This window comes from Actinomadura nitritigenes, assembly GCF_017573545.1.
Classification (GTDB): domain Bacteria; phylum Actinomycetota; class Actinomycetes; order Streptosporangiales; family Streptosporangiaceae; genus Spirillospora; species Spirillospora nitritigenes.
In genome coordinates this window covers 115,344-171,192 of the sequence record NZ_JAGEOK010000024.1, presented here as the reverse complement: position 1 = coordinate 171,192, position 55,849 = coordinate 115,344, and the positions used below count along the sequence as shown (strand labels likewise).

Below are 55,849 nucleotides of genomic sequence, written 5' to 3'. Positions count from 1 at the left end.
ACCTCCGCGCCGCCGACCCGGCGCGGGCGCGCCCCGCCGACCCGGACGCGGCGATGCGCGGCGTGCGCGGCGCGGAGGAGCGCGCGGCGCAGGAGCGCCTCGCCGCGGCGTGGAGCACCGCCGTGCGGCGGCACGACCGCGGCGCCGCGGTCGCCAGCTTCGCGCACGAGATCGTCGCGGTCGTCGGCGCGGACGCCGTCGCGGACCCGGGCGGCGGCGAGCCGGCCGCGGGCCCCGTGCAGGCGATGGTGAAGGAGGCGGCGGCGCTGTTCGCCGAGCACCTGCCGGTGCGCCGCACGTTCTCCACCGGCATCAGCCGGACGGTGACGTGCCCGGCGGAGCTGCCGGAGGCCTACGAGCAGGCGGTGAAGGCCGTCCGGGTCGGGCGGCAGCTGCACGGCGCGGGCGCCCGGGCCCACTTCGACCAGCTCGGCGTGTACCGGCTGCTGAGCCTGGTGTCGGATCCGGCGGAGCTGCACGCGTTCGTCCGGGAGACCCTCGGCGAGCTGGCGGGCGACGACGAGCCGGAACTGGTGGACCTGCGCCGCACCCTGCAGGTGCTGCTGGAGACCAACCTCAACGTCGCCGAGACCGCGCGGCGGCTGCACTTCCACTACAACACCCTGCGGTACCGGATCGGCAAGCTGGAACGGATGCTCGGGGCGTTCACCGAGGACGCGCATCTGCGGCTCAACCTCACCCTCGCCCTGCACGTGCTGCGCATGCGCGGTATCTGAGCGTAGCGGCGCCGTCCGGGTCCGCCCGGACGGCGCGCCGAACTTCGGCAGATGTCGCCGATGCCCGCCCACCGGGGTAGATCTACGTTGCCCGCAGGCGCGAGCCGGTGCGGACGCCCATGTCGACCAGGAGGAGCCCCGGATGGTGATCGGCTGGAAGGTGCACGGGGACGGCCGGACGCCGCCGCCCGGAGAGGTCGTCCGGCCGGGGGAGCGGCTGTCGTGGCCGCGCACCGCCGGCATCGGAGCCCAGCACGTGGTGGCGATGTTCGGCGCGACGTTCGTGTTCCCGGTGGTGATGGGCCTCGACCCGAACCTGTCCATCATGATGTCGGGGGTCGCGACGATCCTCTTCCTGCTGATCGTCGGCGGGCGGGTGCCGAGCTACCTCGGCACCAGCGCGTCGTTCGTCGGCGCGGTCGCGGCGATCCGCGCGGCGGGCGGCGACAGCGCGCGGGTGACCGGCGCGATCCTGGTCGCGGGCGCGGTGCTGCTGGTGATCGGCGTGATCGTGCACTTCCTCGGCGGCGAGGTGATCCACCGGGTGTTCCCGCCGGTGGTGACCGGCGCGGTCGTCATGCTGATCGGCTTCAATCTGGCGCCGGTGGTCGCGGACACGTACTGGCCGCAGGACCAGTGGGTCGCGCTGGCGACGCTGTGCTTCGCGGTGTTCTGCACGGTGGTCCTGCGCGGGTTCTGGTCGCGGATCGCGATCCTGCTGGCGCTGGTGTTCGGGTTCGTCCTGTCGTGGGTCCTGGACAAGACGGCCGGGGAGATCACGTCGGTGCTGCCGGGGCAGAACCTGCTGGACGGGGCGGGGAAGGCGTGCACGGCGGAGGGGCCGTTCTGCGTGGCGACGGCGTTCCCGCACGACCGGCTGAACTTCTCGGCGGTGAAGGCGGCGGACTGGTTCGGGTTCCCGCACACGCACGCGCCCGACTTCAAGACCTCGGCGATCCTGCTGGCGCTGCCGCCGGTCATCGCGCTGATCGCGGAGAACACCGGGCACGTCAAGGCGGTGGCGGCGATGACGGGGGACGACCTGGACCCGGTGCTCGGCCGCGCGATCGGCGCGGACGGCGTCGGCACGGTGCTGGCCACGGCGGTCGGCGGCTCGCCCACGACGACCTACGCCGAGAACATCGGCGTGATGGCCGCGACCCGGATCTACTCGACGGCCGCCTACTACGTCGCGGCGATCGTGGCGGTGCTGTTCGGGCTGTGCCCGAAGTTCGGCGCGCTGGTCGCGGCGACGCCGGGCGGGGTGCTCGGCGGCATCACCGTCGTGCTGTACGGGATGATCGGCCTGCTCGGCGCGAAGATCTGGATCGAGAACCGGGTCGACTTCGGCGATCCGGTGAACCTCGTCCCGGTGGCGGCGGCGATCATCCTGGCGATCGGGAACGTCACCCTGAAGATCACCGACGACTTCCCGCTGCAGGGCATCGCGCTCGGCACCATCGCGGTGCTGGTCGGCTACCACCTGCTGAACGCGGTGCGCCGCCCGGACGGGGCGGGCGGCGGCGTCATCGCGCCCGCGGAGCGGGAGATCGGCGGACCGGTCCGCCGCGGCACGGCGGGCGGACCCGGTGAGCCCGGCGGCCCCGGCGGCCCCGGCGGGCCCGGTGAGCCCGGCGGGCAGGGCGAGCGTCCGGACGGCGAGAGCGATGCGGGCTGAGGGGGCGGCGCCGTGAAACCGCCCCCGTTCCGCCACCACGCGCCCCGCACCGTCGACGAGGCGGTCGGCATGCTCGCGGGCACCCCGGGCGCCAAGGTGCTCGCGGGCGGTCAGAGCCTCATCCCGCTGCTCAACATGCGCCTCGCCGCGCCGCCCGACCTGGTCGACGTCAACGGCGTCGCCGAGCTGGACACCGTGCACGTCGGCGACGAGGGCGTGCGGGTCGGCGCGCTGGCCCGGCATGCGCGGGTGGAGCGGTCGGTGGAGGCGGCAGCTGTGCAGCCGCTGCTCGGCCGAGCGTTGCGGCACGTCGCGCATCCGGTCATCCGCAACCGCGGCACGGTCGTCGGGAGTCTCGCGCACGCCGATCCCGCCGCCGAACTGCCCGCGGTGCTCGCCGTCCTCGGCGGGACGGTCGAGGCCGCGTCGGCGCGGGGGCGCCGGACGATCCCGGCGGCGGAGTTCTTCACCGGCCCGCTCGAGCCGGCGCTCGCGCCGGGGGAGCTGGCGGTCGCCGCGTTCTTCCCCGCCGCCCCGCCCCGCACCGGGACGGCGTTCACCGAGACGGCGCGGCGGCACGGCGACTACGCGCTGTCCGGCGTCGCCGCGGTCGTCACGCTCGACGAGGACCTGCGGGTCGGCGGCGTCCGCGCCGGCTACCTCGGCATCGCGCCGGTGCCCCTCGTCCTCGACCTCACGGAGGCGGCGGGCCCGCACGGCGACTGGCCGGCCGCCGCCGCGTACGTGCGGGAGCGGATCGACCCCGAGTCCGACATCCACGCGAGCGCCCGCTACCGCCGCCACCTGACCGGGGTACTGACGGAGAGGGCGCTGGCGGCGGCCGCTGCCCGGTCGATGAGGAGGGCGCGGGACTGATGGAGGAGCTCCACGACATCGCCCTGACGGTCAACGGCGTGCACCGCACGGCGCGCGTCCCCGCCCGGCGGCTGCTGTCGGACCTGCTGCGGCACGACCTCGGCCTGACCGGCACCCACGTCGGCTGCGAGCACGGCGTCTGCGGCTGCTGCACGGTGCTGATGGACGGGGACCCGGTCCGGTCCTGCCTGACGTTCGCGGTGACGGCCGCCGGGCACGCCGTCACGACGGTGGAGGGCCTCGCCGCGCCGGACGGCACGCCGTCCCCGGTCCAGCGGGCGTTCCGGGAGTGCCACGGCCTGCAGTGCGGCTTCTGCACGCCCGGTTTCCTGTGCACGGTGACCGCGCTGCTGCGGGAGACGCCGCGCCCGACGGAGGACGAGGTGCTCGAAGGGATCTCCGGGAACCTGTGCCGCTGCACCGGCTACCAGAACATCGTGAAGTCGGTGCACCGCGCGGCCGAACTGCTCGCCGCACCCCCGAGGGAGCCCGCGCCCGCCGGAGAACCCGTGTCCGCCGGGGAAGGCGCGGGCGGCGCGGAAGGCGGCGCGTGATGGGGACGCGCGTGTTCGGCGAGCCGGTCGAGCGCCGCGAGGACGCCCGGCTCCTCACCGGCCGCGGCCGGTACCTGGACGACCTCGGGCGGGACGCGCTCGCGGCGGCGTTCGTCCGGTCCCCGCACGCCCACGCCCGCATCACCGACATCGACGTGACCGGCGCCCTCGACGTGGACGGCCTCGTCGCCGTCTACACCTGGGAGGACCTGCCGGGACGCGTCGGCGAGCCGCTGCCGCTGCTCATCCCGCACCCGGCCCTCACGCACGGCCGCACCGGGTACCCGCTGGCCCGCGACGTCGTCCGGCACGTCGGCGAGCCCGTCGCGATGGTCGTCGCCCGCGACCGGTACCTCGCCGAGGACGCCGCCGAGCGCGTCCGCGTCGAGTACGAGCCGCTGCCCGCCGTCGTCGGCATCGAGAACGCCGAGCGCGCCGAGCGCCTCGTCCACGACGACGTCCCCGGCAACGTCGGCGCCGTCCTGCTCCAGGAGACCGGCGACGCCGCCGCGGCGATCGACGCCGCGCCGCACCGGCTGGAGTTCCGGCTGTCGATCGAGCGGTCGGCGTCCACGCCGCTGGAGGGGCGGGGCGTGTACGCGCGCTGGGACGCCGACGACGGGTCGCTGCGCGTCTACTCCTCCACGCAGGCGTCGACCAGCGTGCGCGCCGCGATCGCCGCACGGCTCGGCCTGCCGAACGGCAAGGTCGAGGTCGTCGCGCCGGACGTCGGCGGCGGGTTCGGCGTGAAGATCGTGCATCCGTGGCCGGAGGAGGTGCTCGTCCCGTGGGCCGCGCGGCTCCTCGACCGGGAGGTCAAGTGGACCGAGGACCGCCGCGAGCACTTCGTCGCCGCCGCCCACGAGCGCGGCCAGCTCCAGGACGTCCGGGTCGGGTTCGACGACGCGGGCCGCGTCCTCGGCCTGGACGTGCGGATCCTGCACGACCACGGCGCCTACACCCCGTACGGGATCATCATCCCGATCGTCACGTCGACGCAGCTGCTCGGCCCCTACAAGATCGGCGCCTACCGGGCCGAGGTCGTCAGCCTCTACACCAACACCCTCATCGTCACGCCGTACCGGGGCGCGGGCCGCCCGCAGGGCGTGTTCTGCATGGAGCGGACGATGGACCGCATCGCCCGCCACCTCGGCCTCGACCGCGCCGACGTGCGCGCCGCGAACTTCATCGAGCCCGACGAGTTCCCCTACGACCAAGGCCTGACGTTCCAGGACGGCCGCCCGCTCGTCTACGACTCCGGCGACTACCCCGAGCTGCTGCGCAAGGTGCGGGAGCTGATCGGCTGGGACGGGTTCGAGGCGGAGCGGGAGGCCGCCGCGCGCCGCGGCCGCCGCATCGGCATCGGCGTCGGCGTGTACGTCGAGGGGACGGGCGTCGGCCCGTACGAGGGCGGGCACGTCGAGATCGACACCGCCGGGCGGGTGCACGTCTCGACCGGGCTCACCTCGCAGGGGCAGGGCCACGAGACCGTGTTCGCGCAGATCGCCGCCGAGGAGCTCGGCGTGCCGATCCGGGACGTGCACGTCACGACCGGCGACACGCGGCGGTTCGGGTACGCGGTCGGCACGTTCGCGTCCCGCGCCGCGGTGATGAGCGGCAACGCGATCGCGGTGGCGTGCCGGAAGGTCCGCGAGAAGGCGCTGCGGATCGCCGGGGAGGCGCTGGAGGCCGACCCGCGCGACCTGGAGATCACCGACGGGGCCGTGCACGTCCGCGGCGACCCGTCGGCGTCCGTCCCGCTGCGGACGGTCGCGGTGCTGTCGAACCCGCTCCGGTACGCGTTCGACGCGGAGACCGCCGCGGCGACGCAGTTCGCGGTGGGCCGCCCGCCGACGGAGCCGCCCGTCGCGGAGGGCGAGGAGCCGGGCCTGGAGGGGCGCGGCTACTACTCGCCCGTCCGGTCGACGTTCGCCGCGGGCGCGCACGCCGCGATCGTGGAGACCGACCCGGACACCGCCGAGATCGCGATCCTGCGGTACGCGGTCGTGCACGACTGCGGCAGGCTCATCAACCCGATGGTCGTCGAGGGCCAGATCCACGGCGGCGTCGCGCAGGGCGTCGGCGGCGCCCTCTACGAGCGGATGGTCTACGACGGGTCCGGCCAGCTCCTGAACGCCTCGTTCATGGACTTCCTCATGCCGTACGCGACGGAGATCCCGCGCATCGAGACCGATCACCTGGAGACGCCGTCGCCGCTGAACCCGCTCGGCATCAAGGGCGCGGGGGAGGCGGGCGTCATCCCGGTGTCGGCGGTCATCGCCTCCGCCGTCGAGGACGCCGAGGGGCTGCGCGTCGACGCGATGCCGCTGTCCCCGGACGCCCTGTACGAGCTGCGCGAACGGGCGTCCGGCGACCCGGGCCTGCGGGTCCGGGAGGCCGCGCAGGCCGGCGGCGACGGCGCCGCGACCGGGGGTCAGTTCGCGGCGGGCGTCTCCGGGGCGTTGCCGCCGAGCGAGCGCGGCAGGTAGTTCTGCACGGCGGCGGGCCGGAGCCCGGCCTGCCGGATCCAGCCGAGGATCATCCGGAACTCCCCGGCCAGGCCCTTGCGGTAGTGCATCAGGATGATGTCGCCGGGCTTGAAGCCCTTGCCGCCGTCGGCGCGCGCGAACCCGTTGTAGCCGACGCCGGGCCCGGACGTGCCGTTGTAGAACTCCGCCGTCCAGGTGAGGATCGACTTCATCCCGCAGTCCCTGGACGCCTGCCGCGTCGCCTGGTTGTAGGCGCCGAACGGCGGCCGGAAGATCTGCGGGCGGCGGCCGTACTCGCGCTGGATCGCGTCCGCCGAGTCGCAGATCTGCCGCTTCTGCGCGTCGGGGGAGAGCGAGGGCATGTTCGGGTGCGTGACGGTGTGGTCCTCGATCTGCGAGCCCGCGTTGCGCATCGCGAGGAAGTACTGGCCCTGGCCCCGCAGATACGTCGTCGTCAGGAACGTCAGGATCGGCACCTTCTCCTTGCGGACGATGTCCACGAACTCCGAGTCGTAGGTGTAGCCGTCGTCGATGGTGAGGAAGACGACCCGCTCGGTGGTGTCGATGTGGTCGATGACCGGGGGCAGCCCGTCGGTGGACGGTTTCGGCGGCGTCCACGTGCCGGGCTTCGGCGTCGCCCACTGCTGGTCGGCGAGCACCGAGGAGAGCTGCGTCCGCATGGACGGCCCCGAAGAGCCGCCCGCCTCGGCCCGGACCACCGGCCAGCCGCCCGCGGCCGCGCCGACGACTCCGGCGGTCACCATCGCGATCACGGGCGTCTTCCCTCGCATCGGCCGCGTACTCCATTCGGTTGGGGGTTCGGTTCTCGTCGTTCGCTTCGGTTGACGCGCCCGCGCGCCCGGGAGTTCGCGCGCGTCGGTATCAGCTGGACATATCTGACCATTTCCCTGCGGTGTCGCCGGGGATCTGCCCAATCCTCGGCGTGTACTCGGCACATGTTGCCGTTCGATGCGGCGCCCGCATTCCCTAAAGTCGGAACATGCAGGTCAACGGCAGTGCCAGCGTCGCCGCGCCGCTCGCCCGCGTCTGGGACGCGCTCCAGGACCCGGCCGTGCTCGCCCGGACGATCCCCGGGTGCCGCTCGCTGGAGGAGACCGGCCCCGACACCTACCGCATGACGGTCACCGCGGGCGTCGCATCCATCCAGGGCACCTACGTCGGGCGGGTCGAACTCGCCGACCCCGACCCGCCGCACGCGTTCACGCTGCGTGCGCAGGGCCAGGGCGCGCCCGGCACCGTGGACGCGACGGTCCGCGTCCGGCTGTCGGACGGCGACGGCTCCACCCGCGTCGACTACGCCGCCGAGGCGGTCGTCGGCGGGATGATCGGCGGCGTCGGGCAGCGGATGCTCGGCGGCGTCGCCAAGCGGACGGCCGGCGAGTTCTTCGCCGCCGTCGAACGCGACCTGACCGCGCCCGCCGCGCCGCAGGGCTCCGAACCGCTCGCCGCTGCCGCCGCGCCGCACGCTCTGGAACCCGGGACCGGCCGCGTGTACGCCGGGCGCGCCGCCGCACCGCCCCCGGGCGGCGGACCGGCCGTGTGGCCGATGGCGGCCGCGTTCGTCGCCGGCGGCGCCGTCGCCCTGGCCGGCGTGGCCCTGGGCCACTTCCTGGCCCGCCGCCGGCGCTGACTCCCCGCACGCCGACGGGCGGGTGGCCGGTCAGGCGTCGCGGCGCTCGAACATGACGAGCGCGGCGGCCAGCACGACCGCCGTGTACAGCGCGAAGACGCCGAGGCCCGTCCACGGGGCGAGCGAACCGGGCTTGTGCACCGGGTCGAGGATCGCGCCGCCGGCGTTGGACGGCAGGAACTTGTTGACGGTGTCGCCCCATGTGCTCGGCAGGAACCCGCCCGCGATGCCGAGCACGAACAGCACCACGAACAGCAGCACCACGGAGCCCGCGGTGTGCCGCAGCAGCGTCCCGATGCCGACCGCGAGGATCGCGACCAGCGCCAGGTAGACGCCGCCGCCGACGATCGCGCGCAGCACGCCCGGGTCGTCGATCGACCCGTCCAAATGCTCGGACGCGAGGATGCCCTGCGCCGCGTAGAACGACGCGAACGTCACCGCGACCCCGACCACCAGCACGACCGCGCCCAGCACCGCCGTCTTGGCGGCCAGGTAGGCGGCCCGCCGCGGCACCGCCGTCAGCGCCGTCTTGATCATCCCGGTGGCGTGCTCGGCGGTGATGACCAGCACGCCCAGCGCGCCGAAGACCACCAGGCCGAAGTAGTAGGCGACCTGCGTCGGCAGCATCGGGGTGAACGTCGCCCGGTCCCGGGCGCTCATCCGGTCGTAGGACGCGGTGAACGCCAGCGCCCACAGCGCGGAGAACCCGATCAGCACGACCGCGCCCGCCAGCAGCGTCCAGAACGTCGACCGGACCGTGACGATCTTCGTCCACTCCGAGGACAGCACGTGCCCGAACCGGACGCGCCGGACGTCCCGGCGCGGCCCCGTCCCCGCCCCGGCGGGAGCGGCCGGTGCGTTCACGCGCCCGCCCCCGGGGACGGCGCGCCCGTCCCCGCCGCGCCGGGGGCCGCCGGGCCCGCCGCGCCCGGCGTACCGGCGTGGTACTGGACGGTCTCGCCGGTCAGCCGCATGAACGCCTCCTCCAGGGACGGCTGGACGGTCGCCAGCTCGTGCAGCCGCAGCCCGTGGTCGGCGGCGACGTCGCCGATCTCCGCCGCCCGCGCCCCGTACACCCGCAGCGCACCGTCCGGGTCCTGCTCCAGCCGCCTGCCGGGACCCTCGAGCAGCCGCGCCAGCTCGGCGGCCTGCGGCGAGTGCACCAGCACGTGGCTGGTCGCGTTGGCGCCGATGAACTCGGCCGTCCCGGTGTCGGCGAGGATGCGGCCCCGCCCGATGACGACGAGGTGCTCGGCGGTCAGCGCCATCTCCGACATCAGGTGGCTGGAGACGAACACGGTGCGGCCCTCCCGCGCGAGCCGCCGCATCAGCGTGCGGATCCACAGGATGCCCTCCGGGTCCAGCCCGTTCACCGGCTCGTCGAACATCAGCACGCCGGGGTCGCCGAGCAGCGCGGCGGCGATGCCGAGCCGCTGCCCCATGCCGAGCGAGAAGCCCTTGGACCGCTTCCTCGCGACGCTCCGCAGCCCGACCAGGTCCAGCACCTCGTCCACCCGCCGGCGCGGGATCGCGTTGCTCTTCGCCAGGCACAGCAGGTGGTTGTAGGCGGTGCGGCCGCCGTGCACGTTGCGGGCGTCGAGGAGCGCGCCGACCTCGCGGAGCGGCGCGCCGAGCGTGCGGTAGCGGCGGCCGTTCACGGTCACCTCGCCGGCGGTCGGGCGGTCAAGGCCGAGGATCATCCGCATCGTCGTCGTCTTCCCCGCCCCGTTCGGGCCGAGGAAGCCGGTCACGCGGCCCGGCGGCACGCTGAAGGTGACGCCGTCGACGGCGGTGGTGTCGCCGTACCGCTTCGTCAGCCCCCGCGCCTCGATCATGAACGTCTCATACCGGACGGCCCGCCCGCGGAAACGGCGGCGGCGGGCAACCGGCCGGATTTTCACCGCCCGATTGCCCGCCGTTGGGCCGTGCGGCCCGGCGCAGTGCGGGCCTGCGGCCGTCAGCCCACCGCGACCAGGTCGACGACGAAGATCAGCGTCTCGCCGGGCTTGATGGCCGGGCTCGGGCTGCGGTCGCCGTAGGCCAGGTGCGGCGGGATGACCAGCTTGCGCCGGCCGCCGACCTTCATCCCGGCGATGCCCATGTCCCAGCCCTTGATGACGCGGCCCGAGCCGAGCTCGAAGTCGAACGTGCCGCCCCGGTTCCAGGACGCGTCGAACTCCTCGCCGGTCGACCAGGAGACGCCGACGTAGTGCATCGACACGGTCGAGCCCTTGACGGCCTCGGGACCGTCGCCCTTGGTGATGTCGGTGATGTCGAGGTGCGCGGGCGGCTGCCCCTCGGGGAAGTCGATCTCGGGGCGTTCAAGCGCCATGGAAGGGCTCCAGCGGTGTCATCGGATGCGTTTTTCGGACGGCTGCCCAGCCTAGCGCCGCCGCCGGGGGCGCGGCGCGTCCCCCGCCCGAGCGCGTGCCCTGACCAAAGAACGGCCGTCCCGTTGGCACATTGCGACGGTTCCGCGGGCGCGGGCCGTCCGGTAGACCGTGGGGCATGGCACGGCGGCTGCGCATCGGGATCGACACGGGCGGGACGTTCACCGACGTCGTCGCGCTGGACATGGGCGGAGAGGACGGGGCCGGCGGCGGGCCCGTCACGACCAAGACCCCGTCGACGCCCGCCGACCCGGCCGAGGGGTTCGCGGCGGGCGTCGCCAAGGTGCTCGGCCTGCTCGGCGCGTCGCCCGAGGACGTCGCGGCGCTGTCGCACGGCACGACCGTCGCGACGAACCGGCTGCTGGAGGACCGGATCGACGACCTCGGGTTCGTCACCACCGACGGCTTCGAGGCGATGCTGGAGATCGCGCGGCAGAGCGTCCCGGACGGCTACGGGAACAGCTACTTCTGGGTGAAGCCGCCGCGGATCGTCCCCGCGCACCGGGTGCGGACGGTCGGCGGGCGGCTCGACCACACCGGCGCCGAGCTGCGCCCCTTCGACGCGGAGTCGGCGGTCGCGGCGGCGCGCTGGTTCCGCGACGCGGGGATCCGCGCGATCGGCGTGTGCTTCCTGCACTCGTACGCGAACCCGGCGCACGAGCTCGCGATGCGCGAGGTGCTGCGCCGCGAGCACCCGGACGCGGTCGTGTCCCTGTCGTGCGAGGTGCTGCGCGAGTACCGCGAGTACGAGCGGTCCGTGACGACCCTGGTGGACGCCGCCGTCAAGCCCGCGATGAACGGCTACCTCGCGCGGATCGCCGAGCGCGCCGCGTCCCGGCTTCTCGTGATGAAGAGCAACGGCGGCGTGCTGTCGGCGGACGAGGTGGCGCGGCAGCCGATCACGACGGTGCTGTCCGGTCCGGCGGCGGGCGCGCTCGGCGCCGCGTTCGTCGCCTCCCGCGGCGGGCACGGCTCGGTCGTGACGCTGGACGGCGGCGGCACGTCCACCGACGTCGCCGTCGTGCTGGACGGCGAGCCGACCGTCACCACCGAGGGGACGATCGGCCGTCACCCCGTCAAGATCCCGATGATCGACATCGTGACGGTCGGCGCCGGCGGCGGGTCGGTCGCGCGGCGGTCGCCGGACGGGGCGCTGAAGGTCGGGCCGCGCAGCGCCGGCGCCGACCCGGGCCCGCTCTGCTACGGCCGCGGCGGCACCGAGGTCACGGTCACCGACGCGCACGCCGTCCTCGGCCGCATCCCGCCGCACCTGCTCGGCGGCGAGGTGCCGCTGGACGTGCCCGCGGCGCGCGCCGGGCTCGAGGCGCTCGCCGCCGGACTCGGGCTCACCGTCGAGCGGGCCGCCGCCGGGATCCTGGAGATCTCCGCGTGGAACCAGGCCAACGCGATCCGGCAGATCACCGTCCGGCGGGGGCTGGACGTCCGCGACTACCCGCTCGTCGCGTTCGGCGGGTCCGGGCCGCTGCTGGCGTGCCGGCTGCTCGACGTCCTCGGCCTGCCCGCCGCCGTCGTCCCGGAGAACCCCGGGAACCTGTCGGCGCTCGGGCTGCTCACCGTGGACGTGAAGAACGACCACGTGCGGACGCGGGTCGTCCGCGACGCCGAGCTGGACGCCGCCGTCCTCGCGGAGGCGTTCGCCGAGTTGGAGGACGAGGCGGGTGCGGCGCTCGCCCGCGAGGGCTTCCCCGAGGGGCGGCGGCGCTTCGTCCGGTCCGCCGACCTGCGCTACTGCGGGCAGGCGTTCGAGGTCCGCGTCACCGCCCCGGCGGGGCCGCCCGGCGAGGCGTTCCGCGCGGAGGTCGTCCGCCGGTTCCACGACGCGCACGCCGACCGGTACGGCTACTGCCACCGCGACGACCCGCGCCATCCCGTCGAATGGGTCAACCTCCGCGTGTCCGGCATCGGGCCGATCGACCGGCCGCGGCTCCCGGAGCGCCCGCCGGGCGACGGCGACCCGTCGCGCGCCCGCACCGGCACCCGCCCGGTGCACTTCGACGCCTGGGAGGAGACACCGGTGTACCGGCGCGAGAAACTCGCCCCCGGCGACGTCGTCGAGGGCCCCGCGGTGATCGAGGAGTACGGCTCCACCCTCCCGCTGCACCCGGGCTTCACCGCCCGCCTCGATCCCCACGGCGACCTGGTGGTCACCGCCGCGCCGCGGCCGGGGGCGGCACGGTGACCGCGCCCGTCGACCCGATCCTCCTGGAGATCGTCGAAGGCACCCTGGCGTCCGTGGAACGCGAGGTGGAGACGGCCATCGCGCGCACGGCCCGCTCCCCGATGATCCGGGACGCCCACGACTTCCGCGCCGGCATCCACGACCGGCGGCTCCGCAAGCTCACCGGACGCTCCTACTCCGCGCTGGTCCAGCCCGTCGCGCGGGACTTCCCGATCGGGGAGATGCGCCCCGGCGACGTGTTCTTCCACAACGACGTGTACCTGTCCGAAGGCGGCATCGGCCACCTCCCGGACCTCTGCGTGACCGTCCCGGTGTTCCATGACGGCGAGGTCGTCGCGTTCGTCCAGGCGTTCGGCCACCACGACGACATCGGCGGCGCCGTCCCCGGCTCCATGCCGAGCCACGCCCGCAGCGCCTACGAAGAGGGCCTGATGGTGCCGCCCATCAAGCTGTGGGACCGGGGCGTCCCGAACCGCGCCGCGCTCGCCATCATGACCCGCAACTCGCGCATGCCCGACTCCCTCGCCGGCGACCTCGACGCCGAGTGCTCCGCCTGCCTCATGGGCGCCCGCCGCCTCGGCGACCTGTTCGCCCGCTACGGCCGCGCCGACGTCGAGGCCTGCTTCGACGCCGTCATCTCCCGCACCACCGACACGTTCCGCCGCGAACTGCTCGCCAAGATCCCGGACGGCACGTTCGTCTGGGAGGACTACGCCGAGCACGACGGCGTCGACCCGCCCCGCCTGCACGCGCAGCGCATCACCCTCACCGTCGACAAGGCCGCGGACGTCCCGCTCGTCATCGACTTCGCCGGGACGTCCCCGCAGGCCAAGGGACCGATCAACCACGCGGGCGACTACGCGGACGGCGTCTTCCTGAAGAAGTGGCTGGCGCCCGTCCTGCGCAACCTCGCCGACACGCCCGAGCGCGCCGCCGAACTCGACGTCAACGAGGGCGTCGTGCCCCTCATCGAGATGCGCTTCCCGGAGAAGGGCACGCTCCTCACGCCCGTCTTCCCGGCCCCGACCAACGCCCGCACCTTCGTCATCCTGCGCCTCCTCGGCGTCCTCGCGGGCGTCCTCGCCAAGGCCACCGGCGGACGCATGCCCGCCGACCAGGAGACGATCCGCTACACCGGCGTCTACGGCGAGGACGACCGCGGCCCCTACCTGATGCGCGAGGTCCTCGGCGGCGGCTCCGGCGGACGCCCCTACGCCGACGGCGAGGACACCATCCACATCGTCCCCGACTCCCGCAACATCCCCGCCGAGTTCGCCGAGGCGCGCTGGCCGTTCGTCGTCGAGCGCCTCGGCCTCGCCACCGACTCCGGCGGCCCCGGCGAGTTCCGCGGCGGCCTCGGCTACGACAAGCACATCCGCATGCTCCGCGACGCCCACTACATGTCGATCGCGGACCGCTCGATCCTCTCCTGCTGGGGCGTCAACGGGGGCCGCGCCGGCCGCCCCTTCCGCGTCGACATCGACGGCACGCCGATGGACGGCCTCGTCGACGACCACCCCGTCCGCGCGGGTCAGGTCATCCGCATCCGCACCACCGGAGGCGGCGGCTGGGGCGACCCCCTTGACCGCGACCCGTCCCGCGTCGCGGCGGACGTCCGCGACGGCAAGGTGTCGCCGGCCGGCGCCCGCGACGACTATGGCGTCGTCCTCCGCGACGGCACCGTCGACGCCGCGGCGACCGACGCGCTCCGCGCGCGCGTCCGCGCCGACCGCGGCCCCGCCCCCTTCTTCGACCGCGGCCCCGGATACCCGACCCTGTCCGGAGGAGCGACGTCCGCCGACGTGGACTGAGAACCCCGGTTCGCGTGGCCGCATGCGGCAGCGGAGCCCGCGCGGCACGCGCGGGCTGCGGACTCGCCGCCGCGTCCGGATACGGTCAGTGATCACATCGTCACGGAGGCCCGATGGTCTCTTAGCCTTCGGGTAACCGAGGCGCGGGGAGGTACCCGATGGTGTGGTCGACCCAGGAGCAGCTGGCGCAGGCCCGCAAGCGGCCGCAGTCCAGGGCAGGGACCCTGTACGGGGCCCTTGAGCCGATCATGGGAGCGGCGGGCGGCGACGAGCCGGACAACAGGAGCCTGCTGGACTCCCTCGTCCAGAGGGGTTCGCTCACCACCGAGACCGCGCGGCGGCACCTGGCCCTGATCGAGGGATTCGGGCAGGTCAACGCCACGCTCGACGAAACGTACGAGATCCTCCTGCTGGTCCGGTCCCTCCCGCAGACCTACGCCTACATCGACGGCGCGAAGCTGCTGGTCGAGACGCGACGGCTCGCCGAAACCCGGTTCGTCCCCGAACGTCTCGAGACGACCGACCAGGTCATGGACGCGGTGCGGAAGGGATTCGCCGGCGGAGCCGACGGCCACGGGATCGCGACCGCCTACGAGTCCCTCGGCGTCCGCCACACCACGATCGCGGAGACGTACCCGTCACCGCCGGACCACCCCTACATCAACCAGGTCAGCCTCGCCTACACGCTGCTGACCTTCTCCTACTCGCCCCTGGTCGGAATGCGGGCGGTCGGCGAGGACGTCCCCGAAGGCGACGCCCTCCTCACCTGGATGGGCGTGTGGAAGATCATCGGCTCCGTCATGGGCATCGAGGAGGGCGGCCTGCCCGACACCTTCGACGAGGCGCGAGGACTGTGGGACCTCATCGTCGCCAGCCCCGGCTACGGCGCCAGCCCCGAAGGCGTCCAGCTCCTGCGGGCGTTGAAAGAGCACGTCGCCTCCAACCAGAAGGCGGAGCAGCCGGTCGACCTCATCGGAGAGCACGGAGACCCAACGGTCCTCGCGCTCCTCAAGTCCTGAAAGCGCCGCTCAGGAAACCGGCTGCCGCTCGTCCGCCCTCCTGTGGTGAACGCCGCCCGCGGGGGACTCCGGACCGCCGCGGCCCCCGCGAGGCCGGACGGCCACTCCCAGAAGAGCGCTGATCAGGACGGTCAGCAACGCGCCCGCCCCGAGTACCGCGAACACCGCGCCGAGGTCGACGTCGATCATGTGATGCCCCTTCCCGAAGGGGTGCGCTCCCTTCGCGAATCGCATTTCGTGAGCTGAGTCACAAACGATTTGAATGGCTTCGAGAGGACGCTTTCAGTCTACGTTCACCCGTCGCCGTTAAGGCGTCGCCGGACCTGCGATATGCACCACAGAATGCACGGTGACGCGGCCCTCGAGACCGTCATCGCATGGACGGACGCGATGGAGGTCACGTGGGATGATGACCTCATGACGGCATCGCCACGGATCACCCACGTTTCATGGGGACGCATGGAGGTCGAAGGACTCCCGCCCGGCAAGGACTTCAAGCTGTATCCCGGGGGCGGACGGGAATGGGACTGGGGCGAGCACGGAACCCGGCACGAGCCGGGGATCCAACCCGCGGACGTCCAGGAACTTCTCGACCACGGATGCACCACCGTGGTACTCAGCAGAGGTATGGAGTTGCGGCTGCACACCATGCCGGAAACCCTCGAACTGCTGCGGAAGCATGGCGTCGAGGTTCACATGGAAGAAACGAGAGCGGCCGTCGAGGTGTACAACAGGATGGCCGGAGAGGTCGCCGTCGGCGGCCTTTTTCATTCCACGTGCTGACCAGGCGCCCATCCCTTCCCAACGACCGGAAGGGATGGGCGCGGCCGATCGAAGGCGCCGAGTGGATAGGCTTCGCCCTTGACCAGTGCGAGGGGGCTGCGTTCGTGATGTTCAAGCGTCTGCAGAGGCGGTTCGGAGGCGGGGCGGTCGATGTCGACACGCAGGTGCTCGCCGGCGTCACTCGCCCTGGCGACACCTTCCCGGGCCAGGTGATCCTCCGCGCTGTCGACGAGGACGTGACGGTGGAGAGCCTCGTCCTCAGAGTCGTCGCTGAGTATGCCCATCTGGACACCGGCGAGGCCGAGGTCGACGAGATCGGATACCAGTACGTCGACGGCCCATTCACGGTGGGGAAGGAACCGCGGCAGGCCCGCTTCTCACTGCGGCTGCCCTGGGAGACACCGATCACCGAACTGGCGGGGCTGGCCCTCGGACCGGTACTGCGGCTGCAGACCTTCCTCGACGACGTAAACGGACAGGACGCTGCCGACCACGACCTCCTCCACGTCTCCTCCCTGCCGCTCCACGAGGCGATCATGGATGCCTTCGCGCTTTCAGGGTGGACGTTCCAGTCCAGTCGGCTCGCGGGAGAACGAGTACCGGCAGCGGACCAGATCTTCGACTTCCATCAGTCGTTCATCCTTGCGGAGCGCAGTCCAGCCGCGGGCGGCCCGGACCAACTGGAAGTCGTCTTCCTCACCAACGCGGTCGGCTGCGAGGTGTTCGTCCGGCCTGCCGCGCCTGAGGGCCGCTACTGGAACGACCGGCCTGCCGCCCACCGCTTCATCGCGGCACACCACGACCTCGACCGAGTCGACTGGTCAGCAGAAATCCGGCGCTGGTTGAGCGAAGCCGGGCATGCCGCCCCGCCCGGCATCGACCGGGTGCGGCGTGCCGAGGGCAGATAGCTATGCGGCCCAGTCGAGGGCGGGGTCGTCGGGTGGGCCGATGCTGCCCGGTGGTCCGGCCCCGGTCGCGGATCCTCTGGCGTCGGCTGGTGGTATCAGCCGGTAGAGGTATCGCCCGTCGTGATCCAAGGTGATGTGGATCTGGTCGGGGTTGGTGTGTTTGAACCGGTTGTGCCATCCGCAGGCGAGTGCGAGTTGGTCGATGTCGGTGGGGCTGTTGCCGAGCGCCCATCCGTGGACGTGGTCGACCTCGCACAGTGTCCCGGGGACCTCGCATCCTCGTACAGCACACGAGGGGTAGAGCGTTTCCAGCACCTGCCGCTGTGCTGCCGAAGCGAACCGCTCCCGATAGCCCAGGTAGAGCGGGGTGTTTCCGCGCCCGAGCAGCAGGGGCGATACCCCGGCGGCCAGGGCGATGCGTCGCGCCTGCGCGGCGGGGATCGGGGTGCCGTCGGTGAGGCGGGCCGGGGCGTTGCCTCCGGTGAGGGTGTCCAGGTCGCAGATCACGGTGACCTTGGAAGCCTTGTGCCCGCCCGATAGCACGCTCGACAGGGCGGCTGCGGTGCGTTCGGGGAGGTCGCGGTGGTCGTCGGGCCCGGCCGGCTTGGCCAGCGGCGCCAGGGTGCCGTCCCAGATCGCCGCGTCCTCGGGGTTCAGCCACCCCTTCACATACCGGCCGCCGTCCAGAGAACGCGTGGTCGTGAGCCAGGACTTGTCGTAACCGCGTTTGGTGTCCTCATCCGGCGCGTCTTCGCTGTCGTCGCGTTCGGCGATGAGGTCACGGATACGGCGCCCGAACGCGGCGACCTTCCCCGCGGAGAAGCCCTGGTCGACGAAGCCGAGCAGGGTCGCCTCCGCCTTGGCACAGTCGATGTCGTCCAGACGGGCGACCGAGTCGGCGACGGTGACGGCGTAACCGTAGAACAGGTCACCGGCTGCGAGCTGCTCGGCCACCTGGGGGAGGCGGTGCCGCTGTCGCGCCAGCACCAGACGCTCTTTCACGCGGTTGTCGCGCATGCCGAGGCGGGATCGCAGCCATGCTTGGGTGGAGGGATATCCCCATCGGGCCTGCTCCTTGGTGGCGTCGACTCGGCCGATGAATGTGGCGAGCGCGCTTTCTTGCATATCGGAGGCGGCCACGAGGGTCTCAGTCAGTTCCAGGCAGGCGGCTGCTGATTCGGGGGCTTCCCTTGAGGCGAGTTCAGTGGCGATGGTTGAGAGCGCGTTCACCAGTTCCATGGTGGACGCGGCCTCAAGCTCGACCGTCACTGATTGCATACGTAAATAGTACCCGCTGTGACCGACATTCGGGGCCGTTCACGGCACATTCCGTTCGGTATTTTCGGCGGGAAAGGCAGGGGGCTCTTCGGGACGTTTCCCAGGAGGGGGTTTCGCATCTTACGGAAGGGGGTGGTGGGGTGGCGCGACCCGGGGCGGGGCAGGCGGAGCCTGCCCCTTAACGCTGCCTCAGGGGCCGCAGAGGCTCCAAAGTCAAGGGTGGACGAAGTCCATCGCGAAGCGACGCCGAAGGCGCCCTTGACTTTGGAGGGGCGGCCCCGTACGCCAGCGCCACCCCACCACCCGAACACCCCTCTTGCAAATCTCCCGAACGCTTCTCACCCGAGCATGCGGCTCTTCTTTCCGGCGCACCCGAACTCGATCAAGTTTGATGGCTCTGTTCCATGCTCGATCAAATAGCAAAGTTGGGTTCTTTGGGACGGCCACAGAGCACGGCACCACACAACAAGACGCGCACAGAAGGAAGCCGTACAGATCTGCTCAGGGAGCAAATGGAGCCGCCCGAGTCTTTGAAGGCGGTGATGACGGTGATCAGTTGATTGACGATGATCAGTGCAACGGCAGCGGCGCGGTCCCGTCGACGAGGAGGTCGGCGCGTGCGCGGGTGCCGTCCTCGGTGAAGAAGGCGGCTTCGCGGGCCGACCAGCGGTCCCAGGCGTCGGCGTACTCCAGCCCGTCGCGGTCGATGGCGCGAGCCCGGCGCAGTTCGCGCGGGGCGTCGATCCAGATCCGGTACGCGGCGGGCGACCCCGCCCAGGCCGAGCCGACGCCTTCGACGATGAGGACCGGCGGCGGTGCGATCTCCTCCGGCGGGCCGTACCGGTCGCGGTGCCAGTCGTAGCGGCGCAGCACCGCGGGCCGCCCGGCGCGCAGCGGTTCGAGGACGGCGCGGCGCAGCGGCGCCCACCAGGTGAGCGGGTCGGCGTCCCACGGGACGCGGAAGTCGTCCGACCGGACCACCGGCGCCCCGACCAGAACGGCCGCGAGGTGGTCGGCGAAGGTGGACTTGCCGGCGCCGCTCGGCCCGTCGATCGCGACCAGCCGCGCGGGCCCGCAGGACGGGGGCAGCGCGAGGAGCCGCGCGGCGAGCGCGGGGTAGGTCCGGGGCGGTGGCGGCACGGACGGCATACTTCCAGGTGCCGGCCCCCCCGAAGGAGGACGCCCCTTGCCCGGACCGCTCGAAGGCGTGGTGATCGTCGACCTCAGCCGTGTGGTCGCCGGACCGCAGGCCACGATGGCGCTCGCCGATCTCGGCGCGCGGGTGATCAAGGTGGAGCAGCCCGGGACGGGCGACGAGACGCGCGGCTGGGGACCGCCGTTCGCCGGGCCGGACCAGGTGAGCACCTACTACCTGTCGATCAACCGGAACAAGGAGTCGATCACCCTCGACCTGAAGTCGGACGAGGGGAAGGACACCCTGGCGAGGCTGGTGCGGCACGCGGACGTGCTGGTAGAGAACTTCCGCACCGGGGTGCTGGACCGGCTCGGCTTCCCAGTCGGGCGGCTGCACGAGTTGAACCCGCAGCTGATCGTGCTGTCGATCACGGGGTTCGGGCACGACGGGCCGGAGGGCGGCCGTCCCGGCTATGACGCGATCATGCAGGGCGAGGCCGGGATCATGAGCGTCACGGGCCCGCCGGGGACGCCGAGCAAGGTGGGGCTCTCGATCGCGGACATCCTCGCGGCGGGCAACGCCACGTCCGGCGTGCTGGCCGCGCTGTACGAGCGGATGCGGACGGGCCGCGGCTCGGTCGTGCGGACGTCGCTGCTGGCCTCGGTGGTCGGCGCGCACATGTACCAGGGGACGCGGTGGACGGTCGCCGGTGAGGTGCCCGAGTCGGTCGGCAACGACCATCCGACGATCGCGCCGTACGGGACGTTCCGCTGCAAGGACGGCCAGATCCAGATCGGCGTCGCGAACCAGAACCTGTGGCGCAGGTTCGCGCCGCTGGTGGGCCTGGACGCCGACGACCCACGCTACGCGACGATCCCGGCCCGGTCCGAGAACCGGGCCGAGCTGACCGCCGACATCGAGCGGGTCCTGGCGGGGGACACCCGGGAGGCGTGGCTGGAGCGGCTGAACGGGGCGGGCGTGCCGGCGGGATCCATCCGGTCGATCGACGAGGTGTACACCTGGGAGCAGACCCGTTCGCAGGGCCTGGTGATCGAGGTGGAGCATCCGACGCTCGGCCGGATCGAGCTTCCGGGCCCGCCGCTGAGGTTCGACGGCGCCGAGCCGCGCGTGCACACCGCGCCGCCGCTGCTCGGCGAGCACACCGACGCGGTGCTCGCCTGGCTGGACGAGCAGGACGCCGCGGGACAGCGTGACGCAGCGGAACGGCGGGACGCGGTGGAAGAGCAGGACATTGCGGAACAGCGTGGCCCGGCGGATCGGCGGGACGCCGCGGGACAGCGTGGCCCGGTGGATCGGCGGGACGCGGTGGAAAAGCGCGACTCGGCGGAACAACAGGACGCTGCGGAACAGCGTGAGCCGGTGGATCGCGGGGACGCCGCGGGGCAGCGTGGCCCGGTGGGTCGGCGGGACGCGGCGGGGCGGCGGGACGCGGCGGATCGGCGGGACGCGGTGGAACAGCGCGACCCGGTGGGAGAACGGCACGGCGAGGAGCAGGGGAGAGGCCAGTGAGGGATCTGCTCGGCGAGACGGGCGGAGCGGTGCGGATCGCGGGCCGGGAGCTGCCGCGCGAGGAGCTCCTCGGCCGGGCGTCGGCCGTCGCGGCGGAGATCGCCGGGGCGGACGCCGTGGCGGTGCACGCGACGGCGAGCGCGGAGACGGTGATCGCGGTCGTCGGCGGGCTCATGGCGGGGGTGCCGGTGGTGCCGCTGCCTCCGGACTCGGGCCCCGACGAGCGGGCCCACATCCTCGGCGACTCCGGCGCGGCGCTGCTGCTCGCGGCCCGCGACGCGGACACCGGCGACGGCGGCCCGCCGCTCGTCCCGGTCGACGACCTCCCGGCGTCCGCGTCCACGACCCCGGCGTCCACGACCACCGCATCTACGATCCCGGCGTCTGCCTCCACGACCACCGCGTCCGCGACCCCGGCGTCCGCATCCACGGCCGCCGCGTCCGCGGCCGCGTCCGTTCCCGCCCCCGACGCGACCGCGCTGATCCTGTACACGAGCGGTACGACCGGCGCGCCGAAGGGCGTGATGATCTCCCGTGCGGCGATCGCGGCGACCCTCCACTCGCTGGCGGAGGCGTGGGCGTGGACACCGGACGACGTGCTGGTGCACGGGCTGCCGCTGTTCCACGTGCACGGCCTGGTCCTCGGCGTGCTCGGCCCGCTGCGGGTCGGGTCCCGGCTCGTCCACACGGGGCGCCCCAAACCGGAGGCGTACGCGGCGGCGGCGAGCGAGGACGGCGGGAGCCTGTTCTTCGGCGTCCCGACGGTGTGGTCCCGGTTGGCGGCCGACCCGGCGTCCGCGGAGGCGATGCGTGCGGCGCGGCTGCTGGTGTCCGGCAGCGCGCCGCTCCCGGTGCCCGCCTTCGAGCGGCTGGAGGCGCTCACCGGCCACCGCCCGGTCGAGCGCTACGGCATGACCGAAACCCTGATCACCGTCAGCGCGCGCGCGGACGGCGAACGCCGTCCCGGCTACGTCGGACTCCCGTTGCCCGGCATCGAGACGAGGCTCGCGGCCGAGAACGGCGCGCCCGTCCCGCATGACGGGGAGACGCCCGGCGAGCTGCACGTCCGCGCTCCGCACCTGTTCAAGGGCTACCTGAACCGCCCGGAGGCGACCGCGAAGTCGTTCATGCCGGACGGCTGGTTCCGCACGGGCGACATCGCGACGATCGGCCCGGACGGCTGGCACCGCATCGTCGGCCGCGCGTCCACCGACCTGATCAAGAGCGGCGGCTACCGGATCGGCGCGGGCGAGGTCGAGAACGCGCTGCTCGCGCACCCGGCGGTGCGGGAGGCGGCCGTCGCGGGGACGCCGCACGACGACCTCGGCGAGCAGGTCACCGCCTATGTCGTCGCGGACCGGGTGACGGAGCGGCAGCTGATCGACTTCGTCGCGGGCCGCCTGTCGGTGCACAAGCGGCCCCGCGTCGTCCACCTGGTCGACTCGCTGCCGCGCAACGCGATGGGCAAGGTCGTCAAGACCCGCCTCGGCGAACTCGCGCCCTAGCCCCGAGGCCGCCGGGAAACCGGGGCCGGGAGACCGGGGACCCCGCGCCGAGGCCGCCGGGAGACCGGAGCGCCCGCGCCGGGAAAGGCCGGGAGACCGGCGGACGGAGCATTTCGGGCTGACCAGTAAGGTCGTGCCCTGTGTCCAGCTCAGCGTCCCCCGGCGCCGGTCCCTCCGCCGCCGCGCATTCGCTCGATCCCGTCCCGCCGCAGGCCCGCGAGTCGACCGCGGGGCACCAGTTCTGGATCTGGTCCGGCGCGAACATCGCGCCGATCAACTGGGTGCTCGGCGCGCTCGGCATCAGGCTCGGGCTGAGCCTGGCCGACACGGTCGGCGTGCTGGTCGCCGGGAACCTCGTCGGGATGGCGGTCTTCGGGCTGTTCGTGCTGATGGGGCAGCGGACGGGCGTCACCCAGATGGTGCTGGCCCGGTCGGCGTTCGGGCGGCGCGGCGCGTACCTGCCGGCGGCGCTGCAGGGCGTGATGTCGGCGGGCTGGTGCGCCGTCAACACCTGGATCGTGCTGGACCTGGTGATGGCGCTGCTCGGCCAGGTCGGGGTGCACGGCGGCACCGCCCTGAAGATCGTCGTGGTGCTGGTGATCATGGGGTTGCAGGTGTGGATCGCCGCGTCCGGCTTCCACGCGATCGCCGCGTTCGAGAAGTGGACCGTTCCCGTCACGCTGGTCGTGCTCGCCGCGATGACCGTCGTCGCGTGGACGAAGACCGGCGTGCGCTGGGACCACGAGGGCCAGGGCCTCACCGGCACCGACCGGCTGTCGGCGATGACGACCGTGATGACGGCGATCGGGGTCGGCTGGGGCATCACCTGGTTCGCCTACGCCTCCGACTACTCGCGGTTCGTGCCGCGCGAGGTGCCGCGCCGCCGGCTGTACGCGGCGAGCGTCCTCGGCCAGTTCGTGCCGGTCGTGTGGCTCGGCGTGCTCGGCGCGTCGCTGGCGACGGTGAGCGCGACCTCCGATCCGGGCAAGCTGATCGTGGACGCGTTCGGCGCGCTCGCGATCCCCGTGCTGCTGCTGGTCGTGCACGGGCCGATCGCCACGAACATCCTGAACGTCTACAGCTGCTCGCTGTGCGCGCAGACCGCCGACTGGCACGTGTCCCGCAAGGCGATCTCCTACGGCGTCGGCGTGTTCGCCGCCGCGTTCACGATCCTGCTGATCTTCCAGGAGGACTTCGCGAACACCCTCGACGCGTGGCTCGGCGGCCTCGTGACGTGGGTGGTGCCGTGGGCGTCGGTGATGGCCGTCCACTTCTACGCCGTCCGCCGCCAGAACGTGGACGTCGACGCGCTCTACGACCCGCCCGGACGGTCCCGGCTGGGCGACTTCCGGTGGGACGCGCTGATCTCGTTCGTCCTCGGCGCCGCCGCGACGTGGTCCTTCCAGTACGGCGTCCCGAAGGCGCTGCAAGGCCCGGCGGCGCGCGCGCTGGGCGGAATCGACCTGTCCTGGCTCGCCGGTGCCCTCGTTGCCGGGATCCTGTACTTCGTCCTGTCGGCCCGGCGCGTCCGGGCGTGGGAAGGGAGCCCCGCATGAAACTCGTGACCAACGCCCGCCTGGCCGGACGGGACGGCCTCCACGACATCGAGATCGACGGCGACCGGTTCGGACGTGTCGCGCCCGCGCGCGGACCGGCCGGGGACGTGCCGGCGGGCGGACTCACCCGGGACGTACCGGCGGACGCCGCCGACGTGCTGGTGGACGCCGCGGGCGGACTGGTGAGCCCGCCGTTCGTGGAGCCCCACGTCCACCTCGACACCACCCTCACCGCCGGTGAGCCGCGCTGGAACGCCTCCGGGTCCCTGTGGGAGGGGATCGCGGTGTGGAGCGAGCGCAAGGCGGCCCTCACCCGCGACGACGTCGTGTCCCGCGCGACGGAGGTGCTGCGCTGGTACGCGGCGAACGGCGTGCTCCACGTCCGCAGCCACGTGGACGTCACCGACCCGGGCCTGGTCGCGCTCGACGCGATGCTGGAGGTCCGCGAACGGGTGAGCGACGTTATCGGGCTGCAGCTCGTCGCGTTCCCGCAGGAGGGGATCTGCTCCTTCGAGAACGGACCGGAGCTGCTGGAGGAGGCGGCGCGGCGCGGCGTGGACGCGGTCGGCGCGATCCCGCACTTCGAGGACACCCGCGAGGACGGCGTCCGCTCCCTGGAGATCGCCTTCGACGTCGCGCAGCGGTACGGGCTGCTGCTGGACGCGCACTGCGACGAGATCGACGACGAGCAGTCCCGGTTCGTGGAGGTGCTCGCGACCCTCGCCCGGCGCGGCGGGCTCCGCGACCGCGCCACCGCGTCCCACACCACCGCGATGGGCTCCTACAACGGCGCCTACTCCTACAAGCTCCAGCGGATCCTGGCCCGCTCGGGCATCAACCTCGTCTGCAACCCGCTCGCCAACCTGTGCCTGCAGGGACGGTTCGACGCCTACCCCAAGCGGCGCGGCCTCACCCAGGTGAAGGAGATGCTCGCCGCCGGGGTGAACGTCGCGTTCGGCCACGACGACGTCATGGACCCGTGGTTCCCGCTCGGGACGGCGTCGTCGCTGCAGGTCGCGCTGGTCGGCGTCGCCGCCGCGCAGCTCACCGGCGCCGCCGAGATCGACGAGGCGTTCGCGATGGTGACGGACCGGGCCGCACGGGTCCTCGGCCTCGGCGACGGCTACGGGATCGCGCCCGGCCGCCCGGCGAACCTGGTGGTGCTGCCCGCGTCGTCGCCGTACGACGCCGTCCGGCGGCAGACCCGGCCGTCCCACGTCGTCGCGCGCGGCCGGATCGTCGCCGAGACCCCGCCCGCCGTCACGCGGCTGACGTGGCCGGGCCGCGACCCCGAGGACGTCGACTTCGTGCGGACAAGCGACCGCTAGGAGACCGCTGGTGAACCTCCCGTTCACGGCAGCAGGGTCGGGAGGAGGGGCCGGACGAGGGCGGCGGCGGCCGACTCCGGCAGGTCGGGCGCGTCCGGCGGTGCCGCGAAGTAGTGCAGGAAGCCCTGCTGGAAGCAGCCGCCCATCAGCAGGGCGGCGGCGGCCGCGGTGTCGGCGCCCGCCGCGACGCGGCCCAGGTGGCGCTCGGCGTCCAGGTAGCGGGTGAGCGCCCGCACCGGCTCCTGGGGGCCGGCGCCGTACTGGCGCAGCGCCTCCCGGCTCGCCGCCATCAGCTGCGGCTGCGCGGCCATCGACGCCATCATCGGGAACGCCCGCCGGTAGAAGGCGAGCCCGCCGTGCACGACGCCGACCAGGTTGGCCTCCACGGTGGCCTCGCCCGCGACGGCCTTCGCCGTGAACGCCGGCATCCGCTCCTTGAGCACGGCCAGCATCAGCTGCTCCTTGTCGCGGAAGTGCTTGTAGAGCAGCGCCTCGGAGTACCCGGCGGCCTTCGCGATCTCCTTGGTGGTGGCGCCCGCGACGCCGCGCCCGCGCATGACGTCCGCCGCCGCGTCCAGGATCCGCCCGCGCGCGGTCATCGGCCCCGCCCCCTTGACAGTGAGTGAATGCTTACTCATTCTAGGGGTTAGTAAACGTTCACTCACCCCCCTGTTCGGGAGGAAATCCGGGATGAGAATCACCGTCTTCGGCGCGACCGGGGGCATCGGCACCCGGCTGGTCCGCCGCGCGCTGGACGCCGGGCACGAGGTCACCGCGGTCGTCCGCGACCCCGGCGGGATGCCCGCCGACCTGCGCGATCGCGCCGCCGTCGTGCAGGCCGACATCATGGACCCCGCCGCGATCGAGGAGGCGGTGAAGGGCGCCGACGCCGTCGTCAGCGCCATGGGCTCGCGCAGCATCGGCCCCACCACCGTCTGCAGCGAGAGCTCCCGGAGCATCATCGCCGCCATGCGGGCGACCGGCGCCGGCCGGTTCCTCATGGTCAGCATGGGCGCCATATCGTCCGAGCCGGGCGACGACCCGCTCACCCGGTACGTCGTCAAGCCGCTGATCCTCGGCCGGATCCTGCGGCACGGCATCGCCGACATGAGGGTCGCGGAGGCCCAGGTGCGCGACTCCGGGCTCGACTGGACGATCGTCCGGCCGCCGCGGCTCACGAACAAGGAGGGGCGCGGCCGCTACCGCAAGGCCGTCGACCGCAGCGTGACCGGCGGCTACAGCATCACCCGCGACGACGTCGCCAAGGCCCTGCTCGACCTCACCGGCGACCTGCCCTCCATCGGGCACGTGATCTCGATAGCGGGCTGAACCGCTGCGGGCGCGGCAGGCGGCAGGCACGGCGGACGCGGCGGAGCGCGGCATGACAGGTGTCATGCGGAACGGCTGACAGACGCCGCCCGAACCGATGACACGTCCCTCTACCGGCGCCCGCCGAGGCCCGCGACCCTAGGGGCATGGACGACACCCGCCCATCGGCGTCGACGGCCTGCGCCAGCGGTACGGGGACTTCGGGAGGAGGCGTGGTTCCGCCGGCTGCCGTTGAGCACCGTCGTTGAGATCACCCGGACGGCCTGCTTCGGCCGCGACTTCCACGACCACGCCGCCCGCGCGCCCGTCGAGGCCGCCGGCGCCTGGGCGGCCTGCCTGCCCTCGTCCGCCGTCCTCGAGGTCCGGCTCGGCGCCGGCCGCGCCATGGCGGGCCGCTGGTCCCGCTGGGAGCCGAGGCGCGCCTGCCCCGGAGCGCCCCGCGGTTACAGTCGAGGAGAAGGAGGGCGGGACATGACGGTCGCGACCACGGCGGACCTGGAGGCGCAGGACACCCGCAGGCTCGAGCGCTACCGCCGGGTGACGCACCGCTCGTTCCTGTGCGCCGCCGCGGGCTTCCTCGCGCCCGGCCTGGCCGGGCTGGCGGCCGCCTACGGCCACGGTTCCGTCGGCATCCCGCTCGCCGTGCTCGTCGTCGCCGGCATGGGCCTGCTGACCTGGTACTACGCGCGGCTCGTCCGGGCCGCGCTGGAGGGCGGCGGGTCCCGCCGGGACATCGTGCTCAGCGGCGTCCTGACCGCCGCGCTCAGCGCGATGATGGTCACCAGCCCGCTGTTCGGCGTGGTGTCGGTGTTCTGGGTGTCGGCGGTGGTGCTGGCCCCGATGAGCCGCCGCCGGGTCGTCGCGATCTGCGTCGGCACCGGTGCCGCCGGCGGGGTGTACGCGACCGTCGCCGCCCACTTCCTGTACCCCGGCGGCGACATGCCCTGGTACGGGCTCCTGCCGATCATGATCCTGATCTACACGGGCACCTGCGGGCTCGTGGCGTTCGTCAACCGCTACCAGCGCCGCATGTGGGACCTGCACCAGGAGACGCACGCCGCGCGGGACGCGCTCGCCCGCCTCGCCGTCACCGAGGAGCGGCTGCGCTTCTCCCGCGACCTGCACGACCTGCTCGGCCACAGCCTCTCCCTGATCGCGGTGAAGAGCGAGCTGGCCATGCGGCTGGCGGACGCCGACCCGGCCCGCGCCGGCGCGGAGATGGCCGACGTGCGGCGCGCCGCCCGGGACGCGCTGCGCGAGGTGCGCGCCGCCGTGCACGGCTACCGCGCCGTCGAGCTGGACGCCGAGCTGGCAGGTGTGCGGGCCGTGCTGGAGGCCGCCGGGGTCCGGTGCGACGCCGGAGCCGTACCGGACGGCCTGCCGCCCGAGGTCCGCTCGGTGCTCGCCTGGGTGATCCGGGAGGGCGCCACCAACGTGATCAAGCACAGCGAGGCCCGGCACTGCGCCGTCGCGCTCACCGCGTACGGTGGCTCCGTGGTGCTGGAGATGCGCAACGACGGCGTCCGCGGCGACGCGGGCGCGCGCCGCGAGGGGACCGGCGGGGCGGGGCTGACCGGCCTCGCCGAGCGCGTCGCCGTGGTCGGCGGCGAGATCACCGCGGACCGGCACGGCCGCGACGGCTTCCTGCTGCGCGCCGTCGTCCCGCTGCCGCGCACCGGCCCGGACGGCCCGTCCGGCGGGACGGCCGTCGAACCGTCCGCGACGGACACCGCCCCCGCCGCCCCCGCCGCGGTCACCGAGGACGCCGCCTCCGCCGCCCCCGCCACGGACACCGAGGACGCCGCCCCCGCCGCCGAGCCCGGGCCCGCGGCCGCCGCCGGGAGGAGCGGCCGGTGATCCGGATCCTGCTCGCCGACGACGAGCGCCTCATCCGCGGCGCCGTCGCCGCGCTCCTCGGGCTGGAGGCCGACCTGGAGGTCGTCGCCGAGGTCGGCCGGGGCGACGAGGTCGCCGCCGCCGTCGCCGCGCACGATCCCGACGTCGCCGTCCTCGACATCGACATGCCCGGCGCGGACGGCCTCACCGTCGCCGAGGAGCTGGCCGCCGCGGGCGCCCGCTGCTCGGTGTGCATCCTCACCAGCTTCGGCCGCCCGGGGTACCTGCGCCGCGCGATGGCCGCCGGGGTCCGCGGCTTCGTCGCCAAGGACGCGCCGACGCAGGAGCTGGCCGCCGCGATCCGCAAGATCCACGGGGGCGGCCGCTACCTGGACGCCGAGCTCGCCGCGACCGCCATGGCCGCCGGCGACAACCCGCTGACCGAGCGCGAGCGCGAGATCCTCCGGCTCACCGCCGCCGGCACCGAGACCGCCCGCATCGCGACGCTGCTGCACCTGTCGGAGGGCACCGTCCGCAACTACCTCTCCACGGCGATGGGCAAACTCGGCGAGCCGTCCCGCTTCGCCGCCGTCCGCGCCGCACAGGAGATGGGCTGGATCTGACGCGCCCCCGTAGGGTGGTGCCGTGACTGATCCACTGGTGCCGCGGATGCGGGAGTTCGGTGAGACGATCTTCGCGGAGATGTCCGCGCTGGCCACGGCCACGGGGTCGATCAATCTCGGTCAGGGCTTTCCGGACGAGGACGGCCCGAAGGCGATGCTGGACGCGGCGGTCGAGGCGATCCGGTCGGGCGGCAACCAGTACCCGCCGGGGCCGGGGGTGCCGGAGCTGCGCGAGGCCGTGGCGGAGCAGCGGCTGGAGCGGTACGGGCTGTCGTACGACCCGATGTCCGAGGTGTACGTGACCGTGGGCGCGACGGAGGGCATCGCCGCGTCCGTGCTGGCGCTCGCCGGGCCCGGCGACGAGGTCATCGTGTTCGAGCCGTACTACGACTCGTACGCCGCCGTGATCGCGCTGGCCGGGGCGGTGCGCAGGCCCGTCACGCTGCGCCCGGTCGAGGGCCGCTTCACGTTCGATCCGGACGAGCTGCGCGCCGCCGTCGGCCCGCGCACCCGGGCGATCCTCGTGAACTCGCCGCACAACCCGGCCGGGACGGTGTTCACCCGCGGCGAGCTGGAGGCCGTCGCCGCCGTCTGCCGCGACCACGACCTCGTCGCGATCACCGATGAGGTGTACGAGTACCTGACCTTCGACGGCACCGAGCACATCCCGCTCGCCACGCTGGACGGGATGCGGGAGCGGACGGTGTCGGTGTCGTCGGCGGGCAAGACGTTCTCCGCGACCGGCTGGAAGACCGGCTGGGTCACCGCGCCGGCCCGGTACGTGCGGGCCGTCCAGACCGTCAAGCAGTTCCTCACCTACGCGGTCAGCGCGCCCTACCAGCGGGCCGCCGCGTACGCGCTGGCGAACGAGACGGCGTGGGTCGCGGAGCTGCGCGCGTCGCTGCAGGCGAAGCGCGACCGGCTCGTCGCCGGGCTGGAGGCGGCCGGGTTCACCGCGTACCGGCCGCAGGGCACCTACTTCGTGCAGGCCGACATCCGGCCGCTGGGCTTCTCCGACGGGCTGGAGCTGGCGCGGGCCCTGCCCGCCAAGGCGGGCGTCGTCGCCATCCCGACGCAGGTGTTCTACGACCACGCGGAGGCGGGCGCCCACTTCGTCCGGTTCGCGTTCTGCAAGAAGGACGAGGTCATCGACGAGGCGGTGGAGCGGCTCCGGCGGCTCGCCTGAGTCGTCCCGGGACGCCCGGCGAGCGCGGACGGGACGGGTCGCCGCGCTTGGCGACCCCCTGACCGGTCCAGGCGGAGATTGCCGAACGGGCGGCGTTCCTTGGGCTGGTTTCGCCCATGAGCGCCGCCCGCCGCGCGGCTAGCGTTCGGGCCGTGGGCCGGAACGGCGACTCGCTCGACGGCGAGCGGATTCTGATCGCGCTGGGCGGCAACGCCATGACCGCGCCGGACGGCAGCGCGACGCCGGACGCGCAGGCGGCGGCGATCGAGGTCGCGATGCGGCACGTCGCGGAGCTGGTGGCGGCGGGGGCGAGGGTCGCGCTGACGCACGGCAACGGCCCGCAGGTCGGCAACCTGCTGATCAAGAACCAGCTGGCGGCGGGGGTGGTGCCGCCGGTGCCGCTGGACTGGTGCGGCGCGCAGACCCAGGCCACCGTCGGCGTGATGATCATGAGCGCGCTGGAGCGGGCGCTCGCCGCGCTCGGCGCGCCGCGCCCGGTGTCGACGGTGGTGACGCGGACGCTGGTGGACGCCGCCGACCCCGGGTTCGCCGCCCCCGCCAAGCCGGTCGGCCGGTACTTCCCGGCGGACGAGGCGCGGCGGTTCGCCGCGCTCGGCCAGGCGTGGCGCCCGTTCGGCGACCGGGGGTGGCGGCGGGTCGTCGCGTCCCCGGAGCCGCTCGACGTCCTGGACGCGGGCGCGGCGGCGGTGCTGCTGGAGGCCGGGCACGTGGTGGTCGCGGCGGGCGGCGGGGGAGCGCCCGTGGTGCGGGCCGGCGGGGCGCTGCGCGGCGTCGAGGCGGTCGTCGACAAGGACCTGGCGGCGCAGCTGCTGGCGTGCCGGCTCGGCGCGTCCACGCTGGTGATCGCCACGGACGTGGAGCACGCGGTGGCCGGGTTCGGCACCCCGGCGGCGCGGCCGCTGCGCCGCACCACGGCCGCCGAGCTGGCCCGGCTGGCCGCCGCCGGGCACTTCGCGGCCGGCAGCATGGGCCCGAAGGTGGAGGCGGTGCGGCGGTTCGTCGCGGCGGGCGGCCGGCGCGCGGCGATCGCGTCGCTGGCCCGGCTCGGCGCGGCGGCGCGCGGCCGGGCCGGGACGGTCGTGGAGCCGTGACCCGGGGTAGAGACCGTTCAGCCGAGTAGCCGATCAGCAGAGCAGCCGAGGAGCCGAGGAGCGACGACGTGCCCGATCCCATCGAAGTCCGCAAGATCCCCATCGAGAGCGTGACCGACGCGTCCGGGCTGGCCCGGCTGATCGACGACGGCGTGCTGGAGGCCGACCGCGTCCTCGCGGTGGTCGGCAAGACCGAGGGCAACGGCGGCGTGAACGACTACACGCGGCTGCTGGCCGACCGGGCGTTCCGGGAGGTGCTGGTCGCGAAGGGCGGCCGCCCGGCGGACGAGGTCGCGCGCGTCCCGCTGGTGTGGTCGGGCGGCACCGACGGGGTGCTGAGCCCGCACGCCACCGTGTTCGCCACCGTCGACCCGGCGAAGGCGCCGCGCACGGACGAGCCGCGCGTGTCGGTGGGCGTCGCGATGAGCGAGGTCATCCTGCCCGAGGACATCGGCCGCCCCGCGATGGTGGAGACGGTCGCCGCCGGGGTCCGCGACGCGATGAAGACCGCCGGGATCGACGACCCCGCCGACGTCCACTACGTGCAGACCAAGACGCCGCTGCTCACCCTCGACACGATCAACGACGCCAAGCGGCGCGGCCGCGACGTCGTCACCGAGGACACCCTGAAGTCGATGGACATCTCCAACTCGACGACCGCGCTCGGCATCGCCGTCGCGCTCGGCGAGATCGAGACCCCGTCGGCCGAGCGGATCCACAGGGACCTGTCGCTGTTCTCGTCGGTGGCGTCGTGCTCGTCCGGCGTGGAGCTGGACCGGGCGCAGATCGTGGTGGTCGGGAACGTGCGCGGCATCGGCGGCCGGTACCGCGCCGGGCACGGTGTGATGAAGGACGCACTGGACGCCGACGGCATCTGGGACGCGATCCGCTCGACCGGCCTGGAGCTGCCGGAGAGGCCCCGCACGGCCGACCTCGGGGACCGGCTCGTCAACGTGTTCATCAAGTGCGAGGCGGACCCGTCCGGGTCGGTGCGGGGCCGCCGCAACATCATGCTGGACGACTCCGACGTGCACTGGCACCGGCAGATCAAGGCGTGCGTGGGGGGTGTCGCGGCGTCCGTCACGGGTGATCCGGCGGTGTTCGTGTCGGTCGCGGCGGTGCATCAGGGCCCGTCCGGCGGAGGCACCGTCGCCGCCATCGCCGACCTCGGCTGACCGCGGCACCGGCCCCGGCCGACCGCGGCGCCGCCCGTCCGGCGGGGTGCCGGATACAGGGAGTATCCGGTTCGGCACCCATGGCGGTCACCGGAGGCTATAGCCTTCCTGCCGTGTCCGGACTGACCATTCCCGAACCCCAGTTCCCCGGGGACGACGGCAGCGCCGATCCCCGGCTGTGCGAGGCCCTCGCCGGATACGCGGCCGGGCGCGTCGGCCACCACGCGGTGCTGCGGCGGCTGCAGAGCACGCGGCTGTTCGTGCCGATCGTCGCCGTCCTCACCGAAGAGGAGGACGTGGAACCCGGCGAGCTCCGCCGGGAGAAGTCGAGCGACATGGCGCTGCCCACGCTGATCGGCGACGACGGCCGGCGCGGCGTGCTCGGTTTCACCTGCATGGACACGATGAAGGCGTGGCGCGCCGACGCCCGCCCCGTCGCGGTCCGCGCCGGCGACGCCTGCCGCGCCGCCCTCGACGAGGGCGCGGACGCGCTGGTCGTGGACGTCGCGGGCCCCGTCCCGTTCGCGGTGGAGGGGCTGCGGCTGCACCTGCTCGCCGAGGGGAGGCCGATCCCGCCGCCGCACGAGGACCCCGACGTGCTCGCCGCGGTCGAGGCGGCGTTCGGCTCCGACCAGGCCGTCACCGGCGTCCGGCTCGCCGAGGGCACGTCCACGGAGCTGGCCGTCCGGTTCGCGGTGGTGCCCGGCCACGACGAGCGCGTGACGGTGCAGCGGGTGTCGGACCGGCTCGCCGAGGTGCTGCGCGGGCGGATCGTCGGCGGCGTCGAGCTCAGCGTCGTCCGGCGGGGCTGACCGCCCGGAAAACCACTGGCGTCCGGCGGAGCGCCGTCGGCATCCTGGGCCGATGCACGAGATCGACCCCGACGCCTTCGTCGCGGACGGCTTCGTCCGGGTGGCGGAGGCGTTCCCCCGCGACCTGGCCGCCGAGTGCCGCGCGATCCTCTGGCGCGACACCGGCTGCGATCCCGATGACCGCTCGACCTGGACCAGGCCGGTGATCCGGCTCGGCGGGTACGGGCAGCCGCCGTTCCGGGCGGCCGCGAACACCCCGCGCCTGCACGCCGCCTACGACGCGCTCGCGGGGAAGGGCGCGTGGGAGGCGCCGGGCGGTCTCGGGACGTTCCCGATCCGTTTCCCGAGCGACGAGGCGCCGGGCGACGACGGCTGGCACATCGACGCGAGCTTCCCCGGCGACGACCCGAACGACTTCATGGGGTACCGGGTGAACCTGGCCTCCAGGGGCCGGGCGCTGCTGATGCTGTTCTTGTTCTCGGACGTGGGCGAGGACGACGCCCCCACCCGCGTCCGCGTCGGCTCCCACCTCGACGTCCCGCCGCTCCTCGAACCGGCGGGCGACGAGGGCGTCTCCTTCATGGACCTCGCGCGGGAGGCGGTCCCCGCGTCCGAGCACCGGCCCATAGCCCTGGCGACCGGGCGGGCCGGCGACGTGTACCTGTGCCACCCGTTCCTCGTGCACGCGGCCCAGCCGCACCGCGGCACGGAGGTGAAGTTCATGGCGCAGCCGCCGCTGTCGCCGTCGGGGCCGCTCCCCGAAACGTCGCCGGTACGGACGGCGATCCGGCGAGGTCTCGGGCGCTGACGCATCTACGCTTGGCGCTCGAACCCGTTGGGAGAACCACCGTGCTGACCATGCAGGACGCCCTGATCCGGCTCACCGCCCACTGGGCGGGGCACGGCTGCCTCGTCGGGCAGCCGATGAACACCGAGGTCGGGGCGGGCACGCTCAACCCGAACACCGCCCTGCGCGTCCTCGGGCCCGAGCCGTGGCGCGTCGCCTACGTCGAACCGAGCGTCCGCCCGGATGACTCGCGCTACGGCGACAACCCGAACCGGCTCCAGACCCACACCCAGTTCCAGGTGGTCCTCAAGCCGGAACCGGGCGACGCGCAGGAGCTGTACCTCGCCAGCCTCGCCGCGCTCGGCATCGACCTGCGCGCCCACGACGTCCGGTTCGTCGAGGACGACTGGGCGTCGCCGGCGCTGGGCGCGTGGGGGCTCGGCTGGGAGGTCTGGCTGGACGGGCTGGAGATCACCCAGTTCACCTACTTCCAGCAGTCCGGCGGGCTGGCGCTCGACCCCGTCTCGGTCGAGATCACCTACGGCATGGAGCGCATCCTGATGGCGCTGCAGGGCGTGTCCCACTTCAAGGACATCGTCTACGCCCCCGGCTTCGGCGCCGCCCGAGGGGGGACGGCCCCCCACGCCCCCCGGGCCGACTCCGTCGGCATCGGCGCCGCCCGAGGGGGGACGGCCCCCCACGCCCCCCGGGCCGACTCCGTCGGCATCGGCGCCGCCCGAGGGGGGACGACCCCCCACGCCCCCCGGGCCGACTCCGTCGGCATCTCCTACGGCGAGGCGTTCGGGCAGGCCGAGTACGAGATGAGCCGCTACTACCTCGACGACGCCGACATCGCCGCGAACCGGGGGCTGTTCGAGACGTACGCGGCCGAGGCGCGCCGGATGCTGGACGCCCGGCTGCCCGTCCCCGCCCACTCCTGCGTGCTGAAGTGCTCGCACGCGTTCAACGTGCTGGACGCGCGCGGCGCGATCGGCACCGCCGAGCGGGCCCGCGCGTTCGCGCGGATGCGGGGCCTCGCCCACGAGGTCGCCGCCCTGTGGGTCGAGCGCCGCGCCGAACTCGGCCACCCCCTCGGCGACGCCACCGCCGCCCCGGTGGCCCCGGAGAAGCCGGTCCTTCCCGAGATCGCCGCACCCGCCGCGTTCGCGCTGGAGATCGGCGTGGAGGAACTGCCGCCGAGCGAGGTGCGCCCCGCGGCGGAGGCGGTCGCGGAACGGCTCCGCGCCGGGCTGGAGGAGGCGGGCCTGCTCACCGACGCCTCCGAGGTCGAGACCTTCTCGACGCCCCGCCGCCTCATCGCCGTCGTCCGGGACGTGGAGCCGAGGTCGCCGGACACCGAGGAGGTCGTGAAGGGGCCGAGGCTCGCCGCCGCCTACGACGCGTCCGGGGAGCCGACGCGGGCGCTGCTCGGGTTCGCGCGCGGGCAGGGCATCGACGCCGCCGACGTCCGGGAGATCACCGTCGGCGGCGGGCGGTACGCGGCGCACGTCCGGAAGGTCGCCGGGAAGCCCGCCGCGCACGTCCTCTCCGGGCTGCTTCCCGAGATCGTCTCCGGGCTGCGCGCCGGGAAGAACATGCGCTGGAACCTCCCCGGCCTGTCGTTCGCGCGTCCCGTCCGGCGGGTGCTGGCCCTGCTGGGCGACCGGCGGATCGTGCTGGACGGGCTGGACCGGGGCGGGACGACCGACGTCCACCGCGCCGCCGAGCCCTCCCGCGTGCCGGTGCCGGACGCGCTGTCGCTGATCGGCGTCCTCCGGGAGCACGGCATCGAGCCCGACCCGGCGCGGCGCCGCGCCCGCATCGTCGAGGACGCGCGGGACCTCGCCGCCCGCCGCGGCGGGACGGTCGACGCCGCCGCCGAGCAGGACCTCGTCGAGGAGATCGTCGACCTGGTCGAGGAGCCCGTCGCGATCCTCGGGTCCTTCGACGCGGCCTACCTCGACCTGCCCGAGGCGATCCTCACCACGGTCATGCGCAAGCACCAGCGGTACCTGCCGGTGCGCGGGAAGTCCGGCGGGCTGCTGCCGCACTTCGTCACCGTCGCCAACGGCGAATGCGACCGCGACGTGGTCCGGGCCGGGAACGAGGCCGTCGTCCGCGCCCGCTACGAGGACGCCGCGTTCTTCTTCCGGCAGGACCTGCGCAGGACGCCGGACGAGATCAGGCGGGGCCTGGACCGGCTCACGTTCACCGAGCGGCTCGGCTCCATGGCCGACCGGTCGGCCCGCATCGCCGCGATCGCCGCCGGCGTCGCCGACCGCGCCGGCCTCGGCGGGGACGAGCGCGCGCACCTCGCCCGCGCCGCCGCGCTCGCCAAGTTCGACCTGGCCTCGTCCATGGTGATCGAGCTGCCGGGCCTCGCCGGGACGATGGCCCGCGAGTACGCCCGGCGCGCGGGCGAGGACCCCGCCGTCGCGGAGGCCCTCTACGAGATGGAACTGCCCCGCTCGGCGGGCGACGCGCTCCCCGCGACCGCCGCGGGCGCCGTGCTCGCCGCCGCGGACCGGCTCGACCTGCTCGCGGGGCTGTTCGCGGTGGGCGCCGCGCCGACCGGAGGGTCCGACCCGTTCGGGCTGCGCCGCGCCGCGCTCGGGCTGACCGCGATCCTGCGGGCCGTCCCGCGGCTGGCCCCGCTCACGGTCGGCGAGGGGCTGGCGATCGCCGCGCGGCACCAGCCCGTCGAGGTGCCGCCGGACGCGCTCGCCGAGGCGGAGCGGTTCACCGCGCGGCGGCTGGAGCAGAGCCTGCTGGACGAGGGGCTGCCGATCCCGGTCGTGCGGGCCGTCCGGCCGCTCGCGGGCGCCCCGGCCCGCGCCGCCCGCGCCGCGTCCGACCTGGTGGGGCTGCTCGGCACGGACGAGTTCGCGCGGCTCGCGACGGCGCTGCAGCGGGTGCTGCGGATCGTCCCGGAGGGGACGGCGGCCGGCTACGACCCCGCCCTGTTCGCCGAGCCCGCCGAGGGCCGCCTCGCCGAGGCGTTCGCCCGGCTCCGCGACGGGCTCGCGCCGCGTCCCGCGCTGCCGGAGTTCGCGTCGGCCGCCGCCGGGCTGCCCGGCCCGACCGACGCCTACTTCGACGACGTCATGGTGATGGACCGGGACCCGCGGCTGCGCGCGAACCGGCTCGGCCTGCTCGCCGCGATCCGCGACCTGGTCGTGCCCCTCCTCGACTGGCGCGAGATCGGCTAGCACCAGGTGACGGGGAGCCCGTGCGGCGGGCCCTCGCCGAGGACCCGCCGCTCGCCGCCCGGCCACAGCCGCAGCGTCAGCAGCGGGGTGCCCTGGATGTGCGTGCCCTCGGGCGGCTCGAACGCCAGGTGCGCGACCGGCGCCTCGCGGGTCGCCGCCGCCCCGGCCGCCTCGACGTGCCGGTGGACGCGCGCGGCCTCCTCGTCCGGCAGGTACTGGATCATGACGGAGTGCCAGACGACGGTGGCCGCGCCGCGCTCGGGGGCGAGGCCGTCCAGGAAGTCCCCGGCGCCGGCGCGCACCACCGTCGCCGGGACCCGCGCCGCCACCTCCAGCGCCGCCCGCAGCCGCCGGACGCGGGCGGTCTGGTCGGGCCACACGTAGGACAGCAGCCGCCGCCGCGCCTCGGGCGCGGCCGCGTCGAGCGGGGCGAGGTCGCAGCCGAGCCGGGAGGCGATCCGCAGGGGGACGGCGGCCGGGGGAGTACCGCGCCACGCGTCCGGGAGCACGACCGGCGAGTCCGGCCCGTACGCGCCGCCCTCGAACAGCAGCCGGTAGTGGTCGGCGCGCAGGTTCAGCCCGGCGCTCGCGCCGATCTCCAGCAGCCGGACCGGCAGCCCGGTCGCGGCGGCGACCGCGAGCAGCCCGCCGATCAGCGGCGCGGCCCGGCCGACCTCGTTGGTCTGCGGCGGGTCGGCGAGCCCGGCGCGAACCTCGGCCGCGTGCCGCGCCAGCACGCCGCGGAACGCGGGCCACGCCGCGAGCGGGTCCGCGGTGCCTCCGGCGGTCGGGTAGTGCGCCGCGAGATCGGGCGCCCGGCCCTCCAGCACGATCCGGTGCACGGTGCCGAGCATCCGCAGCGCCAGCGCGCTGGACGCGCGCCCCGCGAGCACCTCCGCGACCGGGCCGCCGGCGTCCGCGTCGCCCGCCGCCCGCGCCAGCAGCTCCGCGTACATCGGCGATCCCTGCCCGGCGCACACCCGCGCCTGGGCGAGCAGTTCCTCGCGCACCCCGCCACCTCCCGGCCTCCGCCGGTCCGCCCGTCAGGCGGTCCCGTCTTCGTCAACAGTCACCGTTGTCGCCGCCCGCATCCGCGGTCATGATCAAAATACCTGGGATGGAAGGGGTCAAAGGTGACGAACCTCCACAATGGATCGGAGTACCGCGCGCGCGGGTGGTGGCGGGACGGGACGTTCCTGGACGACCTCGCCGCGCGGGCCGACGCCGCGCCGGACCGGCCGGCGGTGGTCAGCCACTTCTGGGAGACCGCCGGCGGCCCCGATACCGTGCTGACCTGGGCGCGGCTGGCCGAGCGGGTGGAGCGCTGCGCCGCCGGCCTCGCCGCGCTCGGCGTGCGGCCCGGCGACCGGGTCGCGATGCAGCTCGTCAACCAGTGGCAGGCGACCGTCCTCGCGCTCGGCTGCGGCCGCGCAGGCGCGGCCGTGGTCCCGTACTACATCGCGTCCGGCGCCGCCGACACCGAGTGGATCCTGCGCGAGTCGGGCGCGTGCGCGGTGGTGTCGCTGGACGAGGTCCGCGGCCTCGACGTCGCCGCGACGATCGCCGGGATGCGCGACCGGCTGCCCGCGCTGCGGCACCAGATCGTCGTCGGCGGGAAGGTCCCCGAGGGCGCGGTCGGGTTCGAGGACGGGCTGCTGGCGTCCGCCGCGGCGCCGCCCGAGCACCGTCCGGGCGGCGACGACGTCTTCCAGATCATGTACACCTCGGGGACGACCGGCCGCCCCAAGGGCGTCCGGCACTCCTTCAACACCCTGTACGCGATGGCGCGCTCGTTCACCGTCCCGCTCGGCCTCGGCCCGGACGACGTGCTGTCCACCCCCTGCATCGTCGGCGGGCAGGGCGGCTGGCTGTACGGGATGCTCGCGCCGCTCGTCGCGGGCGCGACCGCCGTGTGGGCGGACGCGTTCAAGCCGGGCGACTTCCTCGACCTCGCCGCCGAGTACGGGATCACCACCGCGTACTTCACCCCGCTGATCCTGGACGAGCTGGTCGCCGAGCAGCGGGAGAACCCGCGCCCGCTCGCGCTGCGGCACATGGTGACCGGCTCCACCCCGATCCCGCCCGGACTGCCGGCGCGGTTCCGCGAGACGTTCGGGTTCCCCGTCCGCCCGCTGTGGGGGATGACCGAGAACGGCGGCGTCACCATCGGCCGCGCCGGCGACCCGCCGGACTGGGCGGCGCGCAGCGACGGGCGCCCGGTCGACTGGATGGAGGTCCGGCTGGTCGGCGAGGACGGCGCGCCGGTCGACGGGCCGGGGCGGCTGGAGGTGCGCGGCGCGAACATGTGCCTCGGCTACGAGGGCGCCGACGACGTGTTCGCCGCGTCGCTGCACGACGGCTGGTTCGTCACCGGCGACCTGGCCCGGCCGGACGGCCGCGGCGGCATCAAGATCATCGGCCGCACCAAGGACATGATCAACAAGGGCGGGCTGCACGTGCCCGCCGTCGCCGTCGAGGAGGTGCTGCGCGCCCACCCGCGGGTCGCCGAGATCGCGGTCGTCGGCGAGCCCGAGCCGCTGCTCGGCGAGACCGTCGTCGCCGTCGTGGTGCCGGACGGCGAGCCGCCCGCCCTGGAGGACCTGCACCGCCTCGTCCGGGAGGCGGGGATGACCCCCGGCTACGAGCCGGACCGGCTGGAGGTCGTCGCCGAGCTGCCGAAGACGCCGACCGGGAAGGTCCGCAAGCGCGCCATCGAGGAGGAACTCGCCCGCCGGGCGAGCGCCGCCGCCGCGCCGTGACCCCGTCCCGGCGCCGGGCGCTGGCGCTGACGTCGGTGATCCTCGCCAACGTGATGGCGGTGATCGACTACAACATCGTCAGCGTCGCGATCCCGCGGCTGCTGTGCGCCTTCCCCGGCAGCACCCTCGCCGGGCTGTCCTGGACGATCACCGGCTACACCGTGGTGTTCGCCGCCGTGCTGCTGCCCGCCGGCGGCATGGCCGACCGGCTCGGGCCCAAGCGGATCTTCCTCACCGGGCTCGCGGTGTTCACCGCCGGGTCGGCGGCCTGCGCGCTCGCGCCCGGCCCGGCGGGGCTGGTGCTCGCCCGGATGCTGCAGGCCACCGGCGGCGGCGCGGTCGTCGCGCTCGCGATCTCCGTCGGGCTCAGCGAGTTCCCCGGCCGCGCCGGGCACGCCTTCGGGCTGCTCGGCGCGGTGTCGGGGATCGCCGGGGCGAGCGGGCCCGCGCTCGGCTCGGCGCTGATGGCGCTCGGCGGCTGGCGCTGGATCTTCCTGATCAACCTGCCGCTCGGCGCGCTCGCGCTGGCCTGCGGCGCCGCCGGCATCCCGCCCGGGACGCGGACCGGACGGGGCCTGCCCGACCTCGCGGGGGTGGCGCTGCTCGCGGGCGGCGTCGCCGCGCTCGTGCTCGGGCTCGTCCAGGGCCCCGACTGGGGCTGGACGGCCCCCGCGGTCCTCGGCGCCGCCGCCGGCGGCGCCGCGCTGACCTGGCTCGGCGTGCGCCGGTCGGCGTCGCACCCGCGGCCGGCCGCGGACTTCGCGCTGCTGCGCGCCAGGTCGACGGCGGCCGGGAACGCGGCCATGGCGCTGATGAGCGTCACCCAGTTCGCGGTCGCGCTGTGCGTCGCCCTCTACCTCACCGAACGGTGGGGCTACTCGGCGCTCACCGCCGCGCTCGCGCTCACCCCGGGCCCGCTCACCTCCGCCGCGGTGTCCTGGTGCGCCGGGCCGCTCGTGCGGCGGGCGGGCGCGCGGTCCGTGGCCGTCGCGGGCGGGCTCGCCGGCGCGGCGGGCTGGTGCTGGCCGGTCGCCGCCGAGGCGGCCGGCGCGGGCCGCTCCTACGCCGCGGTCGTGCTGCCCGCGCTCATCGCCGGCACGGCCGGGATGGCGGCCACGGCGGTCGCGGTCGAGACGATCGCGATGGAGGCCGTCCCGCCCGCCCGGTACGGCAGCGGCAGCGCGCTGATCATGCTGGCGCGGTCGGCGGGCGCCGCCGTCGGCATCGGCGGGCTGGCCGCCGTGCTGCACGAGCCGTCCGCGCGGGGGTTCGACGCCGCCTGGGCGGGGCTGGCCGCCGGAATGCTCGCCGCCGCGCTCGCGGGCGCCGCCGGCACGCGCGGCGCCCGCGGCCCGGAAAGCGGCCGCGGGCGCCGCCGCGCCGTTTCCGCCGAAGGCGGGGCGCGACACTGATCAATGGCCTGAACGGTCGGACCGGAAATTGCCGGAGGGTGCGACGGTAATTCGGCCGGCCAGCGGGCGGGCCATTGTCGCGGTACCGTCATGCCATTTCTCGCGGGTGAATTCTCACCACGGCTTCGTGCGCATGCGTTTCACCTCCCCGCGCTCACCGGAACCTCGCGTGCGGGCGGTCGTCACCACGGAGGCGTGCGCATGTCCTTCACCTCCCCTCGGCCGGAGCGGACGGGACCCGGACGATCACCACGGCGTCGTGCGCATGCGGGTCACCTTCCCTTCTGAACGGCCCGGGGCCCGGCGTTCGCGGGCCCCGCGGATCAGGGGCGGGCGCCGGGGCGCCCGTCCGGGCGCGCCGGCGCGCCGGCGCGCCGGTCACAGGCTCAGCAGGACGAAGTGCTGGGGGAGATGCACCGCCAGCCCGAGCGGCATCGACGCGGTGATCGTCGCCGTGTCGCCGCGCACCCGCAGCGCCAGCGCCGACTCCTCGCCGTCCAGCAGCGTCACGCCGGCGCGGAAGTCGCCGAGCAGCACCCGGTCCCGCGCGATCATGCGGGTCCGGGTGACGCGCAGGCCCGCCGAGTCCAGCGCGGGCAGCGCGCCGGCGAAGACGAGCCGCCAGTACAGCGCCGGGTGCATGACCAGGCCGTCGCACGACCCGCCGGTCTCCTCCACCTCGGCGCACGCCGCCATCAGCGCCTCCAGGGCGCTGCCGTCCGGCCGGCCCGGCGCCTCGGGGCGGCCGGAGGCGTCCATGCGGCGCAGGCCGTCGAGGTTCAGCAGGCCGGTGATCGCGCCGTCCCCGCTGCCGTGCAGCAGGACCTCGTTCTCCACCGTGCACAGTCGGACGATCACGCGGTGCTCGACGAACCGCGCCAGCAGCGCGGGATCGCGGGTCAGCTCGGCCGGCACCGGAACGGCCACCGAGATCTCCGTCAGCTCGGCCTTGGCGGCCGCGGCGCGGAACACCGCCTCGGGCGTCGCCCGGTAGGCGGTCCCGCTCGCGCCGCCGCCCTCGGCGGGCAGCTCGCGCACGTACCGCAGCGGCCCGCCGGTGACGGTGCCGCCCTTCGTCTGCTCCCGGACGGTCGGCCGGGGCCGCATCGAGGCCAGCGGGAACAGCGTGGTCAGCGGCCTGCGGACGCGGACCGCGGCGTCGCCGCCGCCCGCCCGGGCCACCGCGACCGCCAGCTCCTCGCCCGGCCCGCGCTCGCGCAGGGCGGGGTCGTCGATGAGGTAGTCCAGCACGGGAGCTCCCATCACGCGCGCCCCGCGCCGTCCCCGGTTCTCGGGGCGGGCGGGCCGCGCGGCGCCGATCCGCACGGCGCGATCTTGCGCCGTGACAGCCCGAGAGTAAGCAAAGACCGGAGAAATGAAAAGGGTCCCCGTCGATCTTGTCGGACGAAATTCGCCGTGATACAACGGCTCTGCGGATTGGCTTCTCCAGCTCAGGACGGTGAATACATGCGGCACCCGGAGAAAAACGGTGGGCGGGCCGCCGCATTCACCGATCCGATCATCGACGTGAACGCCGGGACCGGCAGCAGGCCGGCGGCCCGCCCGGCCCCCGGCTGCCCCCTGCGCGCCGCCGCGCTCGCCGCGGACCCGGCCCTGGCCGGGGCCGCCGGCGCGGCGGTGCCCGCGAGCGTCCCGGCCGGCGGAGGGAAGCCGCCGGCCGGGACGCCGGGCGACGGCCGATGAGCGCCGCGGCCCCGGCGCTCGCGGGCGTCCCCTGGAGGCGCGCCGCCCGACCCGGTGAGCCGCGCGACGCCGAGCCCGGATGGCACCGCCGGTTCCGCACCGCGTGGCAGACCCCGCCCGGCCCCCGGTCCGCCGAGGACCTCGGGCTGCTGGAGGCGGCCCGCCCGCTCATCGACGGCGCGCGGCGCACGCTGCGCGAACGCCTGCCGTCCGACCTCGGCCCGGACGTCCCGCGCGGCCTGCCGGACCTGCTCGCCGCCGCCCCGCCGCTCGGCTGGCTCACCATGGCCGTCCAGCCCGCCCTCGCCGAGGAGCTGGCGGCGGCCTCCGCCCGCGGCCTGGCCGGCGCCACGCCCCGCGACCGGTACGCGTCCTTCGTGCGCGGGCTCGCCGACCCGGGGCGGGCGCTGCGGATCTGGGCGGCGTACCCCGTCCTCGCACGGCAGGTCGTCGAGATCCTGGACGACTGGGTGTCGGCGCGGCTGGCGTTCGCCCGCGAACTGGCCGCCGACCTGCCCGCGCTCGCCGCCGCGTTCGGCGGCCCCGGCGGGCTCGGCGCCCTCACCGGCGTCGAGTTCGGCCAGGGGGAGACGCACCGCGGCGGGCGCACCGTCGCGATCGTCCGGTTCGAGCGCGCCGCCCTCGTCCACAAGCCCCGGTCCCTCGCCGTCGACCTGTGCTTCGACCGGCTCCTCGGCTGGTTCAACGACGCCGGCGTCCCGCACCCCCTGCGCCGCCCCCGCCTGCTGGACCGCGGCGACCGCGGCTGGAGCGAGTTCATCGAGCCCGCGCCCTGCGCGCCCGGCGACCTCACGGCGTTCTTCTGGCGGATGGGCGCGCTGCTCGCGCTGACCCACGCGGTGCACGGGTACGACCTGCACGCCGACAACGTCATCGCGGCGGGCGCGGACCCCGTCGTCATCGACCTCGAGGCGCTGTTCCACACGTCCGGCACCCAGCCGGGCGCGCGCCGGGCCCGGCTCGGCGACCCCGCCGCCGCGCGGCTGGACGCGTCCGTGCTGCGCACCGGGCTGCTGCCCGGCCCGCTCGTCATGCCGGACGTGGACACCGAGCGGCCCTTCGGCGTCGACATCAGCCCGCTCGGCACCGTCCCCGACCGCCGCTCCCTCATCCCGACGCCGCTCGCCGACGACCCCGGCACCGACCGGATGCGGGTCCGCCTCGGCTACCGGACCGTCCCGCCGCCGGCCGGGCGGCTCCGGCTTCCCGGCGGCGGCACGGTCGACCCCCGCCCGCACCGCGACGCGCTCGTCGCCGGCTACACCGCCGCCTACCACCGCCTCGCCTCCGCCGGGACCGGGCTCCTCGCGCCGGGCGGGCCGCTGGACGGGTGCGCCGGCGTGCCCGTCCGGCTGATCCAGCTGTCGACGTTCCTCTACGTCCGGATGCTGCTGGAGAGCTGGCGGCCCGACGAGGTCCGCGACGCCGCCGTGCGGGAGCGCGGCCTCGCCCGCCTCGACGCCGGCTGGCCCGGCGTCCCGCACCGGGAGGCCCTCGTCGCCGCGGAGAAGGCGGCGCTGTGGCGCGGGGAGGTGCCCGTCTTCGAGGTCCGCCCCGGCCACCGGGACGTGCGGCTGGAGGACGGGACGCTGCTCGCGGGCGTGCTGCCCGTCCCGCCGCTGGAGGAGACCGCCGCCCGGCTCGCCGCGCTGGACGAGGACGACCTCGCCGTCCAGATCGGGATCATCGACGCGAGCCTCGCCGCGCTCCCGCCCGCCCCCGCTCCCGCGCCGGGCCCCGGCGCCGCTTCCGTGCGCGGGCCGCGTCCGTCCGGGGACGCGCTGCGCGACGCGCTCGGCATCGCGCGCCGGCTGGACGCGGCGGCCGTGCGCTCCGGCGACCGGATCGGCTGGCTCGGCGTCGAGGTCGTCGACGCCCGGACCCGCCGCGTCGCGCCCGCCGGGCTCGGCCTGTACGGCGGGATCCCCGGCATCGGGCTGTTCCTGACCTACCTGTCGGCCGCGACCGGCGAACCGTGGGCCGAGCGCCTCGCCGGGCGCGTCGCCGACGAGGTCGCCGCCCGGCTCGCCGCCGCGTCCGCGGTCCGGGGAACGGTCCCGCCGCTCGGCCCCGTCTACCACCTGGCGCACGCCGCCGCCGTGCACGGCCGCCGCGACCTCGCCGAGGCGGCCCGCGACGCCCTGCTGCCGCCGCCCGGGGCGCCGCCGCCCGACCTCCCGTCCGGCGACGTCCTCGAAGGGGAGGCGGGCGTTCTCCTCAGCGCCCTCGCCCTGCACGCGGTCCTGCCCGGCGAACAGGTCGCGGGCGTCGCGCGGGCCGCCGGCGAGCGGCTCCTCGCCCGCGACCTGACCGGACCGGGGTTCGGGTACGGCGCGTCCGGCGCGGCCGTCGCGCTGGCCAGGCTGGACGAGCTGTGCCCCGACCCCCGGTTCGCGTCCCGCGCGCGGAGCCTCGCCGCGGGGGAGCGCGCACCGGGCCGCGACCCCGGCTGGTGCCAGGGCGCGGCGGGCGTCGCGCTCGCGCGGCTGGAGCTCGCCGCCCGGTACCCGTCGGCCGCCGGCCCGCTGGAACGATCCCTCGGGACCGCGGCGGCCGTCCTGCGGGACGCCGCTCCGCCGGACGACTCGCTCTGCCACGGCACGGCCGCCGCCGGCGAGGCGCTGGCCGCCCTGGACGGGACCGCGCCCCGCCCGCGCCGGGACGCCTGGCGCACCGCCCTGCCGGAGCCCGCCCCCGGGCTGCTCGCCGGCCTGTCCGGTATCGGGTACGCGCTGCTGCGCCGCGCCCGCCCCGCCGAGGTCCCGCCGGTGCTCGCGCTGGCGCCGCCCGCCCCCTCCGCCAGCCTCCTGTTCCCCCCAGAGGAGACGCCATGACCGTGGACGTTCAGCCGGGACCGCTCGCGATCGACGGCGCGGAACCCGTGCGCACCGACCCCTGGCCCACCTACGACAAGGGCGACGTCTTCATCGAGGAGGAGGATCTGGAGGCCGCGCTCGACGCCGTCCGGGCCCGCCTCTACTTCCGGTACGACCACCGGCCCCACGCCGAGACGCGGACCGGGCGCCTGGAACGGGAGCTGTGCGCGTTCTTCGCCGCCCCGCACGCGCTGACCTGCGCCAGCGGCACCGCCGCGATCACCCTCGCGCTGCTCGCGCTGGACCTGCCGCCCGGCTCCCTCGTCGCCTGCCCCGCGTTCACGTTCGCCGCGACGCCGAGCGCGATCCTGCTGGCCGGGCACCGCCCGCTGCTCGTCGAGTGCGACGACGACCTGCACCTGGACGTCGCGGACCTGCGCCGCCGCCTCACCCCCGAGGTCCGCGCGGTCGTGGTGGTGCACATGCGCGGGTTCGCCTCCGACATGGACGCGATCTGCGCCGTCGCCCGCGAGCACGGCATCCCCGTCGTCGAGGACGCGGTGCCCGCCCTCGGCGCCCGGCTCAACGGCCGCCCGCTCGGCACGTTCGGCGACGCCGGGGCGTTCAGCACCCAGTCCGACAAGTCGCTGAACACCGGCGAGGGCGGGTTCCTGCTCACCCGCGACCCCGCCGTGCACGCCCGCGCGATCGTCTACTCCGGCGCCTACGAGGGGCGGATGGCCCGGCACTTCGACGGCCCGCCGCCGGCCGTCGACGACCTCGCCTACCCCATCTACGGGCTGCGGATGGACGAGATCCGCGCGGCGCTGGCGTCCGCGCTGCTGCGGCGGCTGCCCGAACGGCTCGCCGCGCACCACCGCAACTACGACGACGTCGCCGGGCGGCTCGCGGACGTCCCCGGGATCGCGCTGCGCCGCCCCGTCGCCGACCACGCCTACCTCGGCGAGGCGCTGGTGTTCCGGCTGCCCGGCGCGAGAGCCGAGGACACCGCCTGGACCGCCGCCGCGCTGCGCGCCGAGGGCATCGACGCGCGCGCGCTCGGCGACCCCGGCGACACCAACGTCCGCGCCTTCTGGAACTGGCGGTTCCTGTTCCCCGACCGCGCCCGTGCCCGCGCCGAGTTCCCCGTCACCGCCGCGCGCCTGGACGAGTCCGTCGACATCCCGCTGTCGGCCAACCTCACCCAACGCGACCGCGACCACCTGGTGACGGCGGTGCGGAAGGTGGTCGGGGCGGGACGCCGCTGATGGTGCGCGTCCTCTACGTGACGGGCTGGTGCCGCAGCGGGACGACGCTGCTCGGCAACCTGCTGGGGGAGTGCGACGGCGCCGTCCACGTCGGCGAGCTCCGCTACCTGTGGACGAACGGGGTCCTCGGCCGCGGCACCAACACGCTGTGCGGCTGCGGCCTCGACGTCGCCTCCTGCCCGCTGTGGAAGGGCGTCGTCGCCCGCGTCGCCGGGGACGACCCGGCGTGGCACGCCGAACGCGCGGTCCGGCTCCAGCAGTCCGCGCTGCGCACCCGGCACACCGGCCGCCGGCTCGCCGAGGCGCGCGGGGTCCGGGCGGGGCACCCCGCCGTCGCCGCCCTCGCCGCGCTGTACACCGCGATCGCCGAGGAGTCGGGGGCCCGGCTGATCGTCGACACCGGCAAGTTTCCCGCCGAGGCCGCCGCGCTGTGCGGCGCGCCGGGCGTGGACGCCCGCGTCCTGCACGTCGTCCGCGACCCGCGCGCCACCGCCGAGTCGTGGCGGCGCGCCAAGGAGTACATCCCCGCGATGGGCGCGGCCCGCAGCACCGCGTACTGGACGGGCTTCAACCTCGCCTCCGAACGGATCGCCCGCGCTTTCCCGCGCCGCTCCCTGCGGCTGCGGTACGAGGACCTCACCGCAGACCCGCGCGGGTCCCTCGCCCGCGTCATGGCGCACGCCGGGCTGGACGGCGACCCGCCCGTCGACGCGGACGGCCGCGCCGTCCTCGGCGTCAACCACACGGTCACCGGCAACCCGGACCGGCTGCGGCGCGGCCCCGTCCGCATCCGCGAGGACGACGCGTGGACCCGCACGCAGCCGGCCCCGGCCCGGCTGGCCGCCACCGCGCTCGCCCTGCCGCTGCTGGCCCGCTACCGGTACCCGCTCGTCCCCGCTACGGCGCGCCCGCGCGCCCGGACACGCCCGCGGGACGGGGAACCGCCGCGGCAGGAGCGGCAGGAGGGAGCCGTCTGATGGACCTCGGCCTCACCGGACGCGTCGCCATGGTCGCCGCCGCGACCAGCGGGCTCGGCCTCGCCACCGCCCGCGAGCTGGCCGCCGCCGGCGCCGACGTCGCGATCTGCGGGCGCGACCCCGCCCGCCTCGACCTCGCCGCCGCCGAGATCGACAAGGCCGGGCCGGGACGCGTCGTCCCCACCCCGCTCGACGTCCTCGACCACGCCGCGTCCGCCGCCTGGGTGGACGCCACGGCCGCCGGGCTCGGCGGCCCGCACGTCCTGGTCACCAACGCGGGCGGCCCGCCCGCCGGGCCGGTGCTCGGCCGGGGCCTGGACGACTTCCGCGCGGCGGTCGAGCTGTGCGTGCTCAGCCACATCGCGCTCGTGCAGGCCGCGCTGCCGCACATGCGGGCGGCGGGCCACGGCCGCGTCCTGATGATCGCCTCGGAGACGATGCGGCAGCCGACGCCCCGCTACGGCCTGTCCAGCACCGTCCGGCCCGCGCTCGCCGGGTTCGCCCGGACGCTCGTCCGCGAGCTCGGCCCCGCCGGCGTCACCGTCAACGTCCTCGCGCCCGGCTACCACCGGACGCCCGCCGTCGCGTCGATGCCGGACCTCGACGAGGTCGCCGCGTCCATCCCCCTCGGCCGCCTCGGCCGCCCGTCCGACTTCGGGGCCGTCGCCGCGTTCCTCGCCGGGGAGCAGGCCGGCTTCGTCACAGGGACCACCGTCGTCGTCGACGGCGGCCTCGGCCAGGGCATCTGATCAGCGTCATCGGAAGTAACTCCGTCATCCCGGAAGGAACCAGGTGGACTTCGACGACGTGCTCGCCAACCGCAGGATGGTGCGCCACTACCTCCCTGACCCGGTGCCGCCCGAGACGGTCGACCGGATCACCGCCGTCGTGCGCAAGGCGCCGAGCGCCGGCTTCAGCCAGGGCCACCGCCTCCTCGTCGTCACCGAGCCCGCCGCCCGCGCGCGCATCGCCGAGCTGGCCGAGGAGTCCTACTACACCGGCCGCGGCGCCCCGCCGTGGCTGTCGGTCGCGCCCGTCCTGATGGTGCTCGGCATCTGCGAGGACGACTACCACGCCCGCTACACCAAGCCCGACAAGCTCGTCGACGGCGAGGAGATGGAGTGGCCCGCCCCCTACTGGTGGGTGGACTCCGGAGCCCTCCTGACGCTCATCCAGCTGACCGCGATCAACGAGGGGCTCGCGACCGGCTTCGCGACCGTCCGCGCCAAGGAGGAGCTCGCCGCGTTCCTCGGCATGCCGCCCGAGATCGCCGTCGTCGGCGTCATCACCGTCGGCCGCGCCCACCCGGACGCGCTGGCCCCCGCCGACCGCGCGCGGCTGCGCGGCCTGCGCAAGCCGTTCGGCGACCTCGTCCGCCACGAGTCGTGGAAGGACGGCGCCCCGCCGCCGGACCGCGGGCCCGCCGCGTCCACCTGACGGTCCCCGCCGCCCCGCCCGCCACCGGCCCGCCTCTCGGATGGCGGACCCTCTCAGATGGTGGACGCGGTCACGCGCGGGTGCGCGGAGTCAATAGGATCGTCGGCATGCTGCGCTGGTTGACCGCGGGGGAGTCCCATGGCCCGGCCCTGACCGCGATCGTGGAGGGGCTGCCGGCCGGCGTGCGCGTGACCTCGGGGGACATCGCCGAGGAACTGCGCCGCCGGCGGCTCGGGCACGGGCGGGGCGCCCGGATGAAGTTCGAGCAGGACCAGGTGACGATCCTCGGCGGCGTCCGGCACGGGGCGACCCTCGGCGGGCCCGTCGCGATCCAGGTCGGCAACACCGAGTGGCCCAAGTGGGAGACGGTCATGTCGGCCGACCCCGTGGACGCCGACGTCCTCGCCGCGCAGGCCAGGAACGCGCCGCTGTCGCAGCCGCGCCCCGGGCACGCCGACCTCGTCGGCATCCAGAAGTACGGCTTCGACGACGCCCGCCCCGTCCTGGAGCGGGCGAGCGCGCGGGAGACCGCGGCGCGCGTCGCGCTCGGCACCGTCGCCAAGGCGTTCCTCAAGCAGGTCCTCGGCGTGGACGTGCTCAGCCACGTGATCGCGCTCGGCGAGGTCCAGGCGCCCGAGGGCGTGCTGCCCGGCCCGGACGACCTCGCCGCCGTCGACGAGAGCCCGGTGCGCTGCTTCGACGCCGGGACGTCCGCCGCGATGGTCGCGCACATCGACGAGACCAAGCGGGCCGGCGACACCCTCGGCGGCGTCGTCGAGGTGCTCGCCTACGGCCTGCCGCCGGGCCTCGGCAGCCACGTCCACTGGGACCGGCGCCTCGACTCGCGGCTCGCCGGCATCCTCATGGGCATCCAGGCGATCAAGGGCGTCGAGCTCGGCGACGGGTTCACCACCGCGCGCCGGCCCGGCTCCCGGGCGCACGACGAGATCGACAACACCCCGGACGGCGTCCGCCGCCGCACCAACCGGGCCGGCGGCGTCGAGGGCGGCATGACCACCGGCGAGGTGCTGCGGGTGCGCGCCGCGATGAAGCCGATCTCCACCGTCCCGCGCCGGCTCGACACCATCGACGTGCGGACCGGCGAGCCCGCCAAGGCCATCAACCAGCGCAGCGACGTGACCGCGGTGCCCGCCGCGGGCGTCGTCGCCGAGGCGATGGTCGCGCTCGTGCTGGCGGACGCGGCGCTGGAGAAGTTCGGCGGCGACTCGGCCGAGGAGACCGCCCGCAACCTGCGGGGATACCTGTCCTCGCTCACCATCAAGTGAAGTGGACCCGCGGACTATGACGCGACCGAAGGCCGTCCTGATCGGGCCGCCGGGATCGGGCAAGACCACCGTCGGCACCGCCCTCGCCGAGCGGCTCGGCGTGCCGCTGCGCGACACCGACGCCGACGCCGAGGCGGCCGCGGGCAAGCCGATCGGCGAGATCTTCATCGACGACGGCGAGGACCGGTTCCGCGAGTTGGAGCGCGCCGCCGTCGCGGCGGCCCTCGCCGAGCACGAGGGCGTCGTCGCGCTCGGTGGCGGCGCCGTCCTCGCCGCCGAGACCCAGGAACTGCTCGCCGGGCACACCGTCGTCTACCTGCGGGTCGGGCTGTCGGAGGCGATCAAGCGGGTCGGGCTCGCGTCCGCGCGCCCGCTGCTCGTGCTGAACCCGCGCAGCCAGATGCGCAAGCTGCTGGAGGAGCGGCTCCCCATCTACGAGCGGCTCGGCACCGTGCACGTCGACACCGACGGGCGCGAGCCCGCCGACATCGTCGAGGAGATCGTCAAGGCGCTGGAGGCCGTATGACCCGGGCGCGGGTCCATGTCGGGGGCGCCGACCCCTACGACGTCGTGATCGGCGCCGGGGTCCTCGGCGAGCTGCCCGCGATGGTCGGCGACCGCGCCCGCACGGTCGCCGTGGTGCACGCCGAGGGCCTCCCCGAGATCGCGCGCCCGGTGTGCGGCGTGCTGGAGGAGGCCGGGTACGCGGTGCGCGCGCTGCCCGTCCCGGACGGCGAGGCCGCCAAGGAGGTCGGCGTGCTCGCCGGGCTCTGGTCGGCGTTCGCGCGGGCCGGGATGACCCGGACCGACGCGGTCGTCGGCGTCGGCGGCGGCGCCACCACCGACCTCGCCGGGTTCGCGGCGGCGTCGTGGCTGCGCGGGGTCCGGTCCGTCCTCGTCCCGACGACCCTGCTCGGCATGGTGGACGCCGCGGTCGGCGGCAAGACCGGGATCAACGTCCCCGAGGGCAAGAACCTCGTCGGCGCCTTCCACCCGCCCGCCGGCGTCCTGTGCGACCTCGCCACCCTCGTCACGATGCCGCGCGAGGACTACATCAGCGGCCTCGCCGAGATCATCAAGGCCGGGTTCATCGCCGACCCGGCGATCCTCGACCTCGTCGAGGCCGACCCCGAGGGCGCCGCGTCCCCCACCGGCCCGCACACCCGCGAGCTGGTCGAGCGCGCGATCCGGGTCAAGGCGGACGTCGTCTCCGCCGACCTGAAGGAGAGCGGCCTGCGCGAGATCCTCAACTACGGCCACACCCTCGCGCACGCCATCGAGAAGGCCGAGGACTACCGGTTCCGGCACGGCCACGCCGTCGCCATCGGCATGGTCTACGCCGCCGAGCTCGCCCGCCTCGCCGGCCGGCTGCCCGCCGACGTCGTCCGGCGCCACCGCGACGTGCTCGCCTCCGTCGGCCTGCCCGTCTCCTACGCCGCCGACTGGGCCGGCCTGCGCACCACCATGACCATCGACAAGAAGTCGCGCGGCGCCACCCTCCGGTTCGTCGTCCTGGACGGCCTCGCCGAGCCCGGCCGGCTCGAGGGCCCCGACGAGGACCTGCTCGCCGCCGCCTACAGGGAGGTCGCCCGATGACCGCAGCGGAGCTCCAGCGGAGCGAGGATCGTCGGGCGACCGGCTTGCGGGGGCCCGGGGGCCGCCCCCTGGAAAGGAGGGGCCGGTGACCCGTGTACTGGTCCTGAACGGGCCGAACCTCGGCCGGCTCGGCAGCCGCGAGCCCGACGTGTACGGCTCGACGACGTTCGCCGACCTCGCCGCGCTGTGCCGCGACGCCGGCCGCCGCCTCGACCTCAGCGTCGACGTCCGGCAGACCGACGACGAGGCCGAGCTGATCCGCTGGGTGCACGAGGCCGCCGACGAGCGCCTCCCGATCGTCCTCAACCCGGCCGCGTTCACCCACTACTCCTATGGGCTGCGCGACGCCCTCGCCCAGCGCACGGCGCCGCTCGTCGAGGTGCACATCAGCAACCCGGCGGCCCGCGAGGAGTTCCGCCACACCTCCGTCGTCGCGGGCGTCGCCACCGGCACCATCGCCGGCTTCGGGATGATGTCCTACGTCCTCGCCCTCCAGGCCGTTGCGGAACTCCTCGCCGAATCCCCGGCGGATTCCTGACAAGATCCGCCAATTGCTGCCTGATCACCGGTCGGTGATCATGTACGCGTGGCCGGGGCGCCCACCCGTTCCCGACGGTTCTGGGAGAGGACGCATGTCGTGATTCTCGCTGTAGGTGCGCTCGTCCTCGCCGGCGTCGTCGGCGTGGTGAACCTGGCGATCCTTTTGGTCGTCCTCCGCCGGTGGCGGGGCCTGGAGGCCGCTGGCGGGCTCCCCGCCGCCGCCGGCGCCTTCACCGACGTCCGGATGATCGACCGGATCCCGGGCTTCTCGGCCCGCGCCGTCGACGGCACCGCCGTGACGGAGCGGACGCTGCTCGGCAAGGAGACCCTGGTCGGGTTCTTCTCGCTGACCTGCAGGGCCTGCGTCGACGCCGTCCCGGTCTTCGCCGGGCACGCCGAGCGGCTGCGCGCCTCCGGCGGGACCTCCCTGGCGATCGTCCACGGGGACGGCGCCGCCGGCAGCGAGCTGGCCGCGATGCTCGGCGACGCGATGGACATCGTGATCGCGGAGGGCGCGGAGGCCGAGTTGTCGCGGCGGTACGGAGCCAAGCACTACCCGACCTACGCCTGGTACGACCGCAACGGAATGGTGACCTCGGCGGGCGTGGGCGTCGCCGCCCTGAGAACGGAACTCGTCGCCCCCTAGCCCTCCGGCAAGCCGACCGCACCCCCCATGCCCCACGGGCTCAGCCCGCCGTGTCCGACCCTTGACCCGGCGGCGGTCGCCCGTGCGCGGAACCAGTCCCCCCACCACCCAAGGAGGAACCATGCTCCAGAGCGTGACCCGGCGCGTCACCCGTGCCATCGAGGCGCTGCTCCCCACGGCCACCGCGGACGCCGGCTGCCCGCCGGACTCGTGGATGGAGTACAAGATCATGGGCGGCGTCTGCTTCGGCCGGACCTGCTCGACGAGCGGCGACTGCAAGACGCACTGCGGCGCCTGGTACAGCTACAGCATGAACTACTGCTGATGCCCTGCCGGAACGCGTGACACCCGCCTGACGGCCGCGCGGCCGCGCCCTCGCCGGGCGCCGCCGCGCGGTCCGGGCGCCCCTGGACGCGCGGACCGCCGCCACCGTGGGCGGCCGCGCGCGCTCGCGCACCACTTCCCCGGGAGCATCCGTGCTGTACGTATCGTTCGCCTGCCGCCTCACCCTGGCGGCGGTGATGACGCTGGCGGCGGTGGCGAAGCTGCGCTCGCCGGGCGCGTTCGCCGCCTCCCTCGGCGACCTCGGCTTCGTCCCGGCGCGGCTGCGCCGCCCGCTGGCCGTGCTCGTCCCCGCCGCCGAGCTGCTCATCGCGCTGCTGCTCGCCGTGCCCGCCACCGTCACCGCCGGCTTCGCGGCCGCCGCGCTGTTCTGCTGCGGGCTGACGGCCGTCCCGGTCGCCGTCGTCGCCCGCGGGAAGCGGGTGACCTGCGCCTGCTTCGGCGCCCGCAGCGAGCCCATGGGCGGCTGGCACATCGCCCGCAACGCGGTGCTGCTGGCGGCGGCGTGCCTGGGCGCGGCCGTCGCGCTGTCGCGGGGCGGCGGCGTTCCCGGCGACGTGCCGGGAATCGCGCTGGCCGTGTTCTCGGCGGCCCTGCTCACCACTTTGACCGTCTTCGTCGACGACATCGCCGCGCTCTTCCGGTCCCCGGTCGCCGCCGGGGGCCACGGCCGGTGAGGCGCCGGAGCCGGAAAGGACATCCGTGGAATACCTCGTCGCAGGGCTCGTCCTGGTCGTGGCGCTCACCGCGCTGAACGCCGCGCTGACCGCGGCCGTGCTGCGCCGCTGGCGCGCCCGCCTGGGCGCCCCGCCCGCCGGCCGCCACCACGGTCCGGGTGCGTCCGGCGGGGCCCCGGACCTGGGCATCGCGCCGGGGGACCGGATGCCCGAGTTCACCGCGACCACGGCCGCCGGCGCCACGGTCACCAGGGACGGGCTGGCCGGCCGCCCGGCGCTGCTCGCGTTCCTGTCGCTGGACTGCCCGGGCTGCGACGACAGCGTGCCGGAGCTCGCCGAGCACGCCCGCCGGGTGCGGGACGCGGGAGGACGCGTCCTCGCCACCGTGGTCGGGATCGAGGCGGACGCCAGCGATCTGGCCGCCCGGCTCGCCGCCGTCGCGGACCACGTGGTGCCCGAGCCCCTCGACGCGCCCGTCGGCACGGCCTTCGGCGTCCGCTTCTACCCCGGTTTCGCCCACTACGGCCCGGACGGCGTCGCCACCGCCGCGAGCGTCGGCCTGGAAGGGCTCGGCGAGGCCGCCCCGCCCTCGGCGCCGGCGGCCCGGACCGCGGCGCCGTGAGCGGAGACGTGAGCGGCGGCATGGGCGCGACGGAGCCGCGCGCCTCCGTCGTCCGGGCGATGAAGGCGGCCTACGCGCTCGCCTGGCGGGCCTGCCCCGGCATGCTGCTCCTCCAGCTCGCCGTGGCGGTGGTCGACGGGACCGCGCCGGTGGCCACCGCCTGGCTGACGAAGGTCGCGCTCGACGAGCTCACCGCCGCCCGCCCCCGCACCGGCGCGCTGCTGTGGGACGCGGCCGGCATCGGCGTGC

At 74.9% G+C, this 55,849-nt stretch carries 51 protein-coding genes (1 of these 51 running past the window's edge); 41 read left to right on the top strand and 10 right to left on the bottom strand.

Going from position 1 to position 55,849, the window contains the following annotated elements:
- The 5 genes from J4557_RS32805 to cutA form a co-directional block, all read left to right on the top strand.
- On the top strand, positions 1-737 hold a 737-nt coding region (locus J4557_RS32805; protein ID WP_208270644.1), incomplete at its 5' end, for a PucR family transcriptional regulator.
- A 142-nt stretch (positions 738-879) separates the two neighbouring features.
- The gene (locus J4557_RS32800) at positions 880-2,415 is read left to right on the top strand and encodes a uracil-xanthine permease family protein (RefSeq protein WP_208270643.1); all 1,536 of its coding nucleotides are present in this window, start codon (positions 880-882) and stop codon (positions 2,413-2,415) included.
- A 12-nt stretch (positions 2,416-2,427) separates the two neighbouring features.
- Positions 2,428-3,291: an FAD binding domain-containing protein gene (locus J4557_RS51815; RefSeq protein ID WP_208270642.1), complete on the top strand. Its 864-nt coding sequence runs from the start codon at positions 2,428-2,430 to the stop codon at positions 3,289-3,291.
- Positions 3,291-3,845 carry a (2Fe-2S)-binding protein gene (locus J4557_RS32790; RefSeq protein ID WP_208270641.1) on the top strand — a complete coding sequence of 185 codons (555 nt, stop codon included), beginning with the start codon at positions 3,291-3,293 and terminating at the stop codon, positions 3,843-3,845. Before J4557_RS51815 ends, J4557_RS32790 begins: the two co-directional genes overlap by 1 nt.
- The gene (cutA, locus tag J4557_RS32785; RefSeq protein ID WP_208270640.1) at positions 3,845-6,334 is read left to right on the top strand and encodes an aerobic carbon-monoxide dehydrogenase large subunit; all 2,490 of its coding nucleotides are present in this window, start codon (positions 3,845-3,847) and stop codon (positions 6,332-6,334) included. The genes J4557_RS32790 and cutA overlap by 1 nt, the downstream gene beginning before the upstream one ends.
- Here cutA and J4557_RS32780 read toward each other — a convergent pair.
- Entirely contained in the window at positions 6,280-7,125 is an 846-nt protein-coding gene (locus tag J4557_RS32780) for a polysaccharide deacetylase family protein (protein WP_208270639.1), read from the bottom strand. The genes cutA and J4557_RS32780 overlap by 55 nt on opposite strands.
- A 209-nt stretch (positions 7,126-7,334) precedes the next feature.
- On the opposite strand from J4557_RS32780, the gene J4557_RS32775 reads away from it, so the two are divergent.
- Positions 7,335-7,985, top strand: a complete 651-nt coding sequence (locus J4557_RS32775) for an SRPBCC family protein (RefSeq protein WP_208270638.1) — start codon at positions 7,335-7,337, stop codon at positions 7,983-7,985.
- Between the two features lie 30 nt (positions 7,986-8,015).
- Here the strand turns inward: J4557_RS32775 and J4557_RS32770 are convergent, their stop codons facing one another.
- From J4557_RS32770 to J4557_RS32760, 3 genes are all read right to left on the bottom strand, one after another.
- Positions 8,016-8,849, bottom strand: a complete 834-nt coding sequence (locus J4557_RS32770) for an ABC transporter permease (protein ID WP_208270637.1) — start codon at positions 8,847-8,849, stop codon at positions 8,016-8,018.
- On the bottom strand, positions 8,846-9,820 hold the full coding sequence (locus J4557_RS32765; RefSeq protein ID WP_208270636.1) for an ABC transporter ATP-binding protein: 975 nt from the start codon (positions 9,818-9,820) through the stop codon (positions 8,846-8,848). Before J4557_RS32765 ends, J4557_RS32770 begins: the two co-directional genes overlap by 4 nt.
- 122 nt (positions 9,821-9,942) lie before the next feature.
- Positions 9,943-10,317 (bottom strand): FKBP-type peptidyl-prolyl cis-trans isomerase, encoded by a 375-nt coding sequence (locus J4557_RS32760; RefSeq protein WP_208270635.1) that lies wholly within the window; start codon positions 10,315-10,317, stop codon positions 9,943-9,945.
- Positions 10,318-10,493: 176 nt separating this feature from the next.
- Between J4557_RS32760 and J4557_RS32755 the strand changes: the two genes are divergently transcribed.
- The 3 genes from J4557_RS32755 (at position 10,494) to J4557_RS32745 (ending at position 15,405) form a co-directional block, all read left to right on the top strand.
- Entirely contained in the window at positions 10,494-12,575 is a 2,082-nt protein-coding gene (locus J4557_RS32755; protein WP_208270634.1) for a hydantoinase/oxoprolinase family protein, read from the top strand.
- Positions 12,572-14,386 (top strand): hydantoinase B/oxoprolinase family protein, encoded by a 1,815-nt coding sequence (locus J4557_RS32750; protein ID WP_208270633.1) that lies wholly within the window; start codon positions 12,572-12,574, stop codon positions 14,384-14,386. Before J4557_RS32755 ends, J4557_RS32750 begins: the two co-directional genes overlap by 4 nt.
- A gap of 158 nt (positions 14,387-14,544) precedes the next feature.
- Positions 14,545-15,405: an oxygenase MpaB family protein gene (locus J4557_RS32745; protein WP_208270632.1), complete on the top strand. Its 861-nt coding sequence runs from the start codon at positions 14,545-14,547 to the stop codon at positions 15,403-15,405.
- A gap of 9 nt (positions 15,406-15,414) precedes the next feature.
- Here J4557_RS32745 and J4557_RS32740 read toward each other — a convergent pair whose 3' ends face one another.
- Positions 15,415-15,594, bottom strand: coding sequence for a hypothetical protein (locus J4557_RS32740; RefSeq protein WP_208270631.1), 180 nt, complete (start codon positions 15,592-15,594; stop codon positions 15,415-15,417).
- Between the two features lie 153 nt (positions 15,595-15,747).
- Here J4557_RS32740 and J4557_RS32735 point away from each other — a divergent pair, with 153 nt between their 5' ends.
- Together J4557_RS32735 and J4557_RS32730 are read left to right on the top strand one after the other, a co-directional pair.
- Positions 15,748-16,188 carry an Mth938-like domain-containing protein gene (locus tag J4557_RS32735; RefSeq protein ID WP_208270630.1) on the top strand — a complete coding sequence of 147 codons (441 nt, stop codon included), beginning with the start codon at positions 15,748-15,750 and terminating at the stop codon, positions 16,186-16,188.
- Positions 16,182-17,096, top strand: coding sequence for a sporulation protein (locus tag J4557_RS32730; RefSeq protein ID WP_208270629.1), 915 nt, complete (start codon positions 16,182-16,184; stop codon positions 17,094-17,096). Before J4557_RS32735 ends, J4557_RS32730 begins: the two co-directional genes overlap by 7 nt.
- Here the strand turns inward: J4557_RS32730 and J4557_RS32725 are convergent, their stop codons facing one another.
- A complete protein-coding gene (locus tag J4557_RS32725; protein ID WP_208270628.1) occupies positions 17,097-18,335 on the bottom strand; it encodes an HNH endonuclease signature motif containing protein in 1,239 nt (412 codons plus the stop codon).
- Between the two features lie 609 nt (positions 18,336-18,944).
- Positions 18,945-19,523 (bottom strand): uridine kinase family protein, encoded by a 579-nt coding sequence (locus tag J4557_RS32720; protein WP_208270627.1) that lies wholly within the window; start codon positions 19,521-19,523, stop codon positions 18,945-18,947.
- Positions 19,524-19,560: 37 nt separating this feature from the next.
- On the opposite strand from J4557_RS32720, the gene J4557_RS32715 reads away from it, so the two are divergent.
- The 4 genes from J4557_RS32715 (at position 19,561) to codA (ending at position 25,428) form a co-directional block, all read left to right on the top strand.
- Positions 19,561-21,039: a CoA transferase gene (locus J4557_RS32715; RefSeq protein WP_208270626.1), complete on the top strand. Its 1,479-nt coding sequence runs from the start codon at positions 19,561-19,563 to the stop codon at positions 21,037-21,039.
- Complete coding sequence (locus tag J4557_RS32710; protein WP_307800342.1) at positions 21,036-22,544, top strand: acyl-CoA synthetase; 1,509 nt, start codon at positions 21,036-21,038, stop codon at positions 22,542-22,544. Before J4557_RS32715 ends, J4557_RS32710 begins: the two co-directional genes overlap by 4 nt.
- A 140-nt stretch (positions 22,545-22,684) precedes the next feature.
- On the top strand, positions 22,685-24,100 hold the full coding sequence (locus J4557_RS32705; RefSeq protein WP_208270625.1) for a purine-cytosine permease family protein: 1,416 nt from the start codon (positions 22,685-22,687) through the stop codon (positions 24,098-24,100).
- Positions 24,097-25,428, top strand: coding sequence for a cytosine deaminase (gene codA / locus J4557_RS32700; RefSeq protein ID WP_208270624.1), 1,332 nt, complete (start codon positions 24,097-24,099; stop codon positions 25,426-25,428). Before J4557_RS32705 ends, codA begins: the two co-directional genes overlap by 4 nt.
- 23 nt (positions 25,429-25,451) lie before the next feature.
- Here the strand turns inward: codA and J4557_RS32695 are convergent, their stop codons facing one another.
- Positions 25,452-26,027, bottom strand: a complete 576-nt coding sequence (locus J4557_RS32695; RefSeq protein WP_208270623.1) for a TetR/AcrR family transcriptional regulator — start codon at positions 26,025-26,027, stop codon at positions 25,452-25,454.
- Positions 26,028-26,118: 91 nt separating this feature from the next.
- Between J4557_RS32695 and J4557_RS32690 the strand changes: the two genes are divergently transcribed.
- The 9 genes from J4557_RS32690 (at position 26,119) to glyS (ending at position 37,497) form a co-directional block, all read left to right on the top strand.
- Entirely contained in the window at positions 26,119-26,757 is a 639-nt protein-coding gene (locus J4557_RS32690; RefSeq protein WP_208270622.1) for an NAD(P)-dependent oxidoreductase, read from the top strand.
- A 231-nt stretch (positions 26,758-26,988) separates the two neighbouring features.
- Entirely contained in the window at positions 26,989-28,614 is a 1,626-nt protein-coding gene (locus J4557_RS32685; protein WP_208270621.1) for a sensor histidine kinase, read from the top strand.
- On the top strand, positions 28,611-29,216 hold the full coding sequence (locus J4557_RS32680; RefSeq protein ID WP_208270620.1) for a response regulator transcription factor: 606 nt from the start codon (positions 28,611-28,613) through the stop codon (positions 29,214-29,216). The genes J4557_RS32685 and J4557_RS32680 overlap by 4 nt, the downstream gene beginning before the upstream one ends.
- A gap of 46 nt (positions 29,217-29,262) precedes the next feature.
- Positions 29,263-30,402 (top strand): pyridoxal phosphate-dependent aminotransferase, encoded by a 1,140-nt coding sequence (locus J4557_RS32675; RefSeq protein WP_243776718.1) that lies wholly within the window; start codon positions 29,263-29,265, stop codon positions 30,400-30,402.
- Positions 30,403-30,554: 152 nt separating this feature from the next.
- Positions 30,555-31,514 (top strand): carbamate kinase, encoded by a 960-nt coding sequence (locus J4557_RS32670; RefSeq protein WP_307800341.1) that lies wholly within the window; start codon positions 30,555-30,557, stop codon positions 31,512-31,514.
- Between the two features lie 68 nt (positions 31,515-31,582).
- A complete protein-coding gene (gene bar / locus J4557_RS32665; protein WP_208270617.1) occupies positions 31,583-32,689 on the top strand; it encodes a barbiturase in 1,107 nt (368 codons plus the stop codon).
- 113 nt (positions 32,690-32,802) lie between these two features.
- On the top strand, positions 32,803-33,501 hold the full coding sequence (locus tag J4557_RS32660) for an SseB family protein (RefSeq protein ID WP_208270616.1): 699 nt from the start codon (positions 32,803-32,805) through the stop codon (positions 33,499-33,501).
- A gap of 52 nt (positions 33,502-33,553) precedes the next feature.
- The gene (locus J4557_RS32655; RefSeq protein WP_208270615.1) at positions 33,554-34,309 is read left to right on the top strand and encodes a phytanoyl-CoA dioxygenase family protein; all 756 of its coding nucleotides are present in this window, start codon (positions 33,554-33,556) and stop codon (positions 34,307-34,309) included.
- Positions 34,310-34,359: 50 nt separating this feature from the next.
- Positions 34,360-37,497 carry a glycine--tRNA ligase subunit beta gene (gene glyS / locus J4557_RS32650; RefSeq protein ID WP_243776715.1) on the top strand — a complete coding sequence of 1,046 codons (3,138 nt, stop codon included), beginning with the start codon at positions 34,360-34,362 and terminating at the stop codon, positions 37,495-37,497.
- On the opposite strand, the gene J4557_RS32645 is transcribed toward glyS, so the two are convergent.
- The gene (locus J4557_RS32645) at positions 37,494-38,507 is read right to left on the bottom strand and encodes a DUF2332 domain-containing protein (protein WP_208270613.1); all 1,014 of its coding nucleotides are present in this window, start codon (positions 38,505-38,507) and stop codon (positions 37,494-37,496) included. The two genes, glyS and J4557_RS32645, sit on opposite strands and share 4 nt — an antisense overlap.
- Positions 38,508-38,630: 123 nt before the next feature.
- On the opposite strand from J4557_RS32645, the gene J4557_RS32640 reads away from it, so the two are divergent.
- Positions 38,631-40,256 (top strand): AMP-binding protein, encoded by a 1,626-nt coding sequence (locus J4557_RS32640; protein WP_208270612.1) that lies wholly within the window; start codon positions 38,631-38,633, stop codon positions 40,254-40,256.
- Positions 40,253-41,668: an MFS transporter gene (locus J4557_RS32635; RefSeq protein WP_208270611.1), complete on the top strand. Its 1,416-nt coding sequence runs from the start codon at positions 40,253-40,255 to the stop codon at positions 41,666-41,668. The genes J4557_RS32640 and J4557_RS32635 overlap by 4 nt, the downstream gene beginning before the upstream one ends.
- A 378-nt stretch (positions 41,669-42,046) precedes the next feature.
- Here J4557_RS32635 and J4557_RS32630 read toward each other — a convergent pair whose 3' ends face one another.
- Positions 42,047-42,931 (bottom strand): family 3 encapsulin nanocompartment shell protein, encoded by an 885-nt coding sequence (locus J4557_RS32630; protein ID WP_208270610.1) that lies wholly within the window; start codon positions 42,929-42,931, stop codon positions 42,047-42,049.
- 204 nt (positions 42,932-43,135) lie between these two features.
- Here J4557_RS32630 and J4557_RS32625 point away from each other — a divergent pair, with 204 nt between their 5' ends.
- The 15 genes from J4557_RS32625 to J4557_RS32555 all read left to right on the top strand — a co-directional run.
- The gene (locus J4557_RS32625; RefSeq protein ID WP_208270609.1) at positions 43,136-43,372 is read left to right on the top strand and encodes a hypothetical protein; all 237 of its coding nucleotides are present in this window, start codon (positions 43,136-43,138) and stop codon (positions 43,370-43,372) included.
- On the top strand, positions 43,369-46,227 hold the full coding sequence (locus J4557_RS32620) for a type 2 lanthipeptide synthetase LanM family protein (protein ID WP_208270608.1): 2,859 nt from the start codon (positions 43,369-43,371) through the stop codon (positions 46,225-46,227). Before J4557_RS32625 ends, J4557_RS32620 begins: the two co-directional genes overlap by 4 nt.
- Positions 46,224-47,477 carry a DegT/DnrJ/EryC1/StrS family aminotransferase gene (locus tag J4557_RS32615; RefSeq protein ID WP_208270607.1) on the top strand — a complete coding sequence of 418 codons (1,254 nt, stop codon included), beginning with the start codon at positions 46,224-46,226 and terminating at the stop codon, positions 47,475-47,477. Before J4557_RS32620 ends, J4557_RS32615 begins: the two co-directional genes overlap by 4 nt.
- Positions 47,477-48,454, top strand: a complete 978-nt coding sequence (locus J4557_RS32610) for a sulfotransferase (protein WP_208270606.1) — start codon at positions 47,477-47,479, stop codon at positions 48,452-48,454. Before J4557_RS32615 ends, J4557_RS32610 begins: the two co-directional genes overlap by 1 nt.
- A complete protein-coding gene (locus J4557_RS32605; protein WP_208270605.1) occupies positions 48,454-49,203 on the top strand; it encodes an SDR family NAD(P)-dependent oxidoreductase in 750 nt (249 codons plus the stop codon). Before J4557_RS32610 ends, J4557_RS32605 begins: the two co-directional genes overlap by 1 nt.
- A 43-nt stretch (positions 49,204-49,246) precedes the next feature.
- Positions 49,247-49,891: a nitroreductase family protein gene (locus J4557_RS32600; protein ID WP_208270604.1), complete on the top strand. Its 645-nt coding sequence runs from the start codon at positions 49,247-49,249 to the stop codon at positions 49,889-49,891.
- Between the two features lie 107 nt (positions 49,892-49,998).
- Positions 49,999-51,177, top strand: coding sequence for a chorismate synthase (aroC, locus tag J4557_RS32595; RefSeq protein ID WP_208270603.1), 1,179 nt, complete (start codon positions 49,999-50,001; stop codon positions 51,175-51,177).
- A gap of 16 nt (positions 51,178-51,193) precedes the next feature.
- Complete coding sequence (locus tag J4557_RS32590; protein WP_208270602.1) at positions 51,194-51,703, top strand: shikimate kinase; 510 nt, start codon at positions 51,194-51,196, stop codon at positions 51,701-51,703.
- Positions 51,700-52,773: a 3-dehydroquinate synthase gene (aroB, locus tag J4557_RS32585; RefSeq protein WP_208270601.1), complete on the top strand. Its 1,074-nt coding sequence runs from the start codon at positions 51,700-51,702 to the stop codon at positions 52,771-52,773. The genes J4557_RS32590 and aroB overlap by 4 nt, the downstream gene beginning before the upstream one ends.
- Before the next feature lie 85 nt (positions 52,774-52,858).
- Positions 52,859-53,311 (top strand): type II 3-dehydroquinate dehydratase, encoded by a 453-nt coding sequence (gene aroQ / locus J4557_RS32580; RefSeq protein WP_208270600.1) that lies wholly within the window; start codon positions 52,859-52,861, stop codon positions 53,309-53,311.
- Between the two features lie 99 nt (positions 53,312-53,410).
- A complete protein-coding gene (locus tag J4557_RS32575) occupies positions 53,411-53,959 on the top strand; it encodes a redoxin family protein (RefSeq protein ID WP_208270599.1) in 549 nt (182 codons plus the stop codon).
- A 121-nt stretch (positions 53,960-54,080) separates the two neighbouring features.
- Positions 54,081-54,284: a hypothetical protein gene (locus J4557_RS32570; RefSeq protein WP_208270598.1), complete on the top strand. Its 204-nt coding sequence runs from the start codon at positions 54,081-54,083 to the stop codon at positions 54,282-54,284.
- 151 nt (positions 54,285-54,435) lie between these two features.
- On the top strand, positions 54,436-54,978 hold the full coding sequence (locus J4557_RS32565; RefSeq protein WP_208270597.1) for a MauE/DoxX family redox-associated membrane protein: 543 nt from the start codon (positions 54,436-54,438) through the stop codon (positions 54,976-54,978).
- A 25-nt stretch (positions 54,979-55,003) separates the two neighbouring features.
- On the top strand, positions 55,004-55,600 hold the full coding sequence (locus J4557_RS32560; protein ID WP_208270596.1) for a peroxiredoxin family protein: 597 nt from the start codon (positions 55,004-55,006) through the stop codon (positions 55,598-55,600).
- Positions 55,597-55,849, top strand: the start of a protein-coding gene (locus J4557_RS32555) for an ABC transporter ATP-binding protein (protein WP_307800339.1). The gene runs 1,733 nt beyond the window's last position; 253 of the gene's 1,986 nt are visible here — the first part of the coding sequence; its start codon is at positions 55,597-55,599; the stop codon falls past the right edge of the window. Before J4557_RS32560 ends, J4557_RS32555 begins: the two co-directional genes overlap by 4 nt.

Bases quoted from the DNA above. Each gene is read 5' to 3' on its own strand.
- J4557_RS32800 (WP_208270643.1), top strand. From the start codon at position 880: ATGGTGATCGGCTGGAAGGTGCACGGGGACGGCCGGACGCCGCCGCCC.
- J4557_RS32790 (WP_208270641.1), top strand. From the start codon at position 3,291: ATGGAGGAGCTCCACGACATCGCCCTGACGGTCAACGGCGTGCACCGC.
- cutA (WP_208270640.1), top strand. From the start codon at position 3,845: ATGGGGACGCGCGTGTTCGGCGAGCCGGTCGAGCGCCGCGAGGACGCC.
- J4557_RS32780 (WP_208270639.1), bottom strand. From the start codon at position 7,125: ATGCGAGGGAAGACGCCCGTGATCGCGATGGTGACCGCCGGAGTCGTC.
- J4557_RS32775 (WP_208270638.1), top strand. From the start codon at position 7,335: ATGCAGGTCAACGGCAGTGCCAGCGTCGCCGCGCCGCTCGCCCGCGTC.
- J4557_RS32765 (WP_208270636.1), bottom strand. From the start codon at position 9,820: ATGATCGAGGCGCGGGGGCTGACGAAGCGGTACGGCGACACCACCGCC.
- J4557_RS32760 (WP_208270635.1), bottom strand. From the start codon at position 10,317: ATGGCGCTTGAACGCCCCGAGATCGACTTCCCCGAGGGGCAGCCGCCC.
- J4557_RS32755 (WP_208270634.1), top strand. From the start codon at position 10,494: ATGGCACGGCGGCTGCGCATCGGGATCGACACGGGCGGGACGTTCACC.
- J4557_RS32745 (WP_208270632.1), top strand. From the start codon at position 14,545: ATGGTGTGGTCGACCCAGGAGCAGCTGGCGCAGGCCCGCAAGCGGCCG.
- J4557_RS32740 (WP_208270631.1), bottom strand. From the start codon at position 15,594: ATGATCGACGTCGACCTCGGCGCGGTGTTCGCGGTACTCGGGGCGGGC.
- J4557_RS32735 (WP_208270630.1), top strand. From the start codon at position 15,748: ATGCACGGTGACGCGGCCCTCGAGACCGTCATCGCATGGACGGACGCG.
- J4557_RS32725 (WP_208270628.1), bottom strand. From the start codon at position 18,335: ATGGAACTGGTGAACGCGCTCTCAACCATCGCCACTGAACTCGCCTCA.
- J4557_RS32720 (WP_208270627.1), bottom strand. From the start codon at position 19,523: ATGCCGTCCGTGCCGCCACCGCCCCGGACCTACCCCGCGCTCGCCGCG.
- codA (WP_208270624.1), top strand. From the start codon at position 24,097: ATGAAACTCGTGACCAACGCCCGCCTGGCCGGACGGGACGGCCTCCAC.
- J4557_RS32695 (WP_208270623.1), bottom strand. From the start codon at position 26,027: ATGACCGCGCGCGGGCGGATCCTGGACGCGGCGGCGGACGTCATGCGC.
- J4557_RS32690 (WP_208270622.1), top strand. From the start codon at position 26,119: ATGAGAATCACCGTCTTCGGCGCGACCGGGGGCATCGGCACCCGGCTG.
- J4557_RS32675 (WP_243776718.1), top strand. From the start codon at position 29,263: ATGCGGGAGTTCGGTGAGACGATCTTCGCGGAGATGTCCGCGCTGGCC.
- J4557_RS32655 (WP_208270615.1), top strand. From the start codon at position 33,554: ATGCACGAGATCGACCCCGACGCCTTCGTCGCGGACGGCTTCGTCCGG.
- glyS (WP_243776715.1), top strand. From the start codon at position 34,360: ATGCAGGACGCCCTGATCCGGCTCACCGCCCACTGGGCGGGGCACGGC.
- J4557_RS32630 (WP_208270610.1), bottom strand. From the start codon at position 42,931: ATGGGAGCTCCCGTGCTGGACTACCTCATCGACGACCCCGCCCTGCGC.
- J4557_RS32625 (WP_208270609.1), top strand. From the start codon at position 43,136: ATGCGGCACCCGGAGAAAAACGGTGGGCGGGCCGCCGCATTCACCGAT.
- J4557_RS32620 (WP_208270608.1), top strand. From the start codon at position 43,369: ATGAGCGCCGCGGCCCCGGCGCTCGCGGGCGTCCCCTGGAGGCGCGCC.
- J4557_RS32615 (WP_208270607.1), top strand. From the start codon at position 46,224: ATGACCGTGGACGTTCAGCCGGGACCGCTCGCGATCGACGGCGCGGAA.
- J4557_RS32610 (WP_208270606.1), top strand. From the start codon at position 47,477: ATGGTGCGCGTCCTCTACGTGACGGGCTGGTGCCGCAGCGGGACGACG.
- J4557_RS32605 (WP_208270605.1), top strand. From the start codon at position 48,454: ATGGACCTCGGCCTCACCGGACGCGTCGCCATGGTCGCCGCCGCGACC.
- aroC (WP_208270603.1), top strand. From the start codon at position 49,999: ATGCTGCGCTGGTTGACCGCGGGGGAGTCCCATGGCCCGGCCCTGACC.
- J4557_RS32590 (WP_208270602.1), top strand. From the start codon at position 51,194: ATGACGCGACCGAAGGCCGTCCTGATCGGGCCGCCGGGATCGGGCAAG.
- aroB (WP_208270601.1), top strand. From the start codon at position 51,700: ATGACCCGGGCGCGGGTCCATGTCGGGGGCGCCGACCCCTACGACGTC.
- J4557_RS32570 (WP_208270598.1), top strand. From the start codon at position 54,081: ATGCTCCAGAGCGTGACCCGGCGCGTCACCCGTGCCATCGAGGCGCTG.